Origin of the sequence: Streptomyces echinatus (genome assembly GCF_014203595.1) — a bacterium.
GTDB classification, from domain to species: Bacteria; Actinomycetota; Actinomycetes; order Streptomycetales; family Streptomycetaceae; genus Streptomyces; species Streptomyces echinatus.
In genome coordinates, this window is the sequence record NZ_JACHJK010000015.1 from 1 (window position 1) to 55,648 (window position 55,648).

Consider the following 55,648-nt stretch of genomic DNA (forward strand, 5'->3'; position numbering starts at 1 on the left):
TACTCACCCTCTCGGGCTTTCCTCCGGGCTTCCCTTCGGTGTTTCCGACTCTATCAGATCTTTTCTCGATCCGATTTCCTCGGTGCTTTCCAGGTTCTCGCTCTCGCGTTTCCCTTTCCGGCGGTTCCGACTCTATCAGATCCTTTCGGCATCCGATTCCCGGTCGGCGGGATTTGTCTGCGGGCTTTTCGGCTTTCGCCTCCGGCCTTTCGACGTTCACTACGTTAGCGGATTCCCTCGGTGACTCATAATCGAGTCTCGCGAGTTCGAATTAGGGCACGCGGGCGCGCCAGAATCGACCCCGCTGAGGGGTTGGAGCTAGGTAGTGGGTTGGCCGCTCCGGCTGCAGGTGATCACCGTACCCGGTTCAGCGGCTCCGGATACATTACGCACCTCGGCAGGCCGAGTCAACTTCGGCGGCGCCGCGGCACGTGGGCCCGGTAGGGGCTGACGGTCGGGTCGCCGGCGACCCAGTAGCGCCACGGATGGAGGTCGCCGTCCCCGCCCTCGCCGGCGACACCGGTACGGGGACCGTTGCGTACCTGGTCGGAGGGGACGGGCGAGCCCGTCAGCATTCTCAGGGGCGTCTCGCCCGAGTCGCAGGCGTCCGTGCCGTCCAGGGCCCGGTCGACCTCCAGCGCCGTGGCCAGCCGGGCCGGCCCCTTGGCCAGTTCCTTGTGGTTCCGGGCCGAAACGCGTCGCTTCCGGGCGAGGTCGGCGCCCTCCACCACTTCCCCCGCACGGAGCAGGACCGCGCTCGCCCGGCCCTCGGGTCCGCACACCAGGTTCATGCAGTGCCACATGCCGTAGGTGAAGTAGACGTACACGTGTCCGGGCGGTCCGAACATCACCGCGTTGCGGGCGGTGCGGCCGCGGAAGGCGTGCGAGCCGGGGTCGTTCGGGCCGTCGTACGCCTCCACCTCCGTGATGCGCAGGGCGATCGGGCCGTCGGGTGTCGTCCGGACCAGGACGCGGCCGAGAAGGTCCGGGGCGACCTCCAGGACCGGGCGGTCGAAGAAGGTACGGGGCAGTGGCGTACGGTCCGGGGGCGCGATCATGCGCTCCGAGGGTAGTCCAGAGGGAGCACGGCGCCGGCGGAACCGGTGGCGGGCGGATCGCGTTTGTACGGGGCGAGGGTCCATTCGTAAAGGGAGAGTCATGGCGTTCAAGAAGCTGCTCGCGAGCCTCGGGGCCGGCGGGGCGTCGGTCGAGACCGTGCTGACCGAGGTCAACGTCGTACCCGGTGGTGTCGTCCAGGGCGAGGTGCGGATCCAGGGCGGGTCCGTGAACCAGGCCATCGAGGGGCTGTCGGTCGGTCTGCAGGCCAAGGTCGAGGTGGAGAGCGGCGACCAGGAGTACAAGCAGGACATCGAGTTCACCAAGGTGCGCCTCGGCGGTGCCTTCGAGCTGCAGGCGGGTGCCGTGCACGCGGTGCCGTTCGGGCTGGAGATCCCCTGGGAGACGCCGGTCACCATGATCGACGGTCAGTCGCTGCGGGGCATGCACATCGGTGTGACCACCGAGCTGGCGATCGCGCGGGCCGTGGACTCCGGTGACCTGGACCCGATCAACGTGCACCCGCTGCCGGCGCAGAAGGCGATCCTGGACGCCTTCATCCAGCTCGGCTTCCGCTTCAAGAACGCGGACATGGAGCGCGGCCACATCCGGGGTACGCGGCAGAAGCTGCCGTTCTACCAGGAGATCGAGTTCTTCCCGCCGTCGCAGTACCGGGGCCTGAACCAGGTCGAGCTGAGCTTCGTGGCCGACGAGCACGCGATGGACGTCGTGCTGGAGATGGACAAGAAGCCGGGCCTGTTCAGCGAGGGCTCCGACACCTACCGGTCCTTCCAGGTGGGTCTGAACGACTGGCAGGGGACCGACTGGGCGGCTTACCTCAACCAGTGGCTGTCCGAGGTCGGCAGCAAGCGCAACTGGTTCTAGGCTCGGGAACTGCTGGTTCCAGATCATCGATCAGGAGGTACCGAGGTGACCGAGCTCAAGCGGCGGCCGCTCCCCCACGACTTCCATCCGCCCGTTCCGTCGTTCACGGTGACGAGTGAGGACGTCGAGGAGGGCGCGACGCTGAGGAGCGCCCAGGTCCATGCGGAGGGCAACACCTCGCCGCAGCTGCGCTGGGAGGGCTTCCCCGCCGAGACCAAGAGCTTCGCCGTGACCTGCTACGACCCCGACGCGCCGACCGGCAGCGGGTTCTGGCACTGGGTCCTGTTCGACATCCCGGCCTCGGTGACCGAGCTGCCGGCGGGTGCGGGCGGCGGCAAGTTCGAGGGGCTGCCCGCGGGCGCCGTGCATGTGCGCAACGACTACGGGACGAAGGACTTCGGCGGGGCCGCTCCGCCGCCCGGGGACGGCCCGCACCGGTACGTCTTCACGGTGTACGCCGTGGACCAGGAGAAGCTGGGTCCGGACGCGGACGTCTCGCCGGCCGTCGTCGGCTTCAACCTCCGGTTCCACGCGATCGCGCGCGCCCAGCTGATCGGTGAGTACGAGAACCCCGGTCAGGGCTGACCGCCCCGCCACGATTCAGCCGAGCGTTCATTGAACGTTTGCCCGCCTCCGGTCTTGGAAGTGATCGGAGGCGGGCATTTTTTATTGCGTTGTCCATCTCGGCGCGCCCGTCCAGAGTTGATCCGAGCCCGCCGGGGGGTGGGCAGGTGCACACGGGAGGTGGGCTGGATGCGTGACACGTTGGTCCTGAACGCGAGCTTCGAGCCGCTGTCGACGGTGACTCTGAACCGAGCCGTTGTCCTGGTCCTCCAGGACAAGGCCGTGGTCGAGCAGGCCCACCCCGAACTGCGCATGCGCGGTGCCGAGGTGGACATACCCGCGCCCCGGGTGATCAGGCTGTGCCGGTATGTGCGGGTGCCGTTCCGAAGACAAGCCCCGTGGTCGCGGCGGGGGGTGCTGGTGCGGGACCGGAACCGGTGCGCGTACTGCGGGCACCGGGCGACGACCGTGGACCATGTCGTACCGCGGTCGCACGGTGGCCAGGACACGTGGCTGAACACGGTGGCGGCGTGCGCGGAGGACAATCACCGCAAGGCCGACCGGACTCCGGAGGAGGCGGGGATGGCTCTGCTGAGGCAGCCGTTCGAGCCGACGCCGGCCGACGCGATGTTGCTCGCGCTGGGGGCCGAGGACTTCGCGGCCCTGCCCGACTGGTTGGCCCGGGACGCCGCCTGACGGTCCGCCGTGAGGGTCCGGCCGGCGCTTCGGCTGCCGGTCGTTCGTGGTCGCTCGCGCGGTTCCCCGCGCCCCTGGGGGGCGCGGGAGGATCCGGCGCTCTGTTCCGTGCCCTCTAGTCGATGTTCGGCTTCTCGCGGCGTTCCGTGCCGCCGCCCCCGTTGCCCGACGAGCCGTTGTTGCCGGAACCGCCGCCCAGCGAGCCGAAGTTGCCCATCGCTCCGGAGAGTCCCTTGAGGGCGTCGCCGATCTCGCTCGGGACGATCCAGAGCTTGTTGGCATCGCCCTCGGCGATCTTGGGGAGCATCTGCAGGTACTGGTAGGAGAGCAGCTTCTGGTCCGGGTCGCCGGCGTGGATGGCCTCGAAGACCGTGCGGACGGCCTGGGCCTCGCCCTCGGCGCGCAGGGCGGCCGCCTTGGCCTCACCCTCGGCGCGCAGGATCTGGGACTGCTTCTCGCCCTCGGCGCGCAGGATCTCGGACTGCCGGACACCTTCGGCCTGGAGGATCGCGGCACGCTTGTCACGGTCGGCGCGCATCTGCTTCTCCATCGAGTCCTGAATGGAGGTGGGCGGCTCGATGGCCTTGAGCTCGACGCGGTTGACGCGGATGCCCCACTTGCCGGTGGCCTCGTCCAGGACGCCGCGCAGGGCCGCGTTGATCTCCTCGCGTGAGGTCAGCGTCCGTTCGAGGTCCATGCCACCGATGATGTTCCGCAGGGTGGTGACCGTCAGCTGCTCGATCGCCTGGATGTAGCTGGCGACCTCGTAGGTGGCGGCCCGCGCGTCGGTGACCTGGTAGTAGATGACCGTGTCGATGTTCACGACCAGGTTGTCCTGGGTGATCACCGGCTGCGGCGGGAACGGTACGACCTGCTCGCGCAGGTCGATGCGGTTGCGGATGGTGTCGATGAACGGGACCACGATGTTGAGGCCCGCGTTCAGCGTCCGTGTGTAGCGGCCGAAGCGCTCGACGATGGCGGCGCTCGCCTGTGGGATGACTTGGATGGTCTTGATCAGGGCGATGAAGACCAACACCACCAGGATGATCAAGACGATGATGACCGGTTCCATCGTCGTTCCCCGTACCCTTCTCCGCCTCGGCGCTTTCGGCAGATCTCATGACTGTTGAAGATCTTGCTGGTCGAGTCTGACAGACCGTCGGGCAACTCGTGAGTCGTTCTCGGTGAGTTGTCCTCACAGGACGATGGCGGTGGCCCCTTCGATGTCCACGACGTCCACCTCCTGGCCGACTTCGTAGGCGCGGCCGGTGTCGAGCGAACGGGCCGACCAGACTTCCCCGGCGAGCTTGATGCGGCCGCCCGACGCGTCGACCCGTTCCAGCACGACGGCCTGTCTGCCCTTCAACGCATCGACGCCGGTGGCGAGTTGAGGGCGCTGTTTGCCGTGCCGGGCCGCGATGGGCCGGACGACGGCGATGAGGGCGACGGAGACGACGACGAACGCGAGGACCTGGATGACCGCGTCGAAGCCGAGGGCGGAGACGACCGCCGCGGCGACTGCTCCCACCGCGAGCATGCCGAACTCCGGCATCGCGGTGACCACGAGCGGGATTCCGAGTGCCGCCGCGCCGACGAGCCACCACACCCATGCGTCGATGTCGTTCACATGGTCATGGTAGGACCGCGGCCGGGCGGCGGACAGGGCGCGAAAGGAAGAGCGGTCGGGTCAGGAGAGGGGCAGGCCCTGAGCGGTCCAGCGGTCGCCGACCTGCTCCACGACGAGCGGGAGGCCGAAGCAGAGGGAGAGGTTGCGGGAGCTCAGTTCCAGCTCGATGGGACCGGCGGCGAGGACCTTGCCCTGGCGGATCATGAGGACGTGGGTGAAGCCGGGGGCGATCTCCTCGACGTGGTGCGTGACCATGATCATCGAGGGGGCGATGGGGTCGCGGGCGAGGCGGCCGAGGCGGCGGACGAGGTCCTCGCGGCCGCCGAGGTCGAGGCCGGCGGCGGGCTCGTCGAGGAGGAGGAGCTCGGGGTCGGTCATCAGGGCGCGGGCGATCAGGGTGCGCTTGCGCTCGCCCTCGGAGAGGGTGCCGAACTTCCGGTCCAGGTAGTCGCTCATGCCGAGGCGGTCGAGGAAGGCGCGGGCGCGCTGCTCGTCGACGTCCTCGTACTCCTCCTGCCAGCCGGCGGTCATGCCGTAGGCGGCGGTGAGGACGGTCTGCAGGACGGTCTGGCGCTTGGGGAGCTTCTCGGCCAGGGCGATGCCGGCCACGCCGATGCGGGGGCGCAGCTCGAAGACGTCGGTGCCGGGGGTGCCGAGGGTCTCGCCGAGGATGGTGGCGGTGCCCTTGCTGGGGTAGAGGTAGCTGGAGGCGACGTTCAGGAGGGTGGTCTTGCCGGCGCCGTTCGGGCCGAGGATGACCCAGCGCTCGCCCTCCTTCACCGACCAGGAGACCTGGTCCACCAGAGCCCGGCCCTCGCGGACCACGGATACGTCCTGAAGCTCCAGAACATCGCTCATGAGCGCGTTGTCTCCCCTTGCAGTGTGGCCGGTCTCGGCTGTCGCGTACGCCTGTGGCTCGGTCGCCGCGCCGGTGGGCGCAGCCCTTATGAAATCTACGCCACGAGTGCCCCGCCCCATTCCATCGGTCCGGTCCTTAGGGTGGGGGCATGCTCTCGGAACCGCGTTCAGGACGCCTCGCCTCTTGGGGAAATGCCCTTTTGGCCGGACTTGTCTCACCAGATGACGCTGTGCTCGCCATCGTGGGCGAGGACACGGTGCACCGGGTGGAGGGGCTGCCCGGTGAGTCCGCGCCGGTCGGGCTGACGCTCGCGCTGGGGCGGCTGCGCACGCTGGGGGTGACCGGGCTGCGGGTGGCGCTGCCCGCCCCTGGGCATCCGCTGGGGCTGAGCGGTCCGCCGGAGTTCAACGCGCGGGCGCTGGAGGCCGAGGAGGCGGCGGTCTGTCACGGTGCCGCGTTCGGGCTGGTGCCTCAGGCGTACGAGGCCGGGCCGGAGGGTGATGTGCACGCCGAGGTGGTCTGGCACGTGCTGCCGGTGCGGGAGGCTCCGCCGGCCGATGTTCCCTCGCTGGGCGAGGCGGAGCGGGAGCTGGCGGAGGCGCTGCGGGACGCGACGGAGGTGCTGTCGAAGCTGGACGTCGCCGGGGCGGGGCCGGTGGCGGAGGCGGCGATCGACGCGTACCGAGCACGGGCCGGGCGGGGCCGCGAGCTGCTGGCGCCGGGATATCCGCCGCGTGCGGTGCGGGTCCTGGAGCTGGCGCAGCGGGTGGGGCTGCTGGTGTCGCTGGCGTACGACAACGGGCACGGGGGTGCGGTGAGCGCCTCGGAGATGGCGGCTCGCGGGGCCGCGCTGCGGCCGGTGGAGCGGACGGCGCGGCGAGCGCAGGTGGCGGCGTACAACTCGTTCGTGGAGGAGCGGGAGCGGGGAGCGCGGTAGGGCTGCCGGTCGACGCGGGTCCCCCGCCGCGGTACGCGTATGACGGTCCCGGCAGGTCCCGGTGCCCGTCGGAGCCGGCCCGCCGGCGGACCGACAGGCCCCCCGGGCGCGCCGGGGGGCCTGGTGTCGTCGCCGGCCGGACCTCAGTGGTTCAGACCGAGGTTGCCGAAGGCCGGGTTCAGGACGCCGATGACGCTCACGCTGTTGCCGACGGCGTTCACCGGGACGTGCACCGGGACCTGGACGACGTTGCCCGAACCGACGCCCGGCGAGCCGTGGGCCGCGCCGTCGGCGTGGGCACCCCCGTGGGCGGAGGCCATGCCCGCTCCGGCGGCCACCAGACCACCGGCCACCATCGTCACGGCCGCTGCCTTCTTCAGGTTCTTCACTGTCAACCCCTCCTGGACGTTCAGCGCGGCGATCGCCGCGGCACGCACTGGAGAACGGCGGAGATCACCGGAGGGTGCGCCATCCGGGTGACATTCCCACGACGGTATGAATCTCGGCCTGGGCCGTAACCCTCCGTGTTGGGCGGCGTGAGGCGTTGGTCAGGGCGTGTCAGCCGGTCACGCCGTGGCGTACGGCCCACAGCGCGGCCTGGGTGCGGTCGGCGAGGTCGAGCTTCATCAGGATGTTGGAGACGTGCGTCTTGACGGTCTTCTCGGACAGGACGAGGGCGCGGGCTATCTCGCGGTTGGAGCGGCCGTCCGCGATCAGGCCGAGCACCTCGCGTTCCCGCTCGGTGAGCGAACTCCCCCTGCCCTGGACGCCGTTGGCCTCCTCCTGGGAGAGCAGGGCGTCGGCGACCTCCGGCTGGAGCAGGATGTGCCCGGCGTGCACGGAGCGGATGGCACCGGCCAGGGCGTCGGGGTCCACGTCCTTGTAGACGTAGCCGGCGGCGCCCGCGCGCAGGGCCGGGACGACCGTGCGCTGCTCGGTGAAGCTCGTGACGATCAGCACGCGCGCGGGGTTGCCGAGTTCGCGCAGCCGGCGCAGCGCGCCGATACCGTCCAGGCCCGGCATCTTGACGTCCATCAGGACGATGTCGGGCCGCAGTTCCTCGGCGCGGTCGACTCCCTCGGCGCCGTCGGCGGCCTCGCCGACGACCTCGATGTCGTCCTGGACCTCCAGGAAGGTGCGCAGGCCCCGGCGGACGACCTGGTGGTCGTCGACGAGCAGCACCCTGATCGGTTCAGCCACCGGGAACCTCCATCTCGATCGTGGTGCCCTTGCCGGGCGCCGATTCCACGGTCAGTGAGCCGCCGACCCCGCCGGCCCGGTCCCGCATCGAGACCAGGCCGAGGTGGCGTCCGGCGCGGCGGACCGTCGTGGGGTCGAATCCGCTGCCGTCGTCGGTGACCCGCAGGACGGCGCCGCCGCCGCGCCGCTCCACGCTCACGTCGACGTGTGCGGCCCCGGAGTGGCGCAGGGCGTTGTGCAGGGCCTCCTGGGCCACCCTGAGCAGGGCCTCCTCCTGGGAGGCGGGCAGGGCGCGGAAGCCGTTGCTGGTGAAGGTCACGCGGGCGGTGTGGGCGCGGTCGAGGACCTGTGTCTGGGTGCGCAGGGTGGCGAGCAGGCCGTCCTCGTCCAGCGCGGCGGGCCGCAACTCCACGACGGCGGCGCGCAGTTCGTCGGCGGCCTCGGCGGCGAGGCAGGCCACCTGGTGCAGCTCGCCCTTGGCGCGGGTGGAGTCGCGGTCGACGAGCGCGGCCGCCGCCTGGGCGGTCAGCCGCAGGGAGAACAGCTTCTGGCTGACCGCGTCGTGCAGTTCGTGGGCGAGGCGGGAGCGTTCCTCGGCGATGGTCAGTTCGCGGCTGCGCTCGTAGAGGCGGGCGTTGGTGAGGGCGATGGCGGCGTGCTGGGCGAGGATGGCGAGCAGTTCCTCGTCCTCCTGGGTGAAGCCGCAACCGCCTTCCGGCCTGGGGCAGCGTTTGTTCGCGAGGAACAGTGCCCCGAGGACCTCCTCGCCGTCCTTGATCGGCAGGCCCAGGAAGTCGGCCAGGTCGGGGTGGGCGGCCGGCCAGCCCTCGAAGCGGGGGTCCTTGCGCACGTCGGCGAGGCGTTCCGCCTTCGCCTCGCGCAGCATCGCGGCGAGGATGCCGTGCTGGCGCGGGAGCGGGCCGATGGCACGCCACTGGTCGTCGCTGACGCCGTCCACGACGAACTGGGCGAAGCCGCCGTGGTCGTCGGGGACGCCGAGGGCGGCGTACTGCGCGTCGAGCAGGTCACGGGCGGAGGCGACGATCGTCTTGAGGACGTCCCGCACCTCCAGGTGCCTGCTCATGGCCAGCAGCGCGGAACTCACCGCGGCGAGGCCGGACCGGGGGCCTTGACTCATGACCTCACGGTACCGGCGGGGTGTGACAGCGCGGATCGGACCGGTGACGGCCGGAACCGGTCCGCTGGACGTAGGGCCGGCGGCGTAGGTCCCGGGCCCGGGGCGGGGGGCGTACGCCGAAGGGCCCCGGCGCTCTGCGGCCCGCGTCCGAGGCGGCCGGGGCGGTGCCGTTCCTACGGTGTGGTCACCGCCCGGCCGGGGCGGCAGCGACGAGGGGCGGTAGTCATGCCGGTGGCGATCATCACGGGGGCGTCCAAGGGTCTGGGGCGGGCGCTCGCCGAGGCGCTCGCGGCGCGCGGGTGGGATCTGGTGCTCGACGCCCGGGGCGCCGGCGCCCTGGAGGAGGCCGCGGGAGCCGTCACGCGGCACGGGACGCGGGTGACGGCACTGCCCGGACGCGTCACGGACGGCACGCACCGGGCCGAGCTGGTGGCCGCCGCCTGGCGGCTCGGCGGTGTCGACCTGGTGGTGAGCAACGCGAGCGCGCTGGGCGCCGAGCCGCTGGTGCCGCTGGCGGAGCTGCCGCCGGCGGGGCTGCGGCGGGCGCTGGAGGTGAACGTGGTGGCGGCGCTGGGCCTGGTCCAGGAGGCGCTGCCGCTGCTGCTGGCCTCGCCGGCGGGCGCGGTGATCACGGTCAGCTCGGACGCGGCGGCGGAGGCGTACGGGACGTGGGGCGGCTACGGCGCCTCGAAGGCGGCCCTGGACCAGCTCGCCGCGGTGCTCGGTGTGGAGGAGCCGGGGCTCAGGGTCTGGGCGGTGGACCCGGGCGACATGGCGACGGACCTGTACGCGGCGGCCGTGCCGGGTGACGACGGTCCACGTCCGGCGCCGGCCGCCGTCGTACCGGCGTTCCTGCGGCTGCTGGACGAGCGGCCGGCGAGCGGGCGGTATGCGGCGCCGTCCTTGCTGGAGGGGCGATGAGGACCGTCGTGCGGGTTCCGCAGGAGCTGTCCGCGCGCGGGCCGGCCGAGCAGCGGGGGCCGGGGCTCGGCCGGGACGACGTACGGCTGCTGGTGTCCCGGGGCACGCGGGTGGCGCATCACGCGTTCCGCGAGCTGCCGGGGCTGCTGCGGGCCGGGGACCTGCTGGTGGTGAACACCTCGCCGACGCTGGCCGCCGCGGTGGACGGTCGGATCGGGCACGCGCGCGTGGTGGTGCACTTCTCGGCGCGCGGGGACGACGGCCGGTGGGCGGTCGAGCTGCGGGAGCCGGACGGGCGGGGTACCACGCGCGCGTGGGCGGGCTCGCCCGCGGGGACCGAGGTGTCGCTGCCGGGCGGGGGCCGGCTGGTGCCGGAGGAGCCGCTGAGCGCGCGTGGGGAGCGGCTGTGGTGGGCGCGGGCCGCCGGGGCGGAGGTCCGGGAGGTGCTGTGGGAGCACGGGCGGCCCATTCGCTACTCCTATACGGAGCGGGACCAGCCGTTGTCCGTGTACCAGACGGTGTTCGCGCTGCGGTCGCCGGACGGGGCGGGCAGTGCGGAGATGCCCAGTGCGGGCCGGCCCTTCACCGGGCGGCTGGTGGCGGAGCTGGTGAGTCGCGGGGTGCGGTTCGCGCCGGTCACGCTGCACACGGGGGTGTCGTCCGCGGAGGCGCACGAGCCGCCGTACCCGGAGCGGTTCTCGGTGCCGGGGGCGTCGGCGCGGCTGGTCGACGGGGTGCGGGCGGAGGGCGGGCGGGTGATCGCGGTCGGGACGACGGCCGTGCGCGCCCTCGAGTCGGCCGCCGGGCCGGGACGGGGCCGTGCGGGCGGCCGAGGGGTGGACGGACCTGGTGGTCACGCCCGAGCGCGGGGTGCGGGTGGTGGACGGGCTGCTGACCGGGCTGCACGAGCCGGAGGCCTCGCATCTGCTGATGCTGGAGGCGGTGGCCGGCCGGGCGGCGGTCGACCGTGCCTACGGGGAGGCGCTGCGCGGGCTCTACCTGTGGCACGAGTTCGGCGACGTCCATCTCATCCTCCCGGAGGAGGATGCTCACACAGGGCATTGCGATGGCAACGCACAGTGAGAAGGTGTGACGTTCCATGTGAGCCCGCGCATAGGGCCCACATCACGTACGAAAGGGCATAGGAGATAAACCCTCCCAGATGAACGGGAAAGACGGTTCCGTCTGTCCTATTTTGCCCTTCCCTGATCCACTATCGAGGATAGTACGTCACACCTTTGCCTGGGCATTTTGCGCCCGCTAAGAATGGCTCCGTCGCTCAGCGCCGCGGATTCCCGCCGCGGCGTTCGTGCGGGAGGAGCCGATTCCCCCAGCGGACGCAGGAGCGACCTCCGCGCTACTCGAAGAGGTCCATCAGCCATGCCCAAGAACATCTTCAACCGTGCTCATAGTCGTACGCTGACCAAGCAGCGCAAGGTCGCCGTCGCCGGCGTGGCCGCCCTCGGCACCGCCGCCCTCGCCCTCTCGGCCGCCCCCAGCAACGCCGAGACCGTCACCACCGGCGCCCCGGCCGTGACCACGCAGGTCGCCTCCGGCACGGTCCTGAAGAATGTCAAGGGCACGGTCACCGACCAGCTCGCCGCCCAGAACGTCAAGCTCGACACCTTCGCGGCGCAGAAGAAGGCCGCCGACGCCGCCGCCGCGAAGAAGGCCGCCGAGGCCGCAGCCGTGAAGAAGGCCGCGCAGCAGCGCGTCGCCGTGCAGGCCGCCACCCGCTCCACGCAGCGTCTGCAGATCCAGCCGGTCGCCGCGAAGACCTACGCCAACAACCTCGACGGCTGGATCCGGCAGGCCCTGGACATCATGAAGACCAAGGGCATCCCGGGCAGCTACCACGGCCTGCACAAGAACATCATGCGGGAGTCGTCCGGCAACCCCATGGCCATCAACAACTGGGACATCAACGCGATCAACGGCATCCCGTCGAAGGGCCTGCTCCAGGTCATCCCGCCGACCTTCAGCGCGTACCACGTCCCCGGCACGTCCTGGAACATCTACGACCCGGTCGCCAACATCACCGCCGCCGCCAACTACGCGGCCGACAAGTACGGTTCGATCGACAACGTGAACAGCGCGTACTGAGGTCGGCGCGGACCTCTGACGTAACGCGGAAGGGCGGCACCCCTCGGGGGGATGCCGCCCTTCACGTCGTTCGGACGCGGTGACGCCGTTACTTCCGCATGACCTCCGGCTCGTGCCGGCGCAGGAAGCGGGACACCAGGAAGCCGCAGACCACACCGAGCACGATCAGCGCGACCATGTTCAGGCCCCAGGCCGAGGCCGCGTGGTCCCACAGGGGGTCGGTGCTGCCCGGGTCGTCGGTGTTCGGGGCGATGTTGTTGAAGTCCAGCGTGGCGCCGGCCGCGGCGACCGCCCAGCGCGACGGCATGAGGTACGAGAACTCGTTGACGCCGACGGTGCCGTGCAGGGTGAAGAGGCAGCCGGTGAAGACGACCTGGATGATCGCGAACATCACCAGCAGCGGCATGGTCTTCTCGGCGGTCTTCACCAGCGAGGAGATCACCAGGCCGAACATCATCGAGGTGAAGCCGAGCGCCATGATCGGCAGGCACAGCTCGAACAGCGTGGAGCCGCCGAGGACGAGCCCCTCCTTCGGGATCTCCCGGCTGGAGAAGCCGATCAGGCCGACCATCAGGCCCTGCAGCACGGTGACCGCGCCCAGCACGACCACCTTGGACATCAGGTACGCCGACCGGGACAGGCCGGTCGCCCGCTCCCGCTCGTAGATGACCCGTTCCTTGATCAGCTCACGCACGGAGTTCGCGGCGCCCGCGAAACAGGCACCGACCGCGAGGATCAGCAGGACGGTGGTCGCCGTGCCGTTCGGGATCGGCACATGGGTGCGCGGATTGACCGGGTTGACCAGCAGGCCCTTGTCCGAGTCGATCAGCAGGCTGACCGCGCCGAGGACGGCGGGCAGGATCACCGTCAGTGCCAGGAAGCCCTTGTCCGAGGCGATCACCGACACGTAACGCCGGATGAGGGTCATCAGCTGCGAGCCCCAGCCCTGCGGCTTGGGCGGCTTCATCGCCTGCGGCGGGGGCATGGGTACGGACTGCGGGGCTATCGCGTCGATCTCCGCAGCGTACATCTGGTAGTGCTGCGAGCCCTTCCAGCGGCCCGACCAGTCGTAGTCGCGGTAGTTCTCGAAGGCGGAGAAGACATCGGCCCAGCTGTCGTAGCCGAAGAAGTTCAGCGCCTCCTCCGGCGGGCCGAAGTAGGCGACCGCACCGCCCGGCGCCATCACCAGCAGCTTGTCGCACAGCGCCAGCTCGGCCACCGAGTGGGTCACGACCAGGACCGTACGGCCGTCGTCGGCGAGGCCGCGCAGCAGCTGCATGACGTCACGGTCCATGCCCGGGTCGAGACCGGACGTCGGCTCGTCCAGGAAGATCAGCGACGGCTTGGTGAGCAGCTCCAGGGCCACCGACACACGCTTGCGCTGGCCACCGGAGAGCGAGGTGACCTTCTTGTCCTTGTGGATGTCGAGCTTCAGCTCGCGCAGCACCTCTTCGATGCGGGCGTCGCGCTCCTGCGCCGTGGTGTCGGCGGGGAAGCGCAGCTTGGCCGCGTACTTGAGGGCCTTCTTGACGGTCAGCTCCTTGTGCAGGATGTCGTCCTGCGGGACCAAACCGATGCGCTGGCGCAGCTCGGCGAACTGCTTGTACAGGTTCCTGTTGTCGTACAGGACCTCGCCCTGGTTGGCGGGCCGGTAGCCGGTGAGCGCCTTGAGCAGGGTCGACTTGCCGGAACCGGACGGGCCGATGACGGCGATCAGCGACTTCTCGGGTACGCCGAAGGAGACGTCCTTGAGGATCTGCTTGCCGCCGTCGACCGTGACGGTCAGATGGCGGGCCGAGAAGGAGACCTCACCGGTGTCGACGAACTCCTCGAGGCGGTCGCCGACGATCCGGAACGTCGAGTGGCCGACGCCGACGATGTCGCTCGGGCCGAGCAGCGCCGAGCCGCCCTTGGCGATCGGCTGACCGTTGACGTAGGTGCCGTTGTGCGAGCCGAGGTCGCGGATCTCGAAGCGGCCGTCGGGCGTGGCGTGGAACTCCGCGTGGTTCCGGGAGACCTGGAGGTCCGAGACGACCAGGTCGTTCTCCAGGGCACGGCCGATGCGCATCACGCGGCCGAGCGCGAACTGGTGGAACGTGGTCGGGCTGCGGTCGCCGTAGACCGGCGGAGCCCCCGCGCCGCCACCGGGCGTCTTCTGCGCGTACTGGTCGGCGGGGCCGGCCTGCTGCTGCGGGAACGCGGGCGGCTGCTGCCAGCCTGCCTGGGCGGCCTGCTGCTGCGCCGGCGCCTGGTGCGGCACGGCCGCCTGCTGCTGCGCGACCGCCTGCTGGGCCCAGCCGGGCGCGCCGGCGCCCTGCGCCGCGTACGGCGCCGACTGCTGCTGGTCCGGTGCGGCGACCGGTGCGGCGGCGGCCGACAGATTCAGCCGCGGTCCGTCGGTCGCGTTGCCGAGGTGCAGCGCCGAGCCGGGCCCGATCTCCAGGTGCTGGACCCGCTGGCCCTGTGCGAACGTGCCGTTGGTGCTTCCATGGTCCTCGATCGCCCAACTACGGCCGTTGAAACTGACCGTGGCGTGGCGCCAGGACACCCTGGCGTCGTCGAAGACGACGTCCCCCTGCGGATCGCGTCCGAGCGTGTATGCCCTGGACGGATCAAGTGTCCAGGTACGTCCGTTTGTTTCGAGTACGAGTTCCGGCACTCCATGCCCCACTGAGTTGTCCCCCGAGTTACCCCCATCACAGGGAGTCTAGGGATGTCGAACATCGGGGGGAACTATTTCAGGCTCCGCCGCCTGACCGAAACCCGGGCCTTGCCAGGCGCTCCCGCACACGCTCCAACTCGCCCCGTTGACGGGGTTGAAACCGGGCCGGAAAGTGGTAATCCCCGCGAGGGGGACAAGCGCGGCCGTCAACGCCGCCACGTGGATCGGGGGGTCTGCGATGAGTGCTGTCATGGGCGTCGAGAGCGCGCGGCACCGTGCGCCGCTGCCCTGGGGGAACATCCTGCTGTCCGCGATCGCCTCCGTGAGCTGGGCGTTGACCGGCATGGCGGCCACGGCCGCGCTCGGCCTGCATCTGCTCCAGGCGGACTCCGCGGGGTCACTGGGCCCCATGACGGCGGCCGTTGTGGCACTCGGGGCGGGTGGTTCGGTCTCACCGGCGGGTGATGTGTCGGCTTTTGGACTGAAAGGCGCTGCGGCCCACACCGCCGTCGAGATCACGCCACTCGGTGTGAGCCTGGTCGGGGCGCTGCTGCTGTCGTGGTTCTTCCTACGGTCCCTGCGCACGGCCGGAGTCGTGGTGGCGCCGGCCGAACTCCTCGCGCGTGCGGGCTCGGTGGTCGTGCTCTTCACCGCGATGCTCGGCGGTCTCGCGTGGGCCGGCCACGACGTCATCACCATCGACGGCGGCTCCATGGGCCTGGACGAGCTGCCGGGCGGAGGCGGCAAGGGGGGCGGCGGACTGAGCCTTCCGGGGCTCGGCGACGTGAGCGGACTGCTGCCGGACCGGATCGGCGACCTCATCGACGCCAAGGCGGCCGTCGGTTTCACCGTGGACACCTCGGCCACGCTCCTCGGCGGTCTCGGCTGGTGCGCGGGCGTCCTGCTGGTCGCGCTGCTCGCCGCCCGCCGCGCTCCCCTGCCTCCCGGCTGGGCGGTCGTGCACCGGGTGGTCCGTCCCGCGGCCTCGGCGCTCGTCACCGTTCTGCTGGTCGCCGTGGCGGCGGGGCTCGCGGCGGCGGCGTACGCGGCGATCGGCGACGACCATCCGCGGCGGATCGCCGGCGCGGCGCTGCTCGGCGCGCCGAACGGGGTCTGGCTCGGTGTGCCCCTCGGCCTGTTCGTCCCCTGGGACGGCAAGGCGACCGGCGTCCTCGTCACCCTGCTCCCGCACCCGATGGACCAGCTCCTCGCCGGGCGGTCCGGCCGGCCGGTGACGGTGGGCCGGCTGGCCGGTCTGGACGGACGGGTGTGGCTGCTGGCGGTGGCCGCGGTGCTGATGATCCTGCTGGCCGGGGTGCTGACGGCGGTCCGCACACCGCTTCTCCGCACCCCGGCGGGCCGCTCGGCGGCGGACCACACCCCGGTGGGCCGCACCCCGGTGGTACGGCCCGCCGGCGGCGCCCTCGGCTTCGCCGGCCGGTGCGCGCTGCGGCTGGGTGTCGCGACCGCGCTCACCCTTCCGCTGCTCGCCTGGCTGACGGACGTGTCCGTGAACGCCGCCCTGTCCGTCCTCGGCCTCGACGTCTTCGGCGCCGGACTCGACCTGCACGGCCGGCTGGGCCCGGCGCTGCTGCTGGGCGCCGCCTGGGGTGCGGGCGCCGGGGCGGTGGGAGCACTGCTGGCCTGGACGAGCGGGGCGGCGGGGACACGGGCGGTACCCGCGGCGAGGGTGGGCGCGGCGGTGGGCGCCGGGGCGGCGGGAGACGCGCCACCGGGGGCCGGGGTACCGGGGCGGGAGGCCGCGGCGGACCGGGCAGGGGGTCCGTCGGCGCGAGCCGGTGGTTCCGGGTACGACGCGTGGGGCCAGGGCGCCGGGGACGACGCGTACGGCCACGGTGCCGGGGACGAGTACGGCCACGGTGTCGGGCGAGGCGGATCGGGCCGCGGCGCCGGGCCGGGCGGTGGCGGTGCCGACGGGCGCTTCGGTCCCGGCTCCGGGGCGGGGCCGTACGTGCCCGGCGGCCCGTACCGGCCGCCGAACCCCGACACCAATCCGTATCTGCGGCTGCCGGAGGAGCCGCGGGACATCTGGCCGCCCGCCGCGGGGCAGGACGTGTACGACGCCCCGACCGTCGCCGGCCCCCTCGGCCCCGAGCCACCGCCCCGGAGGCGACGGCCACCGCGCCCGGGCGAGCGCGAGCCCCGTACGCCGGACGACGGACCACCACCGCCCCCGCCCCCGCCGGGGGCGCCCGAGCGGCGCGGTTGAGCGGCGCGGTCGAGGGGCCCGGCGAGGTGCGCCGCCGAAGTGCGCGGCACGAGAGACCAGGGCGCATGGGCAGGGGGCGGGCGCAGGGAGCGGGGCGTACGGCCGGAGGCCGGGGCTCGCGACCGTACGGCCTGCGTGATCGTGGCGTCGCCCGGGCCCCTGGCCTGCGTGGATCGCCGTCGGCGGCCCGGCGTGGCACGCTCGTGGTGAAGCCGGGGCGCCACCCGCCGCACGCGCGCGGTACCGATTCCCGGCGGCAAGGTTCCTGACACCGGCCCGCCACTCATTGTTCCGTGTCCGTCAGGCGGACCTCGCGGGCGTGCGGCACTGGGTGCCGGATACGGTGGTGACACCATGAGCGCTTCGCAGACTCCCGCTTCGCAGACTCCCGTTTCGGGGACTCCCGCTTCGGGGACTCCCGCTTCGGGGACCTCCGAGGTCCCCACCCTCCTCGTCAAGATCTTCGGCAGGGACCGGCCGGGCATCACGGCGGGTCTCTTCGACACCCTCGCGGCCTTCCTCGTCGACGTGGTCGACATCGAGCAGGTCGTCACCCGGGGCCGCCTGGTGCTGTGCGTGCTGGTCACCCAGCCGCCGGCCGGCCTGGAGGGTGACCTGCGGGCCACCGTGCACAGCTGGGCCGAGTCGATGAAGATGCAGGCGGAGATCATCTCGGGGCACGGCGACAACCGCCCGCGCGGCCTCGGGCGCTCCCTGGTGACCGTCCTCGGCCATCCGCTCACCGCCGAGTCGACGGCCGCGGTCGCCGCCCGGATCGCGAAGGCCGGGGGCAACATCGACCGTATCTTCCGGCTCGCCAAGTATCCGGTGACGGCGGTGGAGTTCGCGGTGTCGGGCGTGGAGACCGAGCCGCTGCGCACGGCCCTGGCCTCCGACGCCGCGGCACTGGGTGTCGACATCGCCGTCGTCTCGGCGGGACTGCACCGGCGGGCCCAGCGGCTGGTGGTCATGGACGTGGACTCGACCCTGATCCAGGACGAGGTCATCGAGCTGTTCGCCGCGCACGCCGGCTGTGAGGACCAGGTCGCCGAGGTGACGGCGGCGGCGATGCGCGGGGAGCTGGACTTCGAGCAGTCTCTGCACGCGCGCGTGGCGCTGCTGAAGGGGCTGGACGCGTCGGTGGTGGACAAGGTGCGGGAGCAGGTCCGGCTGACGCCGGGCGCGCGTACCCTGATCCGCACCCTGAAGCGGCTCGGCTACCAAGTGGGTGTCGTCTCGGGTGGGTTCACGCAGGTCACCGACGATCTGCAGGAGCGGCTGGGCCTGGACTTCGCGCAGGCCAACACGCTGGAGATCGTCGACGGCAAGCTGACCGGCCGGGTGACCGGCGAGATCGTGGACCGGGCGGGCAAAGCGCGGTTGCTGCGCCGGTTCGCCGCGGAGGCCGGGGTGCCGCTGGCACAGACCGTGGCGATCGGTGACGGCGCCAATGACCTGGACATGCTGAACGCCGCGGGTCTGGGCGTGGCCTTCAACGCCAAGCCGGTGGTGCGGGAGGCGGCGCACACGGCGGTGAACTTCCCCTTCCTCGACACCGTCCTGTACCTCCTCGGCGTCACCCGGGAAGAGGTCGAGGCCGCCGACACGCACGACGAGGGCTGATCGGGACCGGCCCGGCACGCACGACGGAGGCCGGGCGGCTCCTTCCGGCCGTCGTGGGGGCCCGGTACCCCCCGGGGGTGCCGGGCCCCGCGTCGTCGGCTGACCGGGTCAGCGCCGGGTCACTCGGAGGGGGCCCAGTAGTCCGTGAGCTCGGCCGCGCCGGGCTCGACGCCCTTCCAGGGGCCCTCGAAGGACAGCACGGCGAAGCCGGCGGCGGGGAAGCCCCGCCGGTTCATCCGTTCCCGGGCGTCGCCGTCGGCCGAGCCGGCCAGGATGTCGGCCAGGCCGTGCACGCCGGGGTTGTGGCCGATCAGGATCACGCTCCGCACGTCGTCGGGGAGCTCGTTGAGCACGGCGATCAGCTCGCCGGGCGAGGCCTCGTAGACCCGCTCCTCGTAGACGGTTTTCGGCCGGTGCGCCAGCTCGTGGACGGCGAGCTTCCAGGTCTCCCGGGTGCGGGTCGACGTGGAGCACAGGGCCAGGTCGAAGGCGATGCCGGTGTCGGCCAGCTTGCGTCCGGCGACTGCGGCGTCCGTGCGGCCCCGCTCTGCGAGCGGGCGCTCGTGGTCGGGGACCTGGGGCCAGTCGGCTTTCGCATGCCGGAAGAGGACGATCCTGCGGGGTTCTGCGACGCTCATGGCATCCAGCTTCGCATGAAACAGGCCACCCGGCGCAGGGAGTTGACATGCGGATTCACCGCGCGAGGGGGCTTGCCGTCAGCGCGCGAGGAGCTGCTGGGCGCGCTCCAGGAGACGGGCGATCGCCGGGTCGCCGCTCGCCGCGTGGGCGTCCGACGGGTTGAGTATCAGCGCGAGCAGCACGATGAAGGCGAGGGTGGGCAGGGCCAGCGCCCACCAGGGCAGCCGGATGTCGACGCCGCCCGTGGTCGCCGGGTGGGGCAGGGGGTGGGTGCGGGCCGGCATGGTCGCCTCCGTGGGTCTTCGAGCTCGTCCGTGACCGGCTGGTGCGGTCACATCTCGAAGCTACGGAATCCGGGGCCGCCAACCCATCCGGAGTTCCACCCAGTTGACCCTGACCCTGGCCCCCTAGGGGATGGTGGGGCCAGCCCCACCATCCGCCGGGTGAAACAGGCGAACCGGGCGAACCGGTGGCACGGGGAACCCGGGGTCCGCGGAACCGGGAGAGGCCGCCGTCAGGGGGACGCGATGGTCGCCACGATGGCGATGATCACGAAGATGGCGAGGAACGCGCCGAAGACGAGCAGCATCTTCTTCTGGCCGTTCTTCGGGTTCGGGTCGAGCACAGGCTGCATGCGCCCAGTCTCGCACCCCGCCCGCGTCCGGCGCCGCCGGGGGCACCCGGCGGCGGTTCAGCGCGTCGCCTCGTCCTCGACCGTGCGGTCGCGGCCCGCCAGGAAGCCCACCGCCATCTGCGGCACCATCAGGGCCGCCATGAGCGCGATCGGCACGCCCCAGCCGCCGCTCTGCTGGTAGAGCACGCCGACCAGCAGCGGGCCGGGGATGGAGAGCAGATAGCCGGTGCTCTGGGCGAAGGCGGACAGCTGGACCACGCCGGGGCCGCTGCGGGCCCGCATGCCGACCATCGTCAGGGCGAGCGGGAAGGCGCAGTTGGAGACGCCGAGCAGCACGGCCCAGGCCCAGGCGCCGTCGGCCGGGGCGAGATACAGCCCGGCGTATCCGGCGAGGCCGCAGGCGCCCAGGACCAGCACGATCGGGCCCTGGTGGGGCAGCCGCGTGGCGACCCGCGGGATCACGAAGGCGAGCGGCACGCCCATCACCATGGTGACGGCGAGCAGCACCCCCGCGGTGCCGGCCGGGACGCCCGCGTCCCGGAAGATCTGCGGCATCCAGCCCATCGTGATGTAGGCGGCCGTGGCCTGGAGGCCGAAGAAGACGGCGAGTGCCCAGGCGGTGCGGCTGCGGGCCATGCGCAGCGGGGCATGCTGTTCCGCGGCCCCGCGCGCGGGGCCCTGCGGCTGGACGGCGGCGGTGCCGCGGTCCCGGACCAGCGGCAGCCAGGGCAGGACGGCGGCGGCGGCGATGGCCGCCCACACGGCGAGGCCGGCCTGCCAGCCGCCGCCCAGGGCGTCGGTCAGGGGGACGGTCACCGCGGCGGCGAGTGAGGTGCCGGCGGCGAGGGCCATCGAGTACAGGCCGGTCATGGAGCCGACCCGGTCGGGGAACCAGCGCTTGACGATGACGGGCATCAGCACGTTGCTGACGGCGATGCCCATCAGGGCGAGGGCGCTGGCGGCCAGGAATCCGGCCGTGCCGCCGACGTACGGGCGTATGAGCAGGCCGGCGGTGATGGCGGCCATGCCGGCGCACACCACGGCGGCCGGTCCGAAGCGGCGGGCCAGGCGGGGCGCGGTGACCCCGAAGACGGCGAAGCAGAGCGGGGGCACCGAGGTGAGCACCCCGGCCACGCTGCCGCTCATGCCGAGCCCGTCGCGGACCTCCTCCAGGAGCGCGCCGAGGCTCGTGATGGCCGGACGGAGGTTCAGTGCGGACAGCACGATGCCGACGACCACCAGCCGGGTGGCCCACGCGCGCGTGCGGCCCACGCCGGCGGTCGTCTCGGACGCTCTGGTACCGGCGGTCCTACCGCGTTCGGTCGGTGACATCGCCGTACGGGTCTCCACTGTCCGGGTTTCCTCACTAGCCATGAGGCACATCATAGAATCATGGGATGATTGTCTGTCCATTCCCGGCGTCTCCGCGCCCGGGTCTTCCGTGCGAAGGTGTGCCATGCCTTTGAGCCACCCGCGCCGTTCGGCGCTGTCCGAGCAGGTCATCGCCGAACTGCGCAACCAGATCACCTCCGGCGAGTGGCCGGTCGGTTCCCGTATCCCGACCGAACCGGAGCTGGTCGATCAGCTCGGTGTCGCCCGCAACACCGTCCGTGAGGCCGTCCGCGCGCTCGCACACAACGGCCTGCTGGACATCCGCCAGGGCTCGGGCACGTACGTCGTGGCCACGAGCGAGCTGGCCGGCGTGATGCACCGCCGCTTCGCCGACGCGGACCCCCGGCACATCGCCGAGCTGCGTTCCACGCTGGAGTCGGCCGCGGCGAAGCTGGCCGCCGAGCGGCGCACCGAGAAGGACCTCAGGCAGCTGGACACGCTGCTGGCGCGGCGCGAGGAGGCGTGGCGGACCGGCGATGCCGAGCCCTTCGTGGCGGCGGACGCCACCTTCCACATGGCGGTGGTGGCCGCCTCGCACAACGACGTGATGACGGCGATGTACGCCGACCTGGGCGAGGTGCTGCGGGACTGGCTGCGCGCGGACGTCGGGGCGGAGCTGAACCCGGAGACGCACATGGACCACACGCGTCTGGTCGACGCGATCCGCGCGGGCGACGCGGAGGCGGCGGCCGCGGAGGCCGCGAGCTATCCGTTCCTGTGCGATCGGGGCCGGTTCAGCGCGCCTTCTGGTGGCTGATCCAGACCGAGCCGATCTCCTTCCAGCACCGGCCGGTGAGCCGTACGGTCATGGCGGGCCCGACGTCCACCGGGGCGCTGTCGGTGTCGATGTCCCACCAGCGGGCGCACTCGATGTGGAGCCGTACGCGGTCGATGTCGACATACGGGTTGTGGCAGTAGGTCACCACCTGGGAGCCGCGCACGGTCGTACGGCACGAGGCGCCGAACCGGCTCGGCGGAGGCGGTTCGCCGTTGCCCACGCGCGCGTGGGGCAGCGCGTCGTACGGCAGCGACAGGACGAGGGCCAGGGCCACGGTCACCGGGGCCAGGCTGCGGGGCAGGCGCACAAGGGGACCTCCTCGGCCGGGCTGGGGAGGGACGTGCGGGGGACGGCGTAATCCAGGGTGCGCCGTCGGCGCGGCGGGGGCCCGGCCGGTGAGCCGAACGGGTGACGCCCCGCTCCCCGCTCGGGGCGGGGAACGGGGCGTCGGTGGTCCGTGCGGGGATCAGGCGCCGATGGCGTGCAGACCGCCGTCGACGTGGATGATCTCGCCCGTGGTCTTCGGGAACCAGTCGCTGAGCAGGGCGACGACACCCTTGCCCGCCGGCTCCGGGTCCTTCAGGTCCCACTCCAGCGGAGCGCGGGTGTCCCACACGGAGGCCAGCTCTCCGAAGCCCGGGATGGACTTGGCGGCCATGGAGCCGATCGGGCCCGCCGAGATGAGGTTGCAGCGGATGTTCTGCTTGCCCAGGTCGCGCGCCATGTAGCGGCTGGTGGCCTCCAGGGCGGCCTTGGCCGGGCCCATCCAGTCGTACTGCGGCCAGGCGTACTGGGCGTCGAAGGTGAGGCCGACGACCGAGCCGCCGTTCTGCATCAGCGGCAGGCAGGCCATGGTCAGCGACTTCAGGGAGAACGCCGAGACGTGCATGGCGGTGGCCACCGACTCGAACGGCGTGTTGAGGAAGTTGCCGCCGAGCGCGTCCTGCGGGGCGAAGCCGATGGAGTGGACGATGCCGTCGAGCCCGCCCAGCTCCTCGCCGACCACGTCGGCCAGGCGCGCGAGGTGCTCCTCGTTGGTCACGTCCAGCTCGATGACCTTGGCCGGCTTCGGCAGCTTCTTGGCGATGCGCTCGGTCAGCGTGGGCCGCGGGAACGCGGTCAGGATGATCTCGGCACCCTGCTCCTGGGCGAGCTTGGCGACGTGGAAGGCGATGGACGACTCCATCAGCACACCGGTGACCAGGATGCGCTTGCCCTCGAGAATTCCGCTCATGGTGATCAGTGACCCATTCCCAGTCCGCCGTCAACGGGAATGACGGCTCCAGTGATGTACGAGGCGTCGTCCGAGGCGAGGAACCGCACCGTCGCGGCGATCTCCTCCGGCTGCGCGTAACGGCCGAGCGGCACCTGAGACACGATGTTCTGGCGCTGCTCGTCGGTGAGCGCCTTGGTCATGTCGGTGTCGACGAAGCCGGGCGCGACGACGTTGAAGGTGAGGTTGCGCGAGCCCAGCTCACGGGCGAGGGAACGCGCGAAGCCGACCAGGGCGGCCTTCGAGGCGGCGTAGTTCGCCTGCCCCGCCGAGCCGAGCAGGCCGACCACGGACGAGATCAGGATGACGCGGCCCTTCTTGGCGCGCAGCATGCCGCGGTTGGCGCGCTTGACGACACGGAAGGTGCCCGTGAGGTTGGTGTCGATGACCGAGGTGAAATCCTCCTCGGACATGCGCATCAGGAGCTGGTCCTTGGTGACGCCGGCGTTGGCGATCAGGACCTCGACCGGACCGTGCTGGTCCTCGATCTCCTTGTAGGCCTGCTCCACCTGCTCCGGGTCGGTGATGTCGCACTTGACGGCCAGGAAGCCGGCCGGCGGCTCACCCGAGCGGTACGTGATCGCGACCTTGTCGCCGGCGTCGGCGAATGCGCGGGCGATGGCGAGGCCGATGCCCCGGTTGCCTCCGGTGACGAGAACCGAGCGGCTCAACGGATCACCCTTTCGATAGCGGTCTGACACACCCGCCCGAACACCTGGATGACAGGCGGCTTCATCGAAAACCTATCGGTACCGCCCTGCGCGGCGTGAAGCGGGCACCGACAGTGGCGCGCGGGTGTCACTGTCGGATTCCTACAGAATGAGGCCGTCCGGTACCCAAACCTGTGGTCCGCCGGCCCGCTCCCGCGCCATGATCGGAGCCGGACAGGCCACGACAGCAGGGAGACCTCCGTGCCTCATTCGATCGACGAAGCGTTCACCGCGCTTCCGCTGCGGGCCCTCGCCGACGCCGCGCTCGCCAGGGCACGTGCGCTGGGGGCCGAGCACGCGGACTTCCGGTTCGAGCGGGTGCGCAGCGCGTCCTGGCGGCTGCGGGACGCCAAGCCCGCCGGATCGTCGGACACCACCGACCTCGGGTACGCGGTCCGGGTCGTGCACGGCGGGACGTGGGGCTTCGCCTCCGGGGTGGATCTGACCATGGACGCCACCGCCCGGGTCGCCTCGCAGGCGGTGGCCATGGCCAAGCTGTCCGCGCGGGTGATCACTGCGGCCGGGTCGGACGAGAGGGTGGAGCTGGCCGACGAGCCGGTGCACGCCGACCGGACGTGGATCTCCTCGTACGAGATCGATCCCTTCTCGGTGCCCGGCGACGAGAAGGCCGCGCTGCTCGCGGAGTGGAGCGCACGGCTGCTGGCCGCGAACGGCGTCAGCCATGTCGACGCCTCGCTGCTCACCGTGCACGAGAACAAGTTCTACGCGGACACCGCCGGAACGGTGACCACCCAGCAGCGGGTGCGGCTGCATCCGCAGCTGACGGCCGTGTCGGTCGACGAGTCGAGCGGCGAGTTCGACTCCATGCGCACCATCGCGCCGCCGGTGGGGCGCGGCTGGGAGTACCTGACGGGCACCGGCTGGGACTGGGACGGCGAGCTGGAGCGGATCCCGGAGCTGCTCGCCGAGAAGATGCGCGCGCCGAGCGTGCAGCCGGGCCTGTACGACCTGGTGGTCGACCCGTCCAACCTGTGGCTGACCATCCACGAGTCCATCGGCCACGCCACCGAGCTGGACCGCGCCCTCGGCTACGAGGCCGCCTACGCCGGCACCTCCTTCGCCACCTTCGACCAGCTGGGCAAGCTCAAGTACGGCTCCGAGCTGATGAACGTCACCGGTGACCGCACCGCCGAGCACGGGCTCGCGACCATCGGCTACGACGACGAGGGCGTCGCGGCGCAGTCCTGGGACCTGGTGAAGGACGGCAGGCTGGTGGGCTACCAGCTGGACCGGCGCATCGCGCGGCTGACCGGGTTCGAGCGGTCCAACGGGTGCGCGTACGCCGACTCCCCCGGCCATGTGCCGGTGCAGCGCATGGCCAACGTCTCGCTCCGGCCGGATCCGGCCGGGCTGTCCACCGAGGACCTGATCGGCGGGGTCGACCGGGGCATCTACGTCGTCGGCGACCGGTCCTGGTCGATCGACATGCAGAGGTACAACTTCCAGTTCACCGGCCAGCGCTTCTTCAAGATCGAGAACGGGCGGATCACCGGGCAGCTCAAGGACGTCGCCTACCAGGCCACGACCACCGACTTCTGGGGCTCCATGGCCGCCGTGGGCGGACCGGGGACCTATGTCCTCGGCGGGGCCTTCAACTGCGGCAAGGCCCAGCCGGGCCAGGTGGCCGCCGTGTCCCACGGGTGCCCCTCCGCCCTCTTCAAGGGCGTCAACATCCTCAACACCACGCAGGAGGCCGGTCGATGAGCGCCCGCACCAACAAGCCGCACGAGGTCGTCGAGCAGGCGCTGGCGCTGTCCCGCGCCGACGGCTGTGTCGTCATCGCCGACGAGCACTCCACCGCCAACCTGCGCTGGGCGGGCAACGCGCTCACCACCAACGGTGTGACCCGGGGCCGTACGCTCACCGTGATCGCGACCATGGACGGCAAGGAGGGCACCGCCTCCGGCGTCGTGTCCCGGTCCGCGGTCACCGCGGAGGAGCTCGAACCGCTGGTGCGGGCCGCCGAGGCCGCCGCGCGCGGCGCCGGACCCGCCGAGGACGCGCAGCCGCTGGTCGACGGGGTGCCGCAGAGCCCGGACTTCACCGACGCGCCCGCCGAGACCTCCTCCGCCGTGTTCGCCGACTTCGCCCCGGCGCTCGGCGAGGCCTTCGCACGCGCGCGTGCCGGCGGCCGGGAGCTGTACGGCTTCGCCAACCACGAGCTGGTGTCCACGTACGTCGGGACGTCCACCGGACTGCGCCTGCGGCACGACCAGCCCACCGGCACGCTGGAGCTGAACGCCAAGTCCCCGGACCGCACGCGCTCGGCGTGGGCCGGCCGGTCCACCCGGGACTTCAAGGACGTCGACCCGGGCGCGCTGGACGCCGAGCTGGCCGTGCGGCTCGGCTGGGCGGAGCGGCGCGTGGAGCTGCCCGCGGGCCGCTACGAGACGCTGCTGCCGCCCACCGCGGTCGCGGACCTGCTGATCTACCAGCTGTGGTCGGCGTCGGGCCGGGACGCGGCCGAGGGCCGGACGGTGTTCTCCAAGCCGGGCGGCGGCACCCGGTTCGGCGAAAGGCTGAGCGGGCTGCCGCTGACCCTGCGCAGTGACCCGGACGAGCCGGGACTGGAGTGCCCGCCGTTCGTGATCGCCCACTCCTCGGGCGGCGACCAGTCGGTGTTCGACAACGGGCTGCCCGCGCACGCCACCGAGTGGATCGGCGAGGGTGTGCTCAAGCACCTGACGACCACGCGGCACAGCGCGGCCCTGACCGGGCTCCCGGTCGCGCCCGCCCTGGGGAACCTCATCCTGGACGGCGGCGGCGACCGCTCTCTCGAGGAGATGGTCGCGGACACCGAGCGCGGGCTGCTGCTGACCTGCCTGTGGTACATCCGCGAGGTCGACCCGGCGACCCTGCTGCTGACGGGCCTGACCCGGGACGGCGTCTACCTCGTCGAGAACGGCGAGGTGACCGGGCAGGTGAACAACTTCCGGTTCAATGAGTCGCCGGTGGACCTGCTGGGCCGGGCCACGGAGGCCGGGCGGACGGAGAAGACGCTGCCGCGCGAGTGGAGCGACTGGTTCACCCGGGCCGCGATGCCCGCGCTGCGGATCCCGGATTTCAATATGAGCTCTGTCAGTCAGGGCGTATAACCTCGTAGTCGGCTGTCACCCGACCGCCCGAAGATCCACCGAGGAGACACGAGAACCGTGACGGACATCGTCGACGAGCTGAAGTGGCGGGGGCTCATCGCCCTCTCCACGGACGAGGACGCACTGCGCAAGGCGTTCGCGGACGGCCCCGTCACGTTCTATTGCGGTTTCGACCCGACCGCGCCCAGTCTGCACCTCGGCAACCTCGTGCAGATCCTGACGATGCGCCGCATCCAGGAGGCGGGCAACCGTCCGCTGGCGCTGGTCGGCGGTGCCACGGGTCTCATCGGCGACCCCAAGCCCACGGCTGAGCGCACGCTGAACGCGCCCGAGGTCGTGGCGGGGTGGGTGGAGCGGCTGCGTGCCCAGATCGAGCCGCTGCTCCACTTCGACGGGCCCAACGCCGCGGTGATGGTCAACAACCTGGACTGGACCCAGGGCCTGTCCGCCATCGAGTTCCTGCGGGACATCGGCAAGCACTTCCGGGTCAACAAGATGATCGCCAAGGAGGCCGTCTCCCGGCGGCTCAACTCCGACGCGGGCATCAGCTACACCGAGTTCAGCTACCAGATCCTGCAGGGCATGGACTTCCTGGAGCTGTACCGGCGCCACGGCTGCACCCTGCAGACCGGCGGCAGCGACCAGTGGGGCAACCTCACCTCGGGCACGGACCTGATCCACCGGGCCGAGCCGGAGGCCGTCGTGCACGCGCTGGGCACGCCGCTGATCACCAAGGCGGACGGCACCAAGTTCGGCAAGACCGAGTCCGGCACGGTGTGGCTCGACCCGGAGATGACCACGCCGTACGCGTTCTACCAGTTCTGGGTCAACGCGGACGACCGGGACGTCTCCAAGTTCCTGCGCATCTTCAGCTTCCGGTCCCGTGAGGAGATCGAGGAGCTGGAGCGGCAGACGCACGAGCGTCCGCAGGCGCGGGCGGCGCAGCGGGCGCTCGCCGAGGAGCTGACGACGCTGGTGCACGGCGCCGGCCAGACGGCCGCGGTGATCGCCGCCTCCAAGGCGCTGTTCGGCCAGGGCGAGCTGACGGAGCTGGACGAGAAGACGCTGGCCGCGGCGCTGTCCGAGGTCCCGCACATCCAGGTCGCCGAGCTCTCCCCGGTGGTCCACCTGTTCGCCGAGGTCGGGCTGGTGGCCAGCAAGTCCGCCGCCCGGCGCACGGTGAAGGAGGGCGGTGCCTACGTGAACAACGCGAAGATCACCGCGGAGGACGCCGTCCCGGCGGCCGAGGAGCTGCTGCACGGACGGTGGCTGGTGCTGCGGCGCGGAAAGAAGAATCTGGCCGCCGTGGAGGTCACCGGCGCCTGAGCGCCGCAGAGGTGCGGGCGGTCCGGGGGACCAGCAGAGGTGTGGGCGGTCCGGGGGACCGCGGCGTTCGCCGTGGTTCCTCGGGCGGTCTCCCGCGCCCCCTAGGGTGCGGGTCTCGCGGGCGGGCCCGCGTTCAGGCCCGCTGCTGCTTCTTCTTGCCCAGCGTCGCCATGTACAGCGCGTCCACGGCCGCGACGATGATGATCGCGGCCACCAGCTGGAAGATGTGCCGGCTCCAGTCGATGCCGCGGGTCGCCTCCACGCCGACCGCGCGGGCGACCGCGTTGCCCACGATCGCGCCCAGCATGCCGCAGATGGTGGTCAGCCACAGCGGGCTGTGCTGCTTGCCCGGAATGATCGCCTTGGCGATGAGGCCCAGCACGAATCCCACGATGATCGCCCACAACCAGCCCATGGCTGCCTCCTCGTACGGCTCGACGTGAGCATTACGGCCAGTGTGGTTCGGTCCGCCGTACGGCGCATGTCGGGTTCCCCCGTACGCGGCACGGCCCGAGGCGTCTTCGCAGGCCGGGCGTGACCCGGTCTCGAAGGCGGCGGGTGCGCGGCGTAACGTGGAGGTGTCCCCGCGGCTCCTCGCCGCATGGGGACGAGGAGACGGGCCGGGGAGAGTCCCATGCGGGCGGATGGTGGGAATGTGATGCGGAAACAGCACGGCGGCAGCGGCCAGGTGTTCCGGATCACCGGTGCCCGGACCGGTCTCGCCGAGGACGTCCGGGGACGCCAGCGGCGGTACGTGATCTCGATGACGGTCCGTACCCTGTCGGTGATCCTCGCCGTCACGCTGTGGAACGTCGAGCGGTACGTCGCCATCGTCGCGCTCGTGCTCGGTGCGGCGCTCCCCTATATCGCCGTCGTGATCGCCAACGCGGGCCGGGAGAGGCCGCCGTCGCTGCCGTCGACGTTCGTCGTCGCGCCGACGCGACCGATGATCGCGCCGTCGCGGGCCGACGAGGAGCAGGCGGAGCCGGTGCGGGAGTCCGCGCCAGAGGACGTGCCGGAGGACGTGCCGGCGAGCGAGGCGGCCGGGGTCCGCGGTGAGCGCCCCGACCCGGTCTGAGCCGCCGAAGCGGAATGCGGCCCCCCGTCAAGCTCAAGAAAACCTCAGATCAATCCTGCTGTTCCGGTGCCGGGCGGTGGGGTACCCGTGACATACTGCGTACGCGCTCCGCATCCCCCGTCGGAGCGACGGACCGACGCCGGGCAGCTCCCCCCGTGGCTGCCCGGCGTCGCCCTGTTTACGACCCTTTCAGCCCGACCGAGAGACGAACCCGAGACGAAGCCGTGAGTGACGAGACCCCGATCTGCTCCGCGAAGGGCTGCCGTGCCGACGCCGTGTGGGTGCTGGCGTGGAACAACCCGAAGATCCACACGCCGGAGCGGCGCAAGACGTGGCTCGCCTGCGACGAGCACCGCGAGCATCTCTCACAGTTCCTCGGCGTGCGGGGGTTCCTGAAGGACGTCGTGAAGTTCGAGGACTGGCAGGCTTCCGAAGAGGGCTAGCCCCAGTGCTCCCGAGCGGGTCAGCCACCGATCGCCGACATCGGGCGGTCCGGCTGCACGAACGACGGGTCGTCCAGGCCGGCGCCCGCCTTCTTGCCCCACATCGCCAGCCGCCAGATGCGGGCGATCTCCTCGTCCGGTGCTCCGGACCGCAGGGCGGCGCGGAGGTCGGTCTCCTCGGTGGCGAACAGACAGGTGCGTATCTGGCCGTCGGCGGTGAGGCGGGTGCGGTCGCAGGCCGCGCAGAACGGCCGGGTGACCGAGGCGATCACGCCGACCCGGTGCGGGCCGCCGTCCACCAGCCAGCGCTCCGCCGGTGCCGAGCCACGCGCGTCGGCGCCCTCGGCGGTGAGCTCGAAGCGGGTGCGCAGGGAGGCGAGGATGTCCCCGGCGGTGACCATGCCCTCGCGCTTCCAGCCGTGCTGGGCGTCCAGGGGCATCTGCTCGATGAAACGCAGTTCGTAGTCGTGCTCGACCGCCCAGGCGAGCAGGTCGGGGGCCTCGTCGTCGTTCAGGCCCGGCATCAGGACCGAGTTGACCTTGACGGGGGTCAGGCCGGCTTCGCGGGCGGCGGTCAGGCCCTCCAGCACGTCCTTGTGGCGGTCGCGCCGGGTGAGGGTCTTGAAGACGTCCGGGCGGAGGGTGTCCAGGGAGACGTTGACCCGGTCCAGGCCCGCCGCCTTCAGGGCCGGCGCGGTGCGCTTGAGGCCGATCCCGTTGGTGGTGAGGGACATCTGGGGGCGGGGTTCGAGGGCCGCGACGCGCTCGACGATGCCGACCAGGCCCGGGCGGAGCAGGGGCTCGCCGCCGGTGAAGCGGACCTCCTCGATGCCCAGCGTCCGGACCGCGACGTCGATCAGGCGGACGATCTCGTCGTCGGTCAGGAGATCGGGCTTGGCCAGCCACTGCAGGCCTTCCTCGGGCATGCAGTAGGTGCAGCGCAGATTGCAGCGGTCGGTGAGTGAGACCCGCAGGTCGGTGGCCACTCGGCCATAGGTGTCGATGAGCACGTGGGCCCCCTCCCTCTTCCGATCACTCATGTTCGGTCAGGTGTACGTCCTCTGTCACCTGCGAGCCTACGTGACCGCACCGACATCGACAGCGGCCCGATCCCACGAGGTCCGTCACGGCCGCGTCGTAGGACCGTACAGTCCTGGCCGGCGCGGCCGTCCGGAGGAACCTCAGTGCGCTCCGGTGCCGGTCAGGGACCGCACCTCCAGCTCCGCGTACTTACCGGTGTCCGGGGCCTCCTTGGACAGCAGGGTGCCCACGACACCGAGCAGGAATCCCACGGGGATGGAGATGATGCCGGGGTTCTCCAGCGGGAACCAGTGGAAGTCGACGTCGGGGAACATCGAGGTCGGCTTTCCGGAGACCACCGGGGAGAACAGCACCAGGCCGACCGCGGTGACCAGGCCGCCGTAGATCGACCACAGGGCGCCCGTGGTGGTGAACCGCTTCCAGAACAGGCTGTAGAGGATGGTCGGCAGGTTGGCGGAGGCGGCCACCGCGAAGGCGAGGGCGACCAGGCCGGCCACGTTCAGGTCGCGGGCCAGGGCGCCGAGCACGATCGAGACCGCGCCGATTCCGACGGTCGCCCAGCGGGCCGCGCCCACCTCCTGCTTCTCGGTGGCGCGGCCCCTCTTGATGACGTTCGCGTAGATGTCGTGCGCGAACGAGGACGACGAGGCCAGGGTGAGGCCGGCGACCACCGCGAGGATCGTGGCGAAGGCGACCGCCGAGATGGTGGCGAGCAGGACGGCTCCCCAGTCGGAGTCGACACCGCCCAGATGCAGCGCCAGCAGTGGCGCGGCCGTGTTGCCCGCCTTGTTGGAGGCGATGATCTCCTCGGGTTTGATCAGCGCGGCCGCACCGAAGCCGAGGGCGAGGGTCATCAGGTAGAAGGCGCCGATCAGGCCGATCGCCCAGATCACGGACTTACGGGCGGCCTTGGCGGTGGGCACCGTGTAGAAGCGGATCAGGATGTGCGGCAGACCGGCGGTCCCGAGGACCAGGGCGATGCCGAGCGAGAGGAAGTCCAGCTTGGTGGTGCCGGTGGCGCCGTACTTCAGTCCGGGCTCCAGGAACGCGCTGCCCTTGCCGCTGCTGTCGGCGGCCCTGCCGAGCAGGTCCGAGATGTTGAAGTCGAACTTGAGCAGCACCAGGAAGGTCAGCAGCAGGGCGCCGATGATCAGCAGCACCGCCTTGACCATCTGGACCCAGGTGGTGCCCTTCATGCCGCCGATGGTGACGTACACGATCATCAGGACGCCGACCAGGGCGACGATGCCGATCTTGCCGCCGTCGCTGGTGATGCCGAGGAGCAGGGAGACGAGAACGCCGGCGCCCGCCATTTGGGCCAGCAGGTAGAAGATCGACACCACGATCGTGGAGGTGCCGGCGGCGGTGCGGACGGGGCGCTGGCGCATCCGGTAGGCCAGCACGTCGCCCATCGTGTAGCGGCCGGAGTTGCGCAGCGGCTCGGCGACCAGGAGCAGGGCGACGAGCCAGGCGACGAGGAAGCCGATGGAGTACAGGAAGCCGTCGTAGCCGAAGAGGGCGATGGCGCCGGCGATGCCGAGGAAGGACGCGGCCGACATGTAGTCGCCGGAGACCGCGAGGCCGTTCTGGAAGCCGGTGAACTGCCGTCCGCCGGCGTAGAAGTCCGCGGCGTCCTTGGTCTGGCGGCCGGCCCAGACGGTGATGACGAGCGTCGCGGCGACGAACACCGCGAACAGGGTGATGATCAGCGTCCGGTGCTCGCTCGCCTCGCCGGCGGCGAGCAGGGTGTGCTGCGCGGGGCTCATGCTCCGCCCTCCATCCGGGACTTGATGGCTTCGGCCTTCGGGTCGAGCTTGGCGGCGGCGTGCCGCGCGTACCACCAGGCGATGAGGAACGTGGTGAGGAACTGGGCGAGGCCCAGGACGAGGGCGACGTTGACGTTGCCGGCCACCTTGGTGCCCATGAAGCCGCCCGCGTAGTTGGACAGCAGGACGTACAGCAGGTACCAGGCGATGAAGGCGACCGTCAGCGGGAAGGCGAAGGAGCGGTGGGCGCGGCGCAGTTCACCGAACTCCGCGCTCTGCTGCACCTCGGTGAACTCCTCGGTGGAGGGAAGGTGGGCCTGGGGTTTCGCGGGCGGCGGTGTCTCGGTAGCCACGGAGTCTCCTCGCGTCACGGACGTGCGCTTCCTGATCTCACAGGGACGGGGTCACATTACAGGGAGTCATCGGCCGACTCCCTGCCGTGATGTCCGGCGGGCCTCGATCCTGATGGGCCCCCCGTTCACGGTCACGGCGCGACGGCCGGAGCGGTTCAAGTCCGCCTGGCTCTTTCGGAGATCAGCCCCGGGAGATAGCTTCGCCCTGCACCACCCGTCATGTACCTGCCCGAGCACCACCTGCGTCTCGGGCGGTTCCGTATCCGGATGATGTGGAGATCCCATGGCTCATCTGCGCTCCAGACGTCGGCTCGCGCTCGCCGTGCCGGTCGCGCTGTCACTGACCGCCGCGCTCGGTTTCCTTCCCACGGCGGCCTCGGCGGCGACCCCGGCGGCCACGGCGGCACGAGCGGCGGACGGCCCCGGCCTCGCGTACGTGGTCAACACCAGGACGGACCATCGCACGATCGAGTCGGTGCAGCGTGCGATCACGCGCAACGGCGGCACGGTCGTGGCGAGTTACGACCGGATCGGGGTCATCGTCGTCCACTCCGCGAACCCCGACTTCGGCCCGCGGATGCGTGCCGTACGCGGCGTGCAGTCGGCGGGCGCCACGCGCACCGCTCCGCTGACGGCGGCGGGCACGACGGACGAGGGCGCGGTGCAGGTCCTGTCGAAGGCGGAGGCCGCGAAGGTCTCCCGGGGCGCCGCGGCGGGCGAGGAGCCGCTGGAGGCCGACCAGTGGGATCTGCGGGCGATCGGCGCCGACAAGGCCGCGACGATCGATCCGGGCAGCCGCCACGTCACGGTCGGCGTCATCGACACGGGCGTCGACGACACCCACCCGGACATCGCGCCGAACTTCTCGGCCTCCCAGTCGGCGAGCTGCGTGAGCGGCAAGGCGGACACGACGTACGGCGCGTGGCGGCCGGCGGACGCCGACCACTACCACGGCACCCACGTGGCGGGCGAGATAGCCGCGGCCCGCAACGGCATAGGCGTGGCGGGTGTGGCGCCGGGCGTGAAGGTCGCGAGCATCACCGTGGCCCAGCCGGACGCGACCTCGCTGTTCTACCCGGAGAGCGTGGTCTGCGCCTTCGTGTTCGCCGCGGACCACGGCATCGAGATCACGAACAACAGCTACTACGTTGATCCGTGGCTGTACAACTGCATGGACGACCCCGATCAGCGCGCCATCGTTGACGCGGTCAACAGGGCTCAGCTGTACGCCCAGGACAAGGGCACGCTCAACGTCGCCTCGGCGGGCAACTCCAACGACGACCTGGACGCCGACGCGCTCACCGACGCGTCCAGCCCCGACGACGCGACGCCCACGACCCGCACGGTCGACCCGCACGAGTGCTTCGACGTGCCGACCCAGCTGCCGGGTGTGGTGACGGTGAGCGCGGTGGGCGTGAAGGGCACCAAGTCGTACTACTCCAGCTACGGCCGGGGTGTGGTCGACGTGGCGGGCCCGGGCGGCGACAAGTACCAGATCCCGGACACGCCGTCGAAGAACGGCCGCATCCTGTCCACGCTGCCGAACGGCCAGTACGGCTTCCTGCAGGGCACCTCGATGGCCTCGCCGCACGTCGCCGCCGTGGCCGCGCTGCTCAAGTCGTCCCACCCGCACGCCACTCCGGCCCAGCTCCAGGCGCTGCTGAAGGCGGAGGCGGACAACCCGGGCTGCCCGGCCGAGCCGTACGACGGTAACGGCGACGGGGTCGTGGACGCGACCTGCGCCGGCGGCAAGCGGGTCAACGGGTTCTACGGCTTCGGGGTCGTCAACGCACTGCGCGCGGTCAAGTAGACCCACCGCGGGCGGTCAAGCAGGGGGCGCTTCACTATGCGGTATTGAACACAAGATTGATTGAATCAATACTGCATAGTGAAGTAATGACTGCAATCAATGACGCCTGGAAGGCCCTGGGCGGCGACCCGGGACTGCTGCCGCGTGTCTCGGCCGTCGTGCGCCGGGACGTCCTCGGCGCGCGGCTGCCGGTCAGGGAGCTGGCACGCGCGTGCGTGGGAGCGTGCGCGCTGGCCGCCGCCGAACTGGGCGCGCGGCGGGCCGGGCTCGCCGAGGTGCCTGCGGTCACCGTGGACGACGGCGCGGTGGCCGCGGCCTTCCACAGCGAACGGCTCCTGACGGTCGACGGCCGGACACCGGACGTCTTCGCGCCGCTGTCGCGGTTCTGGCGCACGGCCGACGGCTGGGTGCGCACGCACGCCAACTACCCGCACCACCGCGCCCGGCTGCTGGACGCGCTGGGGCTGGCGCGGGACGCCACGGCGGAGCAGGTGGCCGGCCGGCTCGCCGAGGGCTCCGCCCTGGAGACGGAGGAGACCGTCCAGCGGGCCGGGGGCCTCGCCGTGGCCCTGCGCACGCCCGCGCGGTGGCGGGCGCACGCTCAGGCGGCCGAGGTGGCGGCGCGTCCGCTGGTCGAGCGGGAGCGGCTGGACGCCGTACGCACGCACGCGCTCCCCCCGCTCGATCCCGGTGCCGCCGTCCTGCTGCCCGCGGCAGGGCTGCGCGTCCTGGACCTGACCCGGGTGCTGGCGGGCCCGGTCGCCACCCGCACCCTCGCCCTGCTGGGCGCGGAGGTGCTGCGGCTGGACGCCCCGTGGCTGCCGGAGCTGCCGGACCAGCACGCCGACACGGGCTTCGGCAAGCGGTCCGCCACCCTCGGCCTGCCCGGCGACCGGGAAGCCTTCGAGGAACTCCTGAGCACGGCCGACGTCGTGGTGACCGGCTACCGGCCGGGCGCCCTCGACCGGTTCGGGCTCTCCCCCGAGGCGCTGGCCGCGCGGCGCCCCGGCCTGGTCGTGGCGCAGGTGTCGGCGTGGGGCGCGTACGGACCGTGGGGCGGGCGGCGCGGCTTCGACAGCCTGGTCCAGGTCGCCACCGGCATCGCGGTGACCGAGGGCTCGGCGGGTGAGCCGGGGGCGCTGCCCGCGCAGGCCCTGGACCACGGCACCGGCTACCTCCTGGCGGCAGCCGTGCTGCGGGCGGTCACCGAGCGGTCGGACGAGGGCGGGAGCCGGCTGGTCCGGGCGGCGCTGGCCCGGACGGCCCTCTGGCTCACGGCCGGCATCGGGCCGGACCCGGCCGAGGGGGTGCCCCACCCGGGTCCCGGCACCTGGCTGGCCGAGACGGACAGCGCGCTCGGCCGGCTGCGGCACGCGCGCCCGCCCGTGTCCTTCACCGGCGGCCCCACCGGCTGGGAGCGGCCTCCTGTGCCGTGGGGCTCGGACCCGGCGAAGTGGCGGTGACGGCCGTCAGCCGTTGGTCACCATCACCTTGAGCGCCGTGCGCCCGTCCATGGCCTTGTAGCCGGCCGGGACGCCCTCGATGTCGACGGTCATGTCGAAGACCGGGGACGGGTCGACCGTGCCGTCGAGGACGTCGGGCAGCAGCTCGGGGATGTAGGCGCGGACCGGGGCGACGCCGCCGCGCAGGGCGATGTTGCGGTCGAACATCACCCCGAGGTCCAGGCCGGTGCCGCTGCCGTGGGGGACGCCCACGAAGCCGATGGCGCCGCCGTCGCGGGTGATGTCGACGGCCGTCCGCATGGACTGCTCGGTGCCGACCGCCTCGACGACGGCGTGCGCCCCCTGCCCGCGGGTCAGCTCGCGAACGGCCTCGACGGCCGCCTCCCCGCGCTCGGCGACGACGTCGGTGGCGCCGAACCGGCGCGCGATGCCGGTACGCGCCTCGTGCCGGCCCAGGGCGATGATCCGCTCGGCGCCGAGCCGCTTGGCGGCCAGTACGGCGCACAGCCCGACCGCGCCGTCGCCGACGACCGCGACCGTGGCGCCGGGCCGGACGCCCGCGCCGAGGGCGGCGTGGTGACCCGTGCCGAGGACGTCGGACAGGGTCAGCAGGGCGGACAGCAGGTGGTCGTCGGAGGCGGCGTCCTTGGGCAGCTGCACCAGGGTGCCGTCGGCGAACGGGACGCGGACGGCCTCGCCCTGGCCGCCGTCGTGGCCGACGGTGCCCCAGAAGCCGCCGTGCTCGCAGGACGTGGTCAGGCCCTCGCGGCAGTAGTCGCAGACGCCGTCGGACCACATGAAGGGGGCGACCACCAGGTCACCGCGGCGGAGGGTGCTCACCTCGGAGCCGGTCTCCTCCACGACACCGAGGAACTCGTGCCCGATCCGCTGCCCGGGCTGACGGGCCGCCTCGCCGCGGTAGGCCCACAGGTCGCTGCCGCAGATGCAGGCTCGCAGCACCCGCACGACGGCGTCGGTCGGCAGCTGCACGACGGGCTCGGGCACGTCCTCCACGCGCATGTCGTACGGGGCGTGGATGGTGGTGGCGCGCATGGCGGGGGTCCTTCTCGTGCGGGGTGTGCGAGATCGTCCGACGCGCTCAGGGGTGGCGAGCGCACTTCACGGTACGCCGCGCCCGCCGTGGCCCGCGCGGCCAGGGTGTCCCGCGCGGCCGGGGCTCGGCTCGACGCGGTCAGACCCCCGCCGCCCCCAGCAGGGTCCCCGCCGCGTACGTCACTCCCATCGCCAGGGCCCCGCCCGCCATGTTCCGCAGCACCGCCCGCCTCGGATCCGCCGCGCCGAGGCGGGCGGATGTCCAGCCGGTGACGACGAGGGCGGCGAGGACCGAGAGGACGGTGACCGGGAGGCGCGGGCCGGGCGGGGGCAGGACGATGGCCAGCAGGGGGAGCAGCGCGCCCACGGTGAAGGCCAGGAAGCTCGCCCATGCCGCGTGCCAGGGGTCGGTCAGCTGGTCCGGGTCGATGCCCAGCTCCACGCGCGCGTGGGCCTTCAGCGCGTCCCGCGCGGTGAGCTGTTCGGCGGCCTCGCGGGCCACCTCGCGGGACAGGCCGCGCTCCGCGAGCAGCTCGGTCAGCTCGCGCAGTTCGGCCTCCGGCTGCTCGCGCAGTTCCCGTCTCTCCACGGCCAGGGCCGCCATCTCGGAGTCGCGCTGGGTGGAGACGGAGACGTATTCGCCGGCCGCCATGGACATCGACCCGGCGAGCAGGCCGGCCAGTCCCGCGGTGAGCAGGGCGGCCCGGCTCTCGGTCGCCCCGGCCACGCCGACGACCAGTCCCGCGGTGGAGACGATGCCGTCGTTCGCGCCCAGCACGGCCGCCCGGAGCCAGTTGAGCCGGGAACCGAGCGCGCCGCCGTGAGACTCGTCGTGGGTGGGTTCCGTCACAGCAGGGAGGATCCCACCCCGGCGGTCACGGCCGCCGTACCGACATCGGCGCTCCGCCGGCCCCGTGGCGCCGCCGCCCCGCTCTCACCACACCCTGACCGAGGCTCCCCGGGCGAACACCGGGCTGGTGGCGTCGGCCGGCGGTTCCGTCAGGGGCTCGGCGATCTCGGCCACCGTGGGGCCGACCTTCGCCGCGACGGGGTCCAGGAGGGCGAGGTCGAAGCCGTAGACCCGGGCGGCGTTGCCGCCGACCATGGCGGCGACCTCCGCGCGCGGGACGCCCGCGTAGGAGAACCGCAGGGCTTCGCGGGTGTACGGGTGGGTGCCCTCGTCGTGCGGATAGTCGCTCCCCCACATGATCTTGTCGACGCCGATGCGGTCGCGCAGCGGCACCTCGTGGGGGCGCATGAAGCTGGCGCCGACGTAGCAGTTGTCCCGCCAGACCCGGGAGGGTGGCCGGCCCATGCCCGCGGCCAGGCCGACGCCGAACTTCGCCTCCGCGGTGTCGCTCCGGGCGGCCGTGGCGACCATGCGGCCGTGGTAGTAGTCCAGCATGTCCAGGACCCCGGGGATCCAGCCGGAGCCCTGTTCGGTGAGGACCAGCCTGAGGTCCGGGTGGCGGCGGAAGGCGCCGCCGAAGACCAGGTGCCACAGGGCGCGGTGGGAGAACCAGGTCGTCTCCACCATGAAGACCGCGCGTGCGGCCGGTTCCTCGCCGAGCGGCGGGGACGCGGAGCCGGCGTGGTGGTTGACGGGGAGGCCGAGTTCCGCGCAGGCGGCCCAGATCGGGTCGTAGGTCCGCGAGTACAGCTCGGGCAGGCCGGAGCCGGGCGGGGTGCCGGGCAGCATCAGGCCGCCCCGCAGGCCCGCCGAGGCGGCCCACCGGATCTCCTTGACGGCCTCCTCCACGTCCCCGAGGAGGATCTGGAAGACGCCGGCGCGGCGGCCCGGCGCCGCCGCGCAGAAGTCAGCGAGCCACCGGTTGTGGGCGCGCAGGCCGGCCCAGCGCCGCCGGAAGTCCTCCGCGTCCGGGGGCGGGGCCATGAGCGAGCCGGACGGGAAGAACGGCGGGATGGTGTTCGGGAAGATCACCTCCGCGACGATTCCGTCCGCCTCCATCTCTGCGAGGCGCCGCTCGGAGTTCCAGTTCCGGTCGGCGGAGTCGGCGAGGAGGTCCTCGTGGGGGTTGACGTAGGTGGCGGCCCAGACGTCGAAGTCGTCGTGGTGGCGCTCGGCCAGGTACGGCTTGTAGTCGAGCAGGTCGGCGCCGGCGTGGCAGTCGGCCGAGATCACCGTGTAGCGGTCCTCGCTCATCGGGTCGCCTCCGGGAGGGGGAAGTCGTGGTCGGGTCCCAGGAGCGGGAAGTCGCCGTCCGTCAGCCAGTGCCGGCCGCTCTCGCGCGAGCGTGCCCAGGACGCCTCCACGGCCGCCTGGTCGGCGGGCTGGCCGAGGCCGGCGGGCGTGGGGCCGATGCGGCGGGCGAGCGGCGCCAGCTTCCCGGTGTCGAAGCCGAAGACCTCGGCCGCGGCGAGGCCCAGCATGCGGCGGGTCTCGGCGACCGGGATGTCGTGGAAGGTGCGGCGCAGCCACGCGCGCGTGTCGGGCCAGGTGCCCTCGGGGTGCGGGAAGTCGCTGCCCCAGAGGATGTTGTCGACGCCGATCTCGTAACGCTGGGCCAGTTCGCGCCGCTTGGTGTTGGTGGCGCAGACGAAGATCTGCCGGTCCAGGTACTCGTGCGGCGGGCGCCTGAGTTCCTCGAACGGGGAGAGCTTCTTGCCGCCGTGTGCGCCGAGGTAGAGGCGGTCCATGAACCACAGCAGGTTGGGCAGCCACCAGCAGCCCGACTCGGCGACGCCGAAGCGCAGCCCCGGGTGGCGTTCGAAGACACCGGACCAGAGCAGGAACCACAGCGGGCGGGCCGGCCACCAGGTGACCTCGGAGACGTAGATGCCGAGGTGGTCGCCGTACTCGTGGCGCGGGGCGGCGCCGGAGTGGGTGAGTACCGGCATGCCGCACTCGGCCGCCGCCGCCCACACCGGGTCGTACCGGCGGTCGTGGTACGGCTCCTGCCCCGCCCACATCGCGGGGATCATCAGGGCGCCGAGGCCGGACTCCCGCGCCCGGCGGATCTCGGCGACGACCCGGTCGACGGGGGCCGTGACGGGCAGCAGGGCGACTCCGCAGTGCCGTTCGGGGTGCTCGGAGACGAACTCCGCGAGCCAGCGGTTGTGGGCCTGCGCGCCCGCCATCCCCAGCTCGGGGTCCTGGTCTCCGGAGAGGCCGAGGCCCACGCCGAAGGGCGCGGCGGTCCGGCTGTCCACGGCGTCGGCGTCCGGGAAGACGACCTCGGCGGCCACCCCGTCGCCGTCCAGTTCCTTCAGCCGCTGCGCGGTGTCCCAGCCGCCGCGCAGGCCCTCCTCGTTCTCGCGGAACCACCGGTCGGCGAACGCCTCGTTGCGGACGCCCAGCCGGGTCATCTCCTCGCGCCGCCGGTCGCGGCCCGCGAGGAACTCGTCGAAGTCCCGGTGGAAACGGGACTCCAGATACGGCCGGTACCGCTCGGTGGGCAGCCCGGCGTGACAGTCGGAGGAGATGATCAGGTACGGGTCGTCGTGTGCGCTCACCAGGGCCTCCTCTCGGTTCAGTCCAGGACGAAGGGTTCGAGGTACGACGGGTTCGCGCGCTCCAGCATCGACCGGGACCGCGCGCGGATCTGCGCGTCGCTGTGCTCGCTCTCCGGCAGCAGCCAGAAGCGGTCCTGCCGGATGCCGTCCACGACGAGGCCGGCGACCTCCTCGACGGGTGTGAAGCGGACCTCCCGGCCGGCCGCGCGCATCGCGGCCTCCCACTGGTCGAGGCTGCGGTAGGGGGTCCTGCGCGGGCGTCGCTTGGCATAGCGGGCGGGGCGGTTGCGGTGCGACTCCCACAGCCCGGTGCGCAGCATGTGGGGGCCCGGGAAGAGGACGGAGGCGCCCACGCGCGTGTGCTCCGCCCTGAGGTGGGCGTAGAGGGACTCGGTCAGGGTGACGACGGCCGCCTTGGTGACCGCGTACACGGAGGCGGTCGGGAGGGGCGCGACACCGCCGTCGGCGGAGGACGTGTTGACCACATGACCGGGTTGACCCGACTTGATCATCCTGGGTACGAACGCCTGGACGCCGTGGAAGACGCCCCACACGTTGACGGCGAAGGCCCACTTCCAGTCGTTCGGGTCGTGTTCCCACATGCGGCCCTCGGCGCCGGAGCCCACGCCCGCGTTGTTGCACAGGACGTGCACGGCGCCGTAGGTGTCGTACGCCGCCTCGGCCAGTGCCACGACCTGGTCGCGTTCGCCGACGTCGACCACGCGCGCGTGCACGTCGGCGCCCTCGGCGCGCAGGTCCGCCGCGGCCTTGCCGAGTGCCGGCTCCTCCACGTCGGCGAGGACGACCTTCAGGCCCTCGGCCGCGAACCGCCGGGCCATCGCCAGCCCGATCCCGCTCGCCGCCCCGGTGACGACGGCGACCTGTCCCGCCCGCAGCTCCACGGTCACTCCCCTCCTCGCGTGGTCCGGGCCGGCCCGGCTCCCCGTCGGTGCGCCGGGGGCCGTCCCCCGGGCGGGCGGGGCATCACGCGCTCCCCTCGGGCGGCGCGTCGAGGACCTGCAGCGGGTCGTCGTAGCGCTGGTGGAGGTAGGGCAACAAGGCGTGGGGGTCCACGCGTTCCACGGCCCGGCCATGCTGGTCACTGGTCTTCTCGCCGACGGTGATCTCCAGCAGGTCCCGGACCGGAAGGTCGGCGACGGGGTCGTACATCGACTCCCGCAGGACGACGTCCCCGGTGATCCGTTCCAGCCGGCGCACCTTCTCGTGGCGCACGCAGTGGACGAGGACGGGGTCGCCGTCGAAGCCGTGGCCGTCCACCGCGGGGAGGCACTTGAAGTAGAAGTCGGTCCTGCGGGCGGGCTCGGGCAGGGGCAGCGGGCCGCTCACCGCCCCGCGCACCTCCACGAAGGCGATGCCGTGCCGCGCCAGTGCCGCCCGTACGACGAGGCCGTCGCGCTCGACGGTGACCTCGCCGAGCTTCTTGGGTTCCCCGAAGACCTCACGGCCGCCGGTGAGGGCGCGCTCGTGGCTCATCGGCATCACCAGCGGGTACCAGCCGTCGGTCTCGCCGTGGGCTGCGGCGACCGCGAAGGAGCCGGCGCCGAGCGGGTAGCCGGGCAGCTCGACCTTGCTGATGGTCACCCGCACCAGGGGCCGTGCCGCGGGCTTGAGCGGGGGCGGCAGGACCGCCGCGACCGCGTCCGGGTCGGTCTCCCAGACCGCCACCACCCCGGTGGACCAGACACCGGGGAGCCGTGCGCTCGCGGTGCGCGTGGCCGCGATCTCCCGCTCGGTCCGCGCGCCGTACCGTACGCGTGTCATCGCCGTACCGCCCTTCTCCTGACGGACCGTCACCTGTAACACAGTTACAGCAGACCGGGCTCGGGGTAAATACACGTGCGCCGATGGGAGTTGGGGGGATCATGGCGAGCGGGGCGAGGGGCGGACTGACCCGGGAGGCGGTGCTGGAGGCCGCCGCCGGGCTGGTGCGCCGGCACGGCCCGGACGCGCTGACCATGCGCAGGCTCGCCGCCGAGCTGGGCACGGCGGTGACGTCGATCTACTGGCACGTCGGGGGCCGCGAGGCGCTGCTCGACGCGCTCGTGGAGCGGACCGTGGCCGGCCTCGGCGAGATCCGGCCGGCCGGGCGCACCCCGGAGCAGCGCGTGCTGTCCGTCGCGTGCGCCCTGCGGTGCCAGCTCCGGGACCATCCGCATCTGGTGGCCCTGGTGCACGAGCGCGGCCTGACCGAGCGGATGTTCCTGCCGGCCCAGCAGGTCCTGGTGCGCGAGGCCCAGGCGGCGGGGCTGCGCGGAGCCCGGGCCGCCGAGTTCGTCCGGGCCGTGCAGTTCCAGGTCGTCGGGCACGTGCTGGTGGAGCGCAACCGCGAGCGGGCTCCGGCACAGCACCCGGACGAGCGGGAGCTGTGGCGGGCCGGGAGCGCCGGGACCGATCCCGCGCTGGCCCGGGCGCTGGCCCGCCCGGTGGACACGGAACGGCTGTTCCTGACGGCCGTGCGGGCGCTGGTGCGATCCCTGCTGGCACCGCACGGGAAGTGACGGGCGTCCGCCGTACGTCTGACGTTGCGGCCCGCGGGGGTCACCGGCGCGAGGCCTCCCCTTCCCGGCCCCCGGGAAGCCACGGCGCACCCGGCGCCCTCACCTCCGCCCCCGCCCCGCCTCCGAGACTTTTCTTACCCGGGGCCCCTGTCCGCCCACGGCGTCCGTACCGCCCGTTTCGTGACACCGGACGGGGCGCCCGCGGCCGCCACGGGCGCGACCGGAGCGAACTCACCCGGGCGTCACGGCCTTTCGCCCGCACGCGCGCGTGCGGGGATAGGGAACGCCCGCGGGCTCGCGCACACGCGCGAGGGCCGAGCAGGAGGGCGATCCCGGGTCGCCCGGCCGGGACCTGACGAGCCGGGCTGTCAGTCACGGCCCGTATCCTCAATGACCATGCTCGAAGACCGTGCGACCGCAGTGTCCTCCCCCACCCAGTGGCCGGCCGCGTATCCGAAGGGATACGCGGTCGTTGACGTGGAGACCACCGGCCTGGCCCGGGACGACCGGATCATCTCCGCGGCCGTCTACCGGCTGGACGAGCACGGCGAGGTCGAGGACCACTGGTACACGCTGGTCAACCCGGAGCGCGATCCGGGACCCGTGTGGATACACGGTCTGACAACTGCGGTGCTCGACGGCGCACCGCTGTTCGCGGACATCGCGCAGGAGTTCGCCGCCCGCCTGGACGGCCGGGTGCTCGTCGCGCACAACGCGGTCTTCGACTGGCAGATGATCGCGCGGGAGTACGCGCGCGTGCGGAGCGAGGCGCCGGTGCGGCAGCGCCTGTGCACCATCGCGCTGTCGAAGGAGCTGGGCCTGCCGCTGCCCAACTTCAAGCTGGAGTCGCTGGCGGCGCACTTCGGGGTCGTGCAGCAGCGGGCGCACCACGCGCTGGACGACGCGCGCGTGCTGGCGGAGGCGTTCCGGCCCAGCCTGCGGGCCGCGGCGGAGGGCGGTGTCCGGCTGCCGCTGCTGGAGTGCCGGCCGCTGACGGAGTGGTCGGACCGGCCCGTGCCCCGGCAGTCGGCGGGCGGCTACGGCAGCTACCGGCCCACCAGTTGGCGCCCGTCCCGCAAAAGGCCCGCATGCCCCTATCCCAACCCGGGTCGCTACGAAGACGGCAAAAGACTCAAACAGGGCATGCGGGTGGCCTTCTCCGGCGACACGTCGACCGAGCGCGAGCTGCTGGAGGACCGGGCCGTGGAGGCCGGTCTGCACGTCGCCACCAGCGTCTCCCGGCTGACCAGCCTGCTGGTGACCAACGACCCGGACTCGGGCACCTCGAAGACGGTCAAGGCCCGGCAGTTCGGCACGCCGATCATGGACGAGGCCGCGTTCGGGCAGCTGCTCAGGGATGTCGAGCCGGCCGACGGGCAGGCGTGACAGCAGGCGCGACACCGGCCGGCGGACACTCCGTCCCCCAGCGCGAAGGACACCCCGTCGACCGGGGCCGAAGGGCACTCCAGCGCCGGGCGAGCGTACGAATGGGTGATTACCACACGACTCACCCGGCCCCCGCTCGCCCGGGAATCGGCGACGGCTCACCCTGTGGCGCATGGCGACATGCGAAGTTTGCGGCAATGACTACGGAATGACCTTCGAGGTGCACGCGCAGGGCTCGGTGCACGTCTTCGACTGCTTCTCCTGCGCGATCCACCGCATGGCCCCGATCTGCGAGCACTGCCGGGTGCAGATCATCGGCCAGGGCGTGGAGGTGGAGGGCCACTGGTACTGCGGCGCGCACTGCGCCCGCGCCGAGGGGAGGGCCGGCATCGTCGACCGGGTGTGACCCGGTACCCGCGTGAATGCACCCCACGGCCCGGAGGTAACGTCGTGGGGTGCACCGCTACCGCTTTCTGCTGTCCCGCCAGTGGGTGATCCTCACTCTCGTCGCGATCGCGCTGATCCCGACGATGATCAGGCTGGGTTTCTGGCAGCAGCACCGGTACGAGGAACGCACGGCCCGCAACGACCTCGTCTCCGCCGCGCTGCACGCGAAGCCGGTTCCCGTGGAGCGGCTGACCTCTCCCGGCCACGCGGTGAGCCGTACCGAGAAGTACCGCACGGTCACCGCGGCCGGCACCTTCGACACCGCGAAGGAGGTCGTGGTCCGCCGCCGGACCAGCTCCGACGGCGAGGTCGGCTTCCACGTCCTCACCCCGTTCGTCCTCAGCGACGGCAAGGTGCTGCTCGTCAACCGCGGCTGGATCCCCGCGAACGGCGTCCAGACCGCCTTCCCCGAGATCCCCGCCCCGCCCGCCGGCCGCACCACCGTCACCGGGCGGCTGATGGCCGACGAGACGACCGCGGCGAGCGGCATCAAGAACGTCAAGGGTCTCCCCGACCGGCAGATCATGCTGATCAGCAGCGCGGAGGAGGCGCGGCGGCTGGGCGCGCCGGTGCTCGGCGGCTACATCCAGCAGACCGCCCCCCAGCCCAGGGACGGCTCCCCGGAACAGATCTCCGACCCGGGCAGCGAGGACGCCCCGCTGAACTACGCCTACATGATCCAGTGGTGGCTGTTCGCGGCGGCCGTTCCGGTCGGCTGGTGGTTCCTGGTCCGGCGGGAGATCCGGGACCGTGAGGAGGCCGCGGCGCAGCCGCAGCCGGAGGAAACCGAACCGGCCACGGTCTGAGCACGCCGTCGTCGTCCGGGAACCGGTCACTCCCCCGGCGGCCCACCTGATTGGCCCCCTGGTCCGCCGGGAAACCGCATTCCGTGAACGCGCGCATCGACGACTACGCACTCATCGGGGACGAGCAGACCGCGGCGCTGGTCGGCAAGGACGGGTCGATCGACTGGCTGTGCCTGCCGCGCTTCGACTCCGGTGCCTGCTTCGCCCGGATGCTCGGCGACGAGGACCACGGTTACTGGCGGATCGCACCCGAGGGAGCGGACACCTGCACCCGCCGTGCCTATCGTTCCGACACCCTCGTCCTGGACACCGAGTGGGAGACGGCCGACGGCGCGGTCCGTGTCACCGACCTGATGCCACAGCGCGACCGCGCCCCGGACGTCGTGCGGATCGTGGAGGGCGTCAGCGGCCGGGTCACCGTCCGCAGCACCCTGCGCCTGCGCTTCGACTACGGCTCGGTCACGCCCTGGGTGCGCCGCGCGGACGGCCACCGGGTGGCCGTCGCGGGTCCGGACTCCGCCTGGCTGCGCGCCGAACCGCCGGTACGCACCTGGGGCGAGGACTTCGGCACCCACTCGGAGTTCACCCTCACCGAGGGCGAACGGGTCGCGTTCGTGCTCACCTGGCACCCCTCGCACGAGAAACGCCCGCCGCTCACCGACCCGTACGAGGCGCTGGAGAGCAGCGTCACCGACTGGCGGCGCTGGGCTCGGCGGTGCCGGTACGACGGCCCGTACCGGGACGAGGTCGTCCGCTCCCTCATCACCCTCAAGGCCCTCACCTACGCCCCGACCGGCGGGATCGTCGCCGCGGCGACCACCTCGCTGCCGGAGAAGCCGGGCGGCGTGCGCAACTGGGACTACCGCTACTGCTGGCTGCGCGACTCCACCCTCACCCTCGGCGCGCTGCTCACCGCGGGCTATCAGGACGAGGCCGAGGCCTGGCGGAACTGGCTGCTGCGCGCGGTCGCCGGCAACCCGGACGACCTGCAGATCATGTACGGCGTCGCGGGCGAGCGGCGGCTGCCGGAGACGGAACTGCCGTGGCTGCCCGGTTTCGCCGGCTCCTCCCCCGTCCGCATCGGCAACGGCGCCGTCGACCAGCTCCAGCTGGACGTGTACGGCGAGGTGATGGACTCGCTGTCGCTGGCCCGCGCGTCGGGACTGTCGCCCCGGCCGCACATGTGGGCCATGCAGCGCTCGCTGATGACGTTCCTGGAGTCGGCGTGGCGGCAGCCGGACGAGGGCCTGTGGGAGGTGCGCGGCGGCCGGCGCCCGTTCGTGCACTCCAAGGTGATGGTGTGGGTGGCCGCCGACCGCGCCGTGCGGACGCTGGAGCAGCACAAGGAGCTGGACGGCGACCTGGAGGGCTGGCGCGGACTGCGCGACGAGGTCCACCGGGAGGTGTGTGAGAAGGGCTTCGACGCCGAGCGCAACACCTTCACCCAGTACTACGGCTCTCGCGAACTCGACGCGGCACTGCTGCTCATCCCCCGGGTGGGGTTCCTGCCGCCGGACGACCCGCGGGTGACCGGCACGGTCGACGCGATCCGCGACGGCCTCGGGCACGGTGGCTTCCTGCGCCGCTACGACACCGAGGACTCGGTGATCGACGGGCTGCCGAGCGGCGAGGGCGCCTTCCTGGCCTGTTCCTTCTGGCTGGCCGACGCACTGCATCTGACCGGCCGGAGGAAGGAGGCCCGCGAGCTGTTCGACCGGCTGGTGGGCCTGTGCAACGACGTGGGCCTGCTGGCCGAGGAGTACGACCCCGTCGACGGCCGTCAGCTGGGCAACTTCCCGCAGGCGTTCAGTCACATCGGTCTGGTGAACACCGCCCTCACGCTGTACGGGGACGACGAGGCAGGATAGGGGTCATGGATCTTGGACTGAAGGACCGGGTGTACGTCGTCACCGGGGCCACCCGGGGCCTCGGCAACGCCACCGCGCGGGAACTCGTCGCCGACGGGGCGAAGGTGGTCATCACCGGCCGGGACGAGAAGCGGGTCGCCGACGCCGCCGCCGAACTGGGCCCGAACGCGGTGGGCGTGGCCGTGGACAACGCCGACGACGAGGCTCCCGGGCGGCTGATCGCGGCCGCCCGCGAGCACTTCGGCGGCTTCCACGGGGTGTTGGTGAGCGTGGGCGGGCCGCCGCCCGGGTTCGTCGCGGACAACACCGACGAACAGTGGCGGGCCGCCTTCGAGTCCGTCTTCCTCGGCGCGGTGCGGGTCGCCCGCGCCGCGGCGGCCGAGCTGGAGGCGGGCGGTGTCATCGGCTTCGTGCTGTCCGGGTCGGTGTACGAGCCGATTCCAGGCCTGACCGTGTCCAACGGGCTGCGGCCGGGGCTGGCCGGCTTCGCCAAGTCGATCGCCGACGAACTGGGGCCGCGGGGGATCCGGGTGGTGGGGCTGCTGCCGGGGCGGATCGCCACGGACCGCATGCGCGAGCTGGACGCGCTGTCGGCCGACCCCGAGGCCACCAGGGCCGCCAACGAGTCGCGGATCCCGCTGCGCCGGTACGGGGTGCCCGAGGAGTTCGGGCGGGTCGCGGCGTTCGTGCTGTCTCCGGCGGCGTCCTATGTGACGGGCGTGATGGTGCCCGTGGACGGCGGCACACGACACGGGTTCTGATGCGCTGCCCGGCCGGCGGTGGCCGTGTCGGTCACCGCCGGCCGGCCGGCGCCGTTGTTCCGGTTCAGGGCCGGTGCCGGGAACCCCTCCGGGCAGGGCCGACGCGGCCCCGCCCGCTCATTCGCCGAGCCCGGCCAGGTCCCGCAGCCGTCGGGCCTGGGCGGCCCGCTCCGCGGCGCGCTGCTCCTCGTAGGAGCGGCCGGCGGCACCCCGGAGCAACCCCTTGGTCTCCACCACGGCGTCGCGGGGCGCGGCCAGCACGGCGGCGGCCAGGTCCCGTGCCGCCGCGTCGAGTTCGGCCGCGGGCACCGCGAGGTTGGCCAGCCCGCTGGACACCGACTCCGCGGCCCCGACGAACCGTCCGGTCACGCAGATCTCCAGCGCACGGGCGTACCCGACGAGCCCGACCAGCGGATGGGTGCCGGTCAGGTCGGGGACGAGACCGAGGCTGGTCTCGCGCATGGCGAACTGCACGTCGTCGGCGACGACCCGCAGGTCGCAGCCGAGCGCGAGCTGGAAGCCGGCCCCGATGGCATGCCCCTGGACAGCGGCGATGGACACGATGTCGGTCCGCCGCCACCAGGTGAACGCCTCCTGGTACTCGGCGATGGTCGCGTCGAGCCCGGCGTCGTCACGGCGCGCGAGTTCGATGAAGGTCGGCTCGCCCGGGATCCCCTCCGGAGTGAACATCTGCCGGTCCAGCCCGGCGGAGAAGGACTTGCCCTCGCCGCGCAGCACCACGACGCGGACGGAGCCCGGCAGCAGCCTCCCGGCCTCGGCGAGCGCCCGCCACAGAGCGGGGCTCTGCGCATTGCGCTTGTCCGGGTTGGTCAGCGTCACCGTGGCGAGCGCGTCGTCGACGGTGAGCCGTACGCCGTCCTTGTCGAGTACAGGAGCGAGGTCCTGGTCGGGCGAAGCCATGGGGCGCCTCCGATGGGTGCAGTCATCACGCAGTGCCGTACGGCATGCTAAGTGACTGCACAGTAACCACCCGGTCGATCAGACCGCCGACCGGGTGGCCACCATCGAAGCCGATGGGCCGCCCGGAGTCAGGACGTAGCGGCCTTCTTGCCCCGGGTCGCTCCGCCACGCCCACGCAGCGTGACGCCCGACTCGCTGAGCATCCGGTGTACGAAGCCATACGAGCGGCCGGTCTCCTCGGCCAGCGCCCGGATGCTCGCACCGGAGTCGTACTTCTTCTTCAGGTCTGCCGCGAGCTTGTCGCGCGCGGCGCCGGTCACCCGGCTGCCCTTCTTCAGAGTCTCGGCCACCCGTGCCTCCTCATGGGAAGTGCGCTCTGGTCTCCTCATGATCACCCCTCCCGGGCGCGATGGCCACCCATTCGGCAAGGTCGGTGAGACATCGTTGTGACGACAGGAGCCGACCCCCACAAGCGGAATGCCCAATTCCAGCGGGCGGGATCCACGGGTCCGTACGGGTGGATTCGCGAAGTACCAGGTCAGGGACGCACAACGGCCGATCCCTTGGCTGCCAAGGGATCGGCCGGAAAATCCGTGTACGACACACCGCGATACGAGGAGATCTCACACAGATGATGGATCACGGATCGGCCGAATGATCCATACGCAGTGGATCAGGCCCTCGGTCAGGCCAGGGCGACGAGATCCGCGTAGTCGGAACCCCACAGGTCCTCGACGCCGTCGGGCAGCAGGATGATCCGCTCCGGCTGGAGCGCCTGGACGGCTCCCTCGTCGTGGGTGACGAGGACGACCGCGCCCTTGTAGGTGCGCAGGGCGCCGAGGATCTCCTCGCGGCTGGCCGGGTCCAGGTTGTTCGTCGGCTCGTCCAGGAGCAGCACGTTCGCCGAGGAGACGACGAGGGTGGCGAGGGCGAGCCGGGTCTTCTCGCCGCCGGAGAGGACACCGGCAGGCTTGTCGACGTCGTCGCCGGAGAACAGGAACGAGCCGAGCACCTTGCGGACCTCGACCAGGTCCATGTCGGGGGCGGCCGAGCGCATGTTCTCCAGGACCGTGCGGTCCGGGTCCAGGGTCTCGTGCTCCTGGGCGTAGTACCCGAGCTTGAGGCCGTGGCCGGGGACGACCTGGCCGGTGTCCGGCTTCTCGACGCCGCCCAGCAGCCGCAGCAGGGTGGTCTTGCCGGCGCCGTTGAGGCCCAGGATGACGACCCTGGAGCCCTTGTCGATGGCGAGGTCGACGTCGGTGAAGATCTCCAGCGAGCCGTACGACTTCGACAGGCCCTCGGCCATCAGCGGGGTCTTGCCGCAGGGCGAGGGCTCCGGGAAGCGGAGCTTGGCGACCTTGTCGGACTGGCGGACCGCTTCCAGTCCGGAGAGCAGCTTGTCGGCGCGGCGGGCCATGTTCTGCGCGGCGACCGTCTTGGTGGCCTTGGCGCGCATCTTGTCGGCCTGCGAGTGCAGGGCGGCGGCCTTCTTCTCGGCGTTGGCGCGCTCGCGCTTGCGGCGCTTCTCGTCGGCCTCGCGCTGCTGCTGGTACAGCTTCCAGCCCATGTTGTAGACGTCGATCGCGGAGCGGTTCGCGTCCAGGTAGAAGACCTTGTTGACGACGGTGTCCACCAGGTCGACGTCGTGGGAGATCACGATGAAGCCGCCGCGGTAGGTCTTCAGGTAGTCCCGCAGCCAGATGATCGAGTCCGCGTCCAGGTGGTTGGTGGGCTCGTCGAGCAGCAGGGTGTCGGCGTCCGAGAACAGGATCCGGGCCAGCTCGATACGGCGGCGCTGACCGCCGGAGAGCGTGTGCAGGGGCTGGCCGAGCACCCGGTCGGGCAGGTTCAGGGCGGCGGCGATGGTGGCGGCCTCGGCCTCGGCGGCGTACCCGCCCTTGGTGAGGAACTCCGTCTCCTGGCGCTCGTACTGCTTCATGGCCTTGTCGCGGGTGCCGCCCTTGCCGTTCGCGATGCGCTCCTCGTTCTCGCGCATCTTGCGGATCAGCACGTCGAGGCCGCGGGCGGAGAGGATGCGGTCGCGGGCGAGGACGTCCAGGTCACCGGTGCGGGGGTCCTGCGGGAGGTAGCCGACCTCGCCGGAGCGGGTGATCGTGCCGCCGGCGGGGATGCCCTCACCGGCCAGGCACTTCGTCAGGGTGGTCTTGCCGGCGCCGTTGCGGCCGACGAGGCCGATGCGGTCGCCCTTGGCGACACGGAAGGTGGCGTTCTCGATGAGGACGCGCGCACCGGCGCGCAGCTCGATACCGGAGGCGGAGATCACGGACAGACTCCAGGGCAGACAGGGATTGGCGGGTGGGCGGCTGAGGACGTTCCCGCCGTCTAATGCGCGAGGAGAATGGCCATGGGGCAATTCTAACGGGGCCGGGCAAGTCGTTTTTCTGCGTCCAGGTGTCGGTGGTGCCGGCCGGGGAGATCGTTGCCCAGCGGGGTGCGGTCGGGCACGATCCGGCCCAGGTCGTCGAGGGCCACGAGCTGGCCGGTCCAGGCGGCGTCCGCGCAGGGCTGGGCGAGGAGCAGGGCGGCGCCCCGCCGTACGGCGCCGTCGGGCCGGAACGCGCAGCCCTGCCGGGCGGGCAGCACCCAGCGCAGATCGCCGTCGGCGGTGCGGTAGGCGGTGACGCGGCTCGGGGTGACGACCGCGAGGATGCCGCGGCCGAGGGGGCGCAGGACGCCGGTGCCGCCCTGGGCCGGGAGCCAGTCGGCCGCGTCGGGCAGGGCCCGGTGCCAGCGAACGGAACGGCCGTCGGTGTCGGTGAGCAGCCCGTCGTCCCAGAGCGTGATCACCGCCCCGCGCGCGGGCAGCACGTCGAGGGGGCGGTGCCCCACGCGCGCGTACCGCCAGCGCGGGGCACCGGTACGGCGGTCGTAGCCGACCACGACGGCGCCCTGCGCCCGCGCCGACCACTCCCCGTGCCCGCTGCGCAGGAGCCGGTCGCCGTACGGGGCGGGCCGCAGCTGATGAGCCACGCCGAGCAGCCCCACGGCCACGCCGCCGGCCACCAGCCCGGCGACGACCCTCCGGGCGACCCCACCGACGCCGGACACAGCGGCGCCCGAACCGGCCGGGCCGTGCTTCGCGGGTGTGGCGAGGGCGGCGGGTGCGGCCGGGGGTGCGAGGCCGGCCGGGGCGAGGTGCGTGATCGCCGGAGAGGGGTCGGGTTCCAGGGCCGCAGGGGGTCGCGCTGGGGCGGGATGCGGCGCAGGCACCGGACCGGTCCACGGCATGGGGGCCGGGAGCGGGTCGGGTTTCGGGGCCGCCGGGTCGGGTCGCGCTGGGGCGGGATGCGGCGCGGGCGCGGGACCGGATGGCCGCATCGGGGCCGGGGGCGGGTCGGGTTTCGGGGCCGCCGGGTCGGGTTTTGGAGTCGGGGTGGGTTCGGGGGGTGGCGCGGGGTGGTCGGGGGCGTGGGGTGGGAGTGGCACCTTGCCCCCTTCCGTCTCCGCCGGCCCGGAACCGGAACAGGCGCCGAGCGTAGCCACCGCCCGCGGGGTCGGCCGGGTGGCCGGGCGGGTGGGGGTGGCACGTCCCCCGTTCGGCGGTTCGACCGGCGGCGCGGGACGGTGGGGCGGGTAAGGATGGCGCCAGGGCTCGGACGGTGCGCGCGGCGGCGCGGTCGGAAGGCGGTGGCGCGTGCAGTTCGACGACGACGCGGATCTGGACACCTCCGAGGTGCAGGACGTGCGCGGCAGCCGGATCCCCGGCGGCAGGGCGACGGTCGGGGGCGGCATCGCCGGCCTGATCGCCCTGCTGCTCGGGCTCTTCTTCGGCATCGGCCCGGACCAGCTGGGGCTGTCCTCCGGTGACTCGGCCGAGCCCACCGCCTCCTCGCTCGACCAGGTCCAGCGGACCTGCCGTACCGGCCGGGACGCGAACATCCGGTACGACTGCCGGGCGGTGGCCGTGGTGAACAGCGTGCAGGACTACTGGACCCAGGAGTTCCGGCGGCGCGGGCGGACGTACAGTCCCTCGCCGACGGTGTTCTTCAGCGGGCGGATCGGTACGGCGTGCGGCACGGCGACCTCGGCGGTCGGCCCGTTCTACTGCCCCGCGGACCGCAAGGTCTACCTGGACCTCGGCTTCTTCGACGAGCTGCGGACGAACTTCGGCGCCTCCGGCGGCCCCTTCGCCCAGGCGTACGTGATCGCGCACGAGTACGGGCACCACGTACAGGACCTGCTCGGCGTGCTCGGCCGCTCCCAGGACGGGCTGACCGGCGCGAACAGCGGCGCGGTGCGCACCGAGCTGCAGGCGGACTGCTACGCCGGCGTGTGGGCGCGCCATGCCACGACCACGCCCGACGAGTCGACCGGGCGCCCGCTGGTCAGCAGTCTGACGGCCGCCGACATCACGGACGGCCTGGACGCCGCCGCGGCCGTGGGCGACGACCGGATCCAGGAGCGGTACCAGGGCCGGGTGACGCCGGAGACCTGGACGCACGGGTCGGCGCAGCAGCGGCAGCAGTGGTTCCGGCAGGGGTACCGGACGGGCGACATGGCACGTTGCGACACGTTCCGCTGACGCGTTGTCAGTGGCGCCTGCGAGACTCGGAGAGCATGGCGGAACCGATGCACGAAGGAGTGATCGGCATGGCGGGAACGGGCGGCGCACGGCCGAGCGTGTACCCCACGCTGCTGTACACGGACGCGAAGGCGGCGATCAGGCAGCTGACCGAGGCCCTCGGCTTCACCGAGCTGTCGCTGTACGAGACGGAGGACGGCAAGGTGATGCACGCCGAGCTGGTCCAGGGCAGCGGCGCGGTGATGATCGGCTCCAAGGGCCGCGGCGGCCTCTTCGACACGGCGATGAAGGCCGCGGGACCCGCCGGGGTGTACGTCGTGGTGGACGACGTGGACGCGCACCACCAGCGGGCCGTGGAGCACGGCGTGGAGATCCTGATGCCCCCGACGGACCAGGACTACGGCTCGCGGGACTACATGGCCCGGGACACCGAGGGCAACATCTGGAGCTTCGGGACGTACGCCCCGGAGATCGGGGCCTGAGCCGCCCCTTCTCCGCTCATCCCCCGGTGTGCACCTGGAACGCGGCCCGGCGCACGGCCTTGGCGAGGGCCGGGTCGGGATGGGCGGCGGCGAGGGCGACCAGGACCTGCACGGTGCGCGGGTGACCGACGGCGCGGACCTCGTCGAGCAGCTGGAGCACGGTGGGCTGCACCGCCGACTCCAGATGCCGGACCAGCATCGGCGCCTCACCGTGGTCGGCGACGGCGGCGGCGGTGTCCACCCACAGCCAGGTGGCCTCCTCCCGGGTGAGCACCTCGTGGGCGTCCTCCGGGTCGACGCCGTCGTGCTCGGCGAGCCACAGCAGGGCGTACGGTCTGAGGGCCGGCTCGTCCACGACGGCCCGTACGTCGGGCTCGGCGGGGGCGCCGACGACCCGCAGTGCCTCGAAGGCCAGGCCGCGCAGCAGCGCGTCGTCCCCGCGGGCGGCGTCGACCAGCTCGGTGACGGCGCTGCCGACGGGGCGGGCGGCGAGCCAGGCGCGGTACTCGGCGCGGGCCGCGTTGGGGCGGAGCTGGGCGCAGCCGCGGAGCATGTCCTCGGCGGACTGCTCGATGTTGCCGGCGGGGCTCTGCGCGGCCACGCAGATCTGCTCCAGCTTGACCCAGACCGCCCAGCTGCCCAGCGGGGTGAGCGTGGCCTGGCCGTCTCCGTAGGTGAGGGCGCCGACGGAGCCGAGGGCCCGCAGCGCCCAGTCGAGCAGGGGGGCCAGCGGGGCGTCGGCGGCGGGTGCGGGGTCCGCCGGGGACCGGGCCGGCTGTCCGGTGCCGGGCTCGTAGGCGACCTCGCAGCGCTCGGTGCGCAGTTCGGTGACCCGCTGCTGGAGCAGGTCGAGCAGCTGCTCGACCGGGACCGGGCCGGCGGACAGCTGGAGGAGGGAGAGCACCTGGGGCATGGCCGAGACCACCTCGGCGACGTTGGCGGGCTCGTGTCCGTCCGGTTCGGGGCAGGCGAGCGACCAGGCGTCGAAGAGGGCGACCCAGCCGCGCAGTACGGCGCTGTCGTCGCGGTTCCAGGCGCGCAGGCGCCAGCCGGGGCGCGCGCTGT

General features: G+C 72.3%; 54 protein-coding genes and 1 pseudogene (1 of these 55 cut by a window edge). 25 read left to right on the top strand and 30 right to left on the bottom strand.

Annotated elements, in window-relative coordinates:
• Nucleotides 1-407: 407 nt before the first annotated feature.
• Nucleotides 408-1,058: a DNA-3-methyladenine glycosylase gene (locus tag FHS34_RS32695; RefSeq protein ID WP_184972244.1), complete on the bottom strand. Its 651-nt coding sequence runs from the start codon at nucleotides 1,056-1,058 to the stop codon at nucleotides 408-410.
• A 100-nt stretch (nucleotides 1,059-1,158) separates the two neighbouring features.
• Between FHS34_RS32695 and FHS34_RS32700 the strand changes: the two genes are divergently transcribed.
• The 3 genes from FHS34_RS32700 to FHS34_RS32710 all read left to right on the top strand — a co-directional run bounded on the left by FHS34_RS32700 (nucleotide 1,159) and on the right by FHS34_RS32710 (nucleotide 3,201).
• Nucleotides 1,159-1,941 carry a sporulation protein gene (locus tag FHS34_RS32700; protein ID WP_184972246.1) on the top strand — a complete coding sequence of 261 codons (783 nt, stop codon included), beginning with the start codon at nucleotides 1,159-1,161 and terminating at the stop codon, nucleotides 1,939-1,941.
• A gap of 45 nt (nucleotides 1,942-1,986) precedes the next feature.
• Entirely contained in the window at nucleotides 1,987-2,526 is a 540-nt protein-coding gene (locus FHS34_RS32705) for a YbhB/YbcL family Raf kinase inhibitor-like protein (protein WP_184972248.1), read from the top strand.
• Nucleotides 2,527-2,694: 168 nt separating this feature from the next.
• Nucleotides 2,695-3,201 (top strand): HNH endonuclease, encoded by a 507-nt coding sequence (locus tag FHS34_RS32710; RefSeq protein WP_184972250.1) that lies wholly within the window; start codon nucleotides 2,695-2,697, stop codon nucleotides 3,199-3,201.
• Nucleotides 3,202-3,316: 115 nt separating this feature from the next.
• On the opposite strand, the gene FHS34_RS32715 is transcribed toward FHS34_RS32710, so the two are convergent.
• From FHS34_RS32715 to FHS34_RS32725, 3 genes are all read right to left on the bottom strand, one after another.
• Nucleotides 3,317-4,273 carry an SPFH domain-containing protein gene (locus FHS34_RS32715; protein ID WP_184972252.1) on the bottom strand — a complete coding sequence of 319 codons (957 nt, stop codon included), beginning with the start codon at nucleotides 4,271-4,273 and terminating at the stop codon, nucleotides 3,317-3,319.
• A gap of 123 nt (nucleotides 4,274-4,396) precedes the next feature.
• Entirely contained in the window at nucleotides 4,397-4,828 is a 432-nt protein-coding gene (locus tag FHS34_RS32720; RefSeq protein WP_184972254.1) for an NfeD family protein, read from the bottom strand.
• 60 nt (nucleotides 4,829-4,888) lie between these two features.
• The gene (locus FHS34_RS32725; protein WP_184972257.1) at nucleotides 4,889-5,686 is read right to left on the bottom strand and encodes an ABC transporter ATP-binding protein; all 798 of its coding nucleotides are present in this window, start codon (nucleotides 5,684-5,686) and stop codon (nucleotides 4,889-4,891) included.
• A gap of 149 nt (nucleotides 5,687-5,835) precedes the next feature.
• Here FHS34_RS32725 and FHS34_RS32730 point away from each other — a divergent pair, with 149 nt between their 5' ends.
• Nucleotides 5,836-6,624, top strand: coding sequence for an Rv1486c family protein (locus tag FHS34_RS32730; protein WP_184972259.1), 789 nt, complete (start codon nucleotides 5,836-5,838; stop codon nucleotides 6,622-6,624).
• A gap of 143 nt (nucleotides 6,625-6,767) precedes the next feature.
• Here FHS34_RS32730 and FHS34_RS32735 read toward each other — a convergent pair whose 3' ends face one another.
• From FHS34_RS32735 to FHS34_RS32745, 3 genes are all read right to left on the bottom strand, one after another.
• Nucleotides 6,768-7,013 (bottom strand): chaplin, encoded by a 246-nt coding sequence (locus FHS34_RS32735; protein ID WP_184972668.1) that lies wholly within the window; start codon nucleotides 7,011-7,013, stop codon nucleotides 6,768-6,770.
• Between the two features lie 169 nt (nucleotides 7,014-7,182).
• The gene (locus FHS34_RS32740; RefSeq protein WP_184972261.1) at nucleotides 7,183-7,824 is read right to left on the bottom strand and encodes a response regulator; all 642 of its coding nucleotides are present in this window, start codon (nucleotides 7,822-7,824) and stop codon (nucleotides 7,183-7,185) included.
• Complete coding sequence (locus FHS34_RS32745; RefSeq protein ID WP_184972263.1) at nucleotides 7,817-8,962, bottom strand: GAF domain-containing sensor histidine kinase; 1,146 nt, start codon at nucleotides 8,960-8,962, stop codon at nucleotides 7,817-7,819. The genes FHS34_RS32740 and FHS34_RS32745 overlap by 8 nt, the downstream gene beginning before the upstream one ends.
• Nucleotides 8,963-9,187: 225 nt before the next feature.
• Here FHS34_RS32745 and FHS34_RS32750 point away from each other — a divergent pair, with 225 nt between their 5' ends.
• From FHS34_RS32750 to FHS34_RS32760, 3 genes and pseudogenes are all read left to right on the top strand, one after another.
• Nucleotides 9,188-9,883 (top strand): SDR family NAD(P)-dependent oxidoreductase, encoded by a 696-nt coding sequence (locus FHS34_RS32750; RefSeq protein WP_184972265.1) that lies wholly within the window; start codon nucleotides 9,188-9,190, stop codon nucleotides 9,881-9,883.
• Nucleotides 9,880-10,966, top strand: a pseudogene (locus tag FHS34_RS32755) (S-adenosylmethionine:tRNA ribosyltransferase-isomerase). The gene FHS34_RS32750 and the pseudogene FHS34_RS32755 overlap by 4 nt, the downstream one beginning before the upstream one ends.
• Nucleotides 10,967-11,263: 297 nt before the next feature.
• On the top strand, nucleotides 11,264-11,986 hold the full coding sequence (locus FHS34_RS32760; RefSeq protein ID WP_184972267.1) for a transglycosylase SLT domain-containing protein: 723 nt from the start codon (nucleotides 11,264-11,266) through the stop codon (nucleotides 11,984-11,986).
• Nucleotides 11,987-12,074: 88 nt separating this feature from the next.
• Here FHS34_RS32760 and FHS34_RS32765 read toward each other — a convergent pair whose 3' ends face one another.
• On the bottom strand, nucleotides 12,075-14,645 hold the full coding sequence (locus tag FHS34_RS32765; protein WP_184972269.1) for an ABC transporter ATP-binding protein/permease: 2,571 nt from the start codon (nucleotides 14,643-14,645) through the stop codon (nucleotides 12,075-12,077).
• Nucleotides 14,646-14,898: 253 nt separating this feature from the next.
• On the opposite strand from FHS34_RS32765, the gene FHS34_RS32770 reads away from it, so the two are divergent.
• Nucleotides 14,899-16,878, top strand: a complete 1,980-nt coding sequence (locus FHS34_RS32770) for a streptophobe family protein (RefSeq protein WP_184972670.1) — start codon at nucleotides 14,899-14,901, stop codon at nucleotides 16,876-16,878.
• A 354-nt stretch (nucleotides 16,879-17,232) separates the two neighbouring features.
• On the top strand, nucleotides 17,233-18,501 hold the full coding sequence (gene serB / locus FHS34_RS32775; RefSeq protein WP_184972271.1) for a phosphoserine phosphatase SerB: 1,269 nt from the start codon (nucleotides 17,233-17,235) through the stop codon (nucleotides 18,499-18,501).
• A 119-nt stretch (nucleotides 18,502-18,620) separates the two neighbouring features.
• On the opposite strand, the gene FHS34_RS32780 is transcribed toward serB, so the two are convergent.
• From FHS34_RS32780 to FHS34_RS32790, 4 genes are all read right to left on the bottom strand, one after another.
• On the bottom strand, nucleotides 18,621-19,139 hold the full coding sequence (locus FHS34_RS32780) for a SixA phosphatase family protein (protein ID WP_184972273.1): 519 nt from the start codon (nucleotides 19,137-19,139) through the stop codon (nucleotides 18,621-18,623).
• A 78-nt stretch (nucleotides 19,140-19,217) separates the two neighbouring features.
• Entirely contained in the window at nucleotides 19,218-19,424 is a 207-nt protein-coding gene (locus tag FHS34_RS32785; protein ID WP_184972275.1) for a hypothetical protein, read from the bottom strand.
• 230 nt (nucleotides 19,425-19,654) lie between these two features.
• The gene (locus FHS34_RS43560) at nucleotides 19,655-19,774 is read right to left on the bottom strand and encodes an SGM_5486 family transporter-associated protein (protein WP_263978470.1); all 120 of its coding nucleotides are present in this window, start codon (nucleotides 19,772-19,774) and stop codon (nucleotides 19,655-19,657) included.
• Between the two features lie 57 nt (nucleotides 19,775-19,831).
• Nucleotides 19,832-21,148, bottom strand: a complete 1,317-nt coding sequence (locus FHS34_RS32790) for a CynX/NimT family MFS transporter (RefSeq protein WP_372478624.1) — start codon at nucleotides 21,146-21,148, stop codon at nucleotides 19,832-19,834.
• An 82-nt stretch (nucleotides 21,149-21,230) separates the two neighbouring features.
• Between FHS34_RS32790 and FHS34_RS32795 the strand changes: the two genes are divergently transcribed.
• On the top strand, nucleotides 21,231-21,923 hold the full coding sequence (locus tag FHS34_RS32795; protein WP_184972279.1) for a FadR/GntR family transcriptional regulator: 693 nt from the start codon (nucleotides 21,231-21,233) through the stop codon (nucleotides 21,921-21,923).
• On the opposite strand, the gene FHS34_RS32800 is transcribed toward FHS34_RS32795, so the two are convergent.
• The 3 genes from FHS34_RS32800 to fabG form a co-directional block, all read right to left on the bottom strand.
• Nucleotides 21,901-22,251: a hypothetical protein gene (locus FHS34_RS32800; RefSeq protein WP_184972281.1), complete on the bottom strand. Its 351-nt coding sequence runs from the start codon at nucleotides 22,249-22,251 to the stop codon at nucleotides 21,901-21,903. The two genes, FHS34_RS32795 and FHS34_RS32800, sit on opposite strands and share 23 nt — an antisense overlap.
• Before the next feature lie 159 nt (nucleotides 22,252-22,410).
• Complete coding sequence (gene fabI / locus FHS34_RS32805) at nucleotides 22,411-23,178, bottom strand: enoyl-ACP reductase FabI (protein ID WP_184972283.1); 768 nt, start codon at nucleotides 23,176-23,178, stop codon at nucleotides 22,411-22,413.
• A gap of 5 nt (nucleotides 23,179-23,183) precedes the next feature.
• Nucleotides 23,184-23,888 carry a 3-oxoacyl-[acyl-carrier-protein] reductase gene (gene fabG / locus FHS34_RS32810; protein ID WP_184972286.1) on the bottom strand — a complete coding sequence of 235 codons (705 nt, stop codon included), beginning with the start codon at nucleotides 23,886-23,888 and terminating at the stop codon, nucleotides 23,184-23,186.
• A 240-nt stretch (nucleotides 23,889-24,128) separates the two neighbouring features.
• Here fabG and FHS34_RS32815 point away from each other — a divergent pair, with 240 nt between their 5' ends.
• The 3 genes from FHS34_RS32815 to tyrS are packed head-to-tail and all read left to right on the top strand — an operon-like array spanning nucleotide 24,129 to nucleotide 28,369.
• Nucleotides 24,129-25,652: a TldD/PmbA family protein gene (locus FHS34_RS32815; protein WP_184972287.1), complete on the top strand. Its 1,524-nt coding sequence runs from the start codon at nucleotides 24,129-24,131 to the stop codon at nucleotides 25,650-25,652.
• A complete protein-coding gene (locus tag FHS34_RS32820; RefSeq protein WP_184972289.1) occupies nucleotides 25,649-27,043 on the top strand; it encodes a metallopeptidase TldD-related protein in 1,395 nt (464 codons plus the stop codon). Before FHS34_RS32815 ends, FHS34_RS32820 begins: the two co-directional genes overlap by 4 nt.
• A 57-nt stretch (nucleotides 27,044-27,100) precedes the next feature.
• On the top strand, nucleotides 27,101-28,369 hold the full coding sequence (gene tyrS / locus FHS34_RS32825) for a tyrosine--tRNA ligase (RefSeq protein ID WP_184972291.1): 1,269 nt from the start codon (nucleotides 27,101-27,103) through the stop codon (nucleotides 28,367-28,369).
• 133 nt (nucleotides 28,370-28,502) lie between these two features.
• Here tyrS and FHS34_RS32830 read toward each other — a convergent pair whose 3' ends face one another.
• A complete protein-coding gene (locus FHS34_RS32830) occupies nucleotides 28,503-28,784 on the bottom strand; it encodes a GlsB/YeaQ/YmgE family stress response membrane protein (RefSeq protein WP_184972293.1) in 282 nt (93 codons plus the stop codon).
• Between the two features lie 243 nt (nucleotides 28,785-29,027).
• Here FHS34_RS32830 and FHS34_RS32835 point away from each other — a divergent pair, with 243 nt between their 5' ends.
• The gene (locus FHS34_RS32835) at nucleotides 29,028-29,447 is read left to right on the top strand and encodes a DUF3099 domain-containing protein (RefSeq protein ID WP_184972295.1); all 420 of its coding nucleotides are present in this window, start codon (nucleotides 29,028-29,030) and stop codon (nucleotides 29,445-29,447) included.
• Nucleotides 29,448-29,671: 224 nt separating this feature from the next.
• Entirely contained in the window at nucleotides 29,672-29,890 is a 219-nt protein-coding gene (locus FHS34_RS32840) for a hypothetical protein (RefSeq protein WP_184972297.1), read from the top strand.
• A gap of 20 nt (nucleotides 29,891-29,910) precedes the next feature.
• On the opposite strand, the gene moaA is transcribed toward FHS34_RS32840, so the two are convergent.
• From moaA to FHS34_RS32855, 3 genes are all read right to left on the bottom strand, one after another.
• Complete coding sequence (gene moaA, locus FHS34_RS32845) at nucleotides 29,911-30,900, bottom strand: GTP 3',8-cyclase MoaA (protein WP_225817751.1); 990 nt, start codon at nucleotides 30,898-30,900, stop codon at nucleotides 29,911-29,913.
• Nucleotides 30,901-31,071: 171 nt separating this feature from the next.
• Entirely contained in the window at nucleotides 31,072-32,697 is a 1,626-nt protein-coding gene (locus FHS34_RS32850; protein WP_184972301.1) for a monocarboxylic acid transporter, read from the bottom strand.
• A complete protein-coding gene (locus FHS34_RS32855; RefSeq protein WP_184972304.1) occupies nucleotides 32,694-33,050 on the bottom strand; it encodes a DUF485 domain-containing protein in 357 nt (118 codons plus the stop codon). The genes FHS34_RS32850 and FHS34_RS32855 overlap by 4 nt, the downstream gene beginning before the upstream one ends.
• Nucleotides 33,051-33,333: 283 nt before the next feature.
• Here FHS34_RS32855 and FHS34_RS32860 point away from each other — a divergent pair, with 283 nt between their 5' ends.
• Together FHS34_RS32860 and FHS34_RS32865 are read left to right on the top strand one after the other, a co-directional pair.
• On the top strand, nucleotides 33,334-34,860 hold the full coding sequence (locus FHS34_RS32860; RefSeq protein WP_184972306.1) for a S8 family peptidase: 1,527 nt from the start codon (nucleotides 33,334-33,336) through the stop codon (nucleotides 34,858-34,860).
• A gap of 86 nt (nucleotides 34,861-34,946) precedes the next feature.
• Complete coding sequence (locus FHS34_RS32865) at nucleotides 34,947-36,323, top strand: CoA transferase (protein WP_184972308.1); 1,377 nt, start codon at nucleotides 34,947-34,949, stop codon at nucleotides 36,321-36,323.
• Between the two features lie 6 nt (nucleotides 36,324-36,329).
• On the opposite strand, the gene FHS34_RS32870 is transcribed toward FHS34_RS32865, so the two are convergent.
• The 6 genes from FHS34_RS32870 to FHS34_RS32895 all read right to left on the bottom strand — a co-directional run bounded on the left by FHS34_RS32870 (nucleotide 36,330) and on the right by FHS34_RS32895 (nucleotide 42,632).
• Complete coding sequence (locus tag FHS34_RS32870; RefSeq protein WP_184972310.1) at nucleotides 36,330-37,376, bottom strand: zinc-dependent alcohol dehydrogenase family protein; 1,047 nt, start codon at nucleotides 37,374-37,376, stop codon at nucleotides 36,330-36,332.
• Between the two features lie 139 nt (nucleotides 37,377-37,515).
• Nucleotides 37,516-38,226: a VIT1/CCC1 transporter family protein gene (locus tag FHS34_RS32875; protein WP_184972312.1), complete on the bottom strand. Its 711-nt coding sequence runs from the start codon at nucleotides 38,224-38,226 to the stop codon at nucleotides 37,516-37,518.
• Between the two features lie 84 nt (nucleotides 38,227-38,310).
• Nucleotides 38,311-39,540 carry an amidohydrolase family protein gene (locus tag FHS34_RS32880; protein ID WP_184972313.1) on the bottom strand — a complete coding sequence of 410 codons (1,230 nt, stop codon included), beginning with the start codon at nucleotides 39,538-39,540 and terminating at the stop codon, nucleotides 38,311-38,313.
• Nucleotides 39,537-40,850, bottom strand: coding sequence for an amidohydrolase family protein (locus FHS34_RS32885; protein WP_184972315.1), 1,314 nt, complete (start codon nucleotides 40,848-40,850; stop codon nucleotides 39,537-39,539). Before FHS34_RS32885 ends, FHS34_RS32880 begins: the two co-directional genes overlap by 4 nt.
• 17 nt (nucleotides 40,851-40,867) lie before the next feature.
• The gene (locus FHS34_RS32890) at nucleotides 40,868-41,752 is read right to left on the bottom strand and encodes an SDR family NAD(P)-dependent oxidoreductase (protein WP_184972672.1); all 885 of its coding nucleotides are present in this window, start codon (nucleotides 41,750-41,752) and stop codon (nucleotides 40,868-40,870) included.
• Between the two features lie 82 nt (nucleotides 41,753-41,834).
• Complete coding sequence (locus tag FHS34_RS32895) at nucleotides 41,835-42,632, bottom strand: acetoacetate decarboxylase family protein (RefSeq protein WP_184972674.1); 798 nt, start codon at nucleotides 42,630-42,632, stop codon at nucleotides 41,835-41,837.
• 101 nt (nucleotides 42,633-42,733) lie between these two features.
• Between FHS34_RS32895 and FHS34_RS32900 the strand changes: the two genes are divergently transcribed.
• The 6 genes from FHS34_RS32900 (at nucleotide 42,734) to FHS34_RS32925 (ending at nucleotide 48,637) form a co-directional block, all read left to right on the top strand.
• On the top strand, nucleotides 42,734-43,369 hold the full coding sequence (locus FHS34_RS32900) for a TetR/AcrR family transcriptional regulator (protein ID WP_184972317.1): 636 nt from the start codon (nucleotides 42,734-42,736) through the stop codon (nucleotides 43,367-43,369).
• Between the two features lie 396 nt (nucleotides 43,370-43,765).
• Nucleotides 43,766-44,755, top strand: a complete 990-nt coding sequence (locus tag FHS34_RS32905; protein ID WP_184972319.1) for a DEDDh family exonuclease — start codon at nucleotides 43,766-43,768, stop codon at nucleotides 44,753-44,755.
• A gap of 172 nt (nucleotides 44,756-44,927) precedes the next feature.
• The gene (locus FHS34_RS32910) at nucleotides 44,928-45,161 is read left to right on the top strand and encodes a metallothionein (protein WP_184972321.1); all 234 of its coding nucleotides are present in this window, start codon (nucleotides 44,928-44,930) and stop codon (nucleotides 45,159-45,161) included.
• 49 nt (nucleotides 45,162-45,210) lie between these two features.
• On the top strand, nucleotides 45,211-46,008 hold the full coding sequence (locus tag FHS34_RS32915) for an SURF1 family cytochrome oxidase biogenesis protein (protein ID WP_184972323.1): 798 nt from the start codon (nucleotides 45,211-45,213) through the stop codon (nucleotides 46,006-46,008).
• 83 nt (nucleotides 46,009-46,091) lie between these two features.
• Nucleotides 46,092-47,876: a glycoside hydrolase family 15 protein gene (locus FHS34_RS32920; protein ID WP_184972325.1), complete on the top strand. Its 1,785-nt coding sequence runs from the start codon at nucleotides 46,092-46,094 to the stop codon at nucleotides 47,874-47,876.
• Between the two features lie 5 nt (nucleotides 47,877-47,881).
• Nucleotides 47,882-48,637 carry an SDR family oxidoreductase gene (locus FHS34_RS32925; protein WP_184972327.1) on the top strand — a complete coding sequence of 252 codons (756 nt, stop codon included), beginning with the start codon at nucleotides 47,882-47,884 and terminating at the stop codon, nucleotides 48,635-48,637.
• Between the two features lie 117 nt (nucleotides 48,638-48,754).
• Here FHS34_RS32925 and FHS34_RS32930 read toward each other — a convergent pair whose 3' ends face one another.
• From FHS34_RS32930 to FHS34_RS32945, 4 genes are all read right to left on the bottom strand, one after another.
• Complete coding sequence (locus FHS34_RS32930) at nucleotides 48,755-49,558, bottom strand: enoyl-CoA hydratase/isomerase family protein (RefSeq protein WP_184972329.1); 804 nt, start codon at nucleotides 49,556-49,558, stop codon at nucleotides 48,755-48,757.
• A gap of 128 nt (nucleotides 49,559-49,686) precedes the next feature.
• Entirely contained in the window at nucleotides 49,687-49,908 is a 222-nt protein-coding gene (locus FHS34_RS32935; RefSeq protein WP_010355597.1) for a helix-turn-helix domain-containing protein, read from the bottom strand.
• A 335-nt stretch (nucleotides 49,909-50,243) separates the two neighbouring features.
• Nucleotides 50,244-51,842 (bottom strand): ABC-F family ATP-binding cassette domain-containing protein, encoded by a 1,599-nt coding sequence (locus FHS34_RS32940; protein WP_184972331.1) that lies wholly within the window; start codon nucleotides 51,840-51,842, stop codon nucleotides 50,244-50,246.
• 92 nt (nucleotides 51,843-51,934) lie between these two features.
• Nucleotides 51,935-52,789 carry a PQQ-binding-like beta-propeller repeat protein gene (locus FHS34_RS32945; RefSeq protein ID WP_225817749.1) on the bottom strand — a complete coding sequence of 285 codons (855 nt, stop codon included), beginning with the start codon at nucleotides 52,787-52,789 and terminating at the stop codon, nucleotides 51,935-51,937.
• A gap of 424 nt (nucleotides 52,790-53,213) precedes the next feature.
• On the opposite strand from FHS34_RS32945, the gene ypfJ reads away from it, so the two are divergent.
• Entirely contained in the window at nucleotides 53,214-54,101 is an 888-nt protein-coding gene (gene ypfJ / locus FHS34_RS32950; protein WP_184972333.1) for a KPN_02809 family neutral zinc metallopeptidase, read from the top strand.
• 47 nt (nucleotides 54,102-54,148) lie between these two features.
• Nucleotides 54,149-54,583: a VOC family protein gene (locus FHS34_RS32955; RefSeq protein WP_184972678.1), complete on the top strand. Its 435-nt coding sequence runs from the start codon at nucleotides 54,149-54,151 to the stop codon at nucleotides 54,581-54,583.
• 16 nt (nucleotides 54,584-54,599) lie between these two features.
• Here the strand turns inward: FHS34_RS32955 and FHS34_RS32960 are convergent, their stop codons facing one another.
• Nucleotides 54,600-55,648, bottom strand: the 3' portion of a protein-coding gene (locus FHS34_RS32960) for a hypothetical protein (protein WP_184972335.1). 364 nt of this gene lie beyond the right edge of the window; only the last 1,049 of its 1,413 coding nucleotides appear in the window; the start codon falls outside the window, past its right edge; it ends in the stop codon at nucleotides 54,600-54,602.

Excerpts from the sequence above, each read along its gene's own strand:
- FHS34_RS32695 (WP_184972244.1), bottom strand. The coding sequence starts at position 1,058 with ATGATCGCGCCCCCGGACCGTACGCCACTGCCCCGTACCTTCTTCGAC.
- FHS34_RS32700 (WP_184972246.1), top strand. The coding sequence starts at position 1,159 with ATGGCGTTCAAGAAGCTGCTCGCGAGCCTCGGGGCCGGCGGGGCGTCG.
- FHS34_RS32710 (WP_184972250.1), top strand. The coding sequence starts at position 2,695 with ATGCGTGACACGTTGGTCCTGAACGCGAGCTTCGAGCCGCTGTCGACG.
- FHS34_RS32715 (WP_184972252.1), bottom strand. The coding sequence starts at position 4,273 with ATGGAACCGGTCATCATCGTCTTGATCATCCTGGTGGTGTTGGTCTTC.
- FHS34_RS32725 (WP_184972257.1), bottom strand. The coding sequence starts at position 5,686 with ATGAGCGATGTTCTGGAGCTTCAGGACGTATCCGTGGTCCGCGAGGGC.
- FHS34_RS32730 (WP_184972259.1), top strand. The coding sequence starts at position 5,836 with ATGCTCTCGGAACCGCGTTCAGGACGCCTCGCCTCTTGGGGAAATGCC.
- FHS34_RS32745 (WP_184972263.1), bottom strand. The coding sequence starts at position 8,962 with ATGAGTCAAGGCCCCCGGTCCGGCCTCGCCGCGGTGAGTTCCGCGCTG.
- FHS34_RS32750 (WP_184972265.1), top strand. The coding sequence starts at position 9,188 with ATGCCGGTGGCGATCATCACGGGGGCGTCCAAGGGTCTGGGGCGGGCG.
- FHS34_RS32760 (WP_184972267.1), top strand. The coding sequence starts at position 11,264 with ATGCCCAAGAACATCTTCAACCGTGCTCATAGTCGTACGCTGACCAAG.
- FHS34_RS32770 (WP_184972670.1), top strand. The coding sequence starts at position 14,899 with ATGGGCGTCGAGAGCGCGCGGCACCGTGCGCCGCTGCCCTGGGGGAAC.
- serB (WP_184972271.1), top strand. The coding sequence starts at position 17,233 with ATGAGCGCTTCGCAGACTCCCGCTTCGCAGACTCCCGTTTCGGGGACT.
- FHS34_RS32780 (WP_184972273.1), bottom strand. The coding sequence starts at position 19,139 with ATGAGCGTCGCAGAACCCCGCAGGATCGTCCTCTTCCGGCATGCGAAA.
- FHS34_RS32785 (WP_184972275.1), bottom strand. The coding sequence starts at position 19,424 with ATGCCGGCCCGCACCCACCCCCTGCCCCACCCGGCGACCACGGGCGGC.
- FHS34_RS43560 (WP_263978470.1), bottom strand. The coding sequence starts at position 19,774 with ATGCAGCCTGTGCTCGACCCGAACCCGAAGAACGGCCAGAAGAAGATG.
- FHS34_RS32790 (WP_372478624.1), bottom strand. The coding sequence starts at position 21,148 with ATGGCTAGTGAGGAAACCCGGACAGTGGAGACCCGTACGGCGATGTCA.
- FHS34_RS32795 (WP_184972279.1), top strand. The coding sequence starts at position 21,231 with ATGCCTTTGAGCCACCCGCGCCGTTCGGCGCTGTCCGAGCAGGTCATC.
- fabI (WP_184972283.1), bottom strand. The coding sequence starts at position 23,178 with ATGAGCGGAATTCTCGAGGGCAAGCGCATCCTGGTCACCGGTGTGCTG.
- FHS34_RS32820 (WP_184972289.1), top strand. The coding sequence starts at position 25,649 with ATGAGCGCCCGCACCAACAAGCCGCACGAGGTCGTCGAGCAGGCGCTG.
- FHS34_RS32830 (WP_184972293.1), bottom strand. The coding sequence starts at position 28,784 with ATGGGCTGGTTGTGGGCGATCATCGTGGGATTCGTGCTGGGCCTCATC.
- FHS34_RS32835 (WP_184972295.1), top strand. The coding sequence starts at position 29,028 with ATGCGGAAACAGCACGGCGGCAGCGGCCAGGTGTTCCGGATCACCGGT.
- FHS34_RS32850 (WP_184972301.1), bottom strand. The coding sequence starts at position 32,697 with ATGAGCCCCGCGCAGCACACCCTGCTCGCCGCCGGCGAGGCGAGCGAG.
- FHS34_RS32860 (WP_184972306.1), top strand. The coding sequence starts at position 33,334 with ATGGCTCATCTGCGCTCCAGACGTCGGCTCGCGCTCGCCGTGCCGGTC.
- FHS34_RS32865 (WP_184972308.1), top strand. The coding sequence starts at position 34,947 with ATGACTGCAATCAATGACGCCTGGAAGGCCCTGGGCGGCGACCCGGGA.
- FHS34_RS32870 (WP_184972310.1), bottom strand. The coding sequence starts at position 37,376 with ATGCGCGCCACCACCATCCACGCCCCGTACGACATGCGCGTGGAGGAC.
- FHS34_RS32880 (WP_184972313.1), bottom strand. The coding sequence starts at position 39,540 with ATGAGCGAGGACCGCTACACGGTGATCTCGGCCGACTGCCACGCCGGC.
- FHS34_RS32895 (WP_184972674.1), bottom strand. The coding sequence starts at position 42,632 with ATGACACGCGTACGGTACGGCGCGCGGACCGAGCGGGAGATCGCGGCC.
- FHS34_RS32900 (WP_184972317.1), top strand. The coding sequence starts at position 42,734 with ATGGCGAGCGGGGCGAGGGGCGGACTGACCCGGGAGGCGGTGCTGGAG.
- FHS34_RS32905 (WP_184972319.1), top strand. The coding sequence starts at position 43,766 with ATGCTCGAAGACCGTGCGACCGCAGTGTCCTCCCCCACCCAGTGGCCG.
- FHS34_RS32910 (WP_184972321.1), top strand. The coding sequence starts at position 44,928 with ATGGCGACATGCGAAGTTTGCGGCAATGACTACGGAATGACCTTCGAG.
- FHS34_RS32925 (WP_184972327.1), top strand. The coding sequence starts at position 47,882 with ATGGATCTTGGACTGAAGGACCGGGTGTACGTCGTCACCGGGGCCACC.
- FHS34_RS32930 (WP_184972329.1), bottom strand. The coding sequence starts at position 49,558 with ATGGCTTCGCCCGACCAGGACCTCGCTCCTGTACTCGACAAGGACGGC.
- FHS34_RS32955 (WP_184972678.1), top strand. The coding sequence starts at position 54,149 with ATGCACGAAGGAGTGATCGGCATGGCGGGAACGGGCGGCGCACGGCCG.